The following is a 55,870-nucleotide window of genomic DNA, read 5'->3' on the forward strand; positions in this document are numbered from 1 at the left end:
GCTCCTTCATGCAGTTCCGCAGCAAGAGCCCCGACACCTTCTACGAAGAGATCATGGAACTGGCGCGCCGTCACCGGGTGCTGGACATGTACGTCGTCGACAACATCCTCGACATGGGCTACCTCAACACCGTTCTGCCCCGCATCATCGACAGCGGCTACGACCTGCGGCTGCACATCGAGATCAAGGCGAATATGCGCCGGACGCAGCTGCGCACCCTTGCCGACGCCGGAATGATCTACGTCCAGCCGGGCATCGAGAGTCTGAACAGCCGGGTGCTCGACCTGATGGACAAGGGCGTCAGCGGCTGCCAGAACGTCCGCATGCTGCGGGACGGCGCCGAGACCGGCCTCTCCGTCTCCTGGAACTACCTCCACGGCTTCCCCGGCGAGACGGCCGCCGACTACGAGCCCGTCATCGCCCAGATTCCGGCGCTGGAGCACCTCAACCCGCCGGTCGACCTCTCAGCCCGGATCGCGATCGAACGCTTCAGCCCGTACTTCAACCGGCCCGAGCTCGGCTTCACCGGTCTGCGCCCCGAGGAGCACTACCGCTTCACCTACGACCTGCCGGAGTCCGAACTGCTCGATCTGGCCTATGTCTTCGAGGCGCCCGAACGCGGTATCACCGAGCCCACCGTCACCTCCCTCAACGAGGCCCTCGGCGCCTGGAAGAAGCGCCACGCGGACGCCAGGCTCACCCATACCGACCTCGGCGACCGCATCGTGCTCGTCAGCCGCAGGCACGCCTTCGACTGGGGTGTCCTGGAACTCACCCACCCCAGGGACATCGCGACCTTCCGGCTGCTCGACCAGCCGCACACCCCCGCCGCGCTCACCCGCAAGCTCGCCGTGCGCCTGCCGGAGCACACCGTCGACGAGGCCGCCGTCCACGCGCTGCTCCAGCAGTGGGTGACGCTCGGGCTGGTCTTCACCGACAACGGCCATTACGTCCACCTGGCCCCGGCGGCGGTCAACGAGGACCTGCTCCGCCTCGACTTCATGCGGCACGCCCACGCCGAGGCGGCCCCGCAGGAACAGCCGGAGGCGGCGGCCCGAGCGGTCCCCGCCCATGCCTGAACCGCCTCAACTCCCTGAACTGCCTGAACGAGACACCGTGAGCCCCGGAGGCCGAAACCCATGACCCGCACCCCCGCACCGGCAGCGGCCCTCGCCGCCGGCCCCGTCCCCGCCCGGCGCACGCCGGCCCTCAGCGCATGGCGGGACTACGACGAGGACGCCTGCGCACGGCCCGGCATGAGCCTGGGCGAGCTCGATCTGACCGGACCGCCGGACGAGCAGGCCACCCGGCTGTGGGAACTCGGGGCCCGCCGGGTGCGGTTGGCCGACCCGATCGACCTGACCGCCGTGGACAACTCGCAGGCCGCCGCACACGCCGTACGGCAGCTGAGCCTCGTCCGCGATCTGACGGCCCGCGCCGTGCTGGTGCAGTGGCAGCTGCGGCTGCCTGCGGAGCCCGGCGACGGCTGGCGCGACCTCTGCCACCTCCAGCCGCCCCTGGCCCTCACCGGCCCCGCCGACCCGGCGGCCGCGCTCACCCGGTGGCGCCACGAGCACTACCTCTGCAAATGCCTGTGGCGCCAGGGCCCCGGCTTTGTGCAGATTCGTGACCGCCGGTGGGGGGACCTGCGCCGCTTCACCGCGGACGAGCCCGCCTACCGCGAGGCGATCGGCCGGCTGGCGTACGGCGCCCCGCCGTCGGCCGTGCCCGAGGCCATCGTCGCCGACTTCCTACAGGAGCGGCTGGTCTGCCGCGTCGGCCCGCTCCTTTGGTGGCTGCCGTACCGGGTCAACCGCTGGCTCCAGGAGGCGATGGCCATCTGAGCCCCGGTGTGGCGGCCGTGGTGCACTGTACGGCCGGGGGCGGGGCGGCCCGGGCGTTGCAAAGGGGCGCCGGCGCCGTCCCCCGTACGGCGCCGGCGCCCCCGCTGACCGCGGCCCCGTGGCGTTGACGCCCCAGGACCACAGCGCCGGACGCCCGGGCTTCGAAGGTCAGAAGCGCGGGTTCTTCCTACCCGCCCCGCACACGTCCCGCTCCGGGGTCTTCCCGTTGCCGCGGAACAGCACGATGTCGATTCCCGCGACCTTGATACCGTCCCGGTCCCAAATGGTGGGCGTGGTCCACTTGTTGGTGCCCCCGCGGGCGTGCAGCCAAGGGGTGTGGGCCTCCTTGCCCTTCTTGTCGTACCAGTAGACCCGGATGCCCGGGTGCATTCCGTCGGCCTTGGTGTCCTTGGCCCGGATGGTGATCGAGCGCAGTTCGCTCCTGCCGGCCCACGTCCATGCAGCGCTGCCCTTGGCGCCGGTCCCGGAGCAGGACACCTGAACCGGAGCGGCCGCGGCCGTCGCCGGAGCGGCCGTGAGCGGCACCATGACGGTGGCTGCCGCACAAACCGCCACCCCGAACGTCATCCCCCGTGTACGCATGAAATTCCCTTCACTGCTCACCTCTTCGTCCGACCCGGAGGCCGGAACCCCGTATGTGTTCCTCGGCAAGAGATATCGCAGGCCACGGGAGGGGGAGAAGGTGATTCGACCAGCCTCGAATGTCATGCGTGCACGTCCTCATGGAAAATAAGTGCCGCACATGTGCGGGGCGGGGGCCGCCACGGGACGAGGTCCGCGCCGACCGGGAGGGCCGAGAGTGATCGACATAGCCGTGGGCGCAGACTCCTTGGCGGCCACGCGATTCGTGGTGTCACCGTTGATGCAGGCCGGTGCGGTGCTGCACCCCCTCCGCCCGCACGCCCCGAGCAGCATCCGGCTGCCCGGACAGCAGGTGGACGCCGCACTGCACGAAGACGATCTGCGTCTGCTGTCGGCGCTGCGCCGGGAAATCCGTGGGTACGCACCGGACTTCATGACGCCGGGGTCCGTCGCGGACGGTGCACCGGATCTCGATGCGGAGCTGCACCGGGTCGCCACGACGCCTTCGTCCGTCGTCGCCCGGCAGATGCGCCGGATGCTCCGGTCCTCGGCCCCGCCCGACCCTGGCGGTGCGGAAGCGCTGCCCGGCGTCAGGGACTTCCTGCAACGCGGCGAGCAGGCCTTCGCGCAGCAGGCCGCCGACGAACTGGCCGCGTTCTGGCAGCGGAGCCTTGCACCGCTGTGGCCCTCCGCCGCCGCCCACGCGGAAGCCGACCTCGAGCACCGGGCCCGCGTGATGACCCGCAACGGCCTGCGTACGGTGCTGAACTCCCTGCACCAGGACATCGCCTACCACCGCAGCGCCCTGCACCTGCGGAGCGAGCAGCAGATCGCGGTGCCCGAGGCCACGGACCTCACGCTCTTTCCCTCGGCGCTGGCCCACGGCTGGCTCATCAGCGTGGACCCCTGGGGTGAACGCGGTATCTACCTGATCTACCCGACGCGCCGGCCGGCCGCACCGGACCGGCCGGCCAGGGAACCCGACCCGCTGCTGGGGAACGTCATCGGCCACTCCCGGACCGCCCTGCTGGCGGGCCTCGACGTGCCCCGCACCACCACGCAACTCGCCGACCGCCACCATCTGAGCGCCTCGACCGTCTCCTACCACCTCAGCCACCTGCTCCGGGCGGGGCTGGTCACGCGGGTACGGGAAGGATGCCGGGTGTACTACCGGCGCACCGCGAAGGCCGACCGGCTCTGGGGCCGGCCGGAAGGAAGGGGCGGGCCAGGAGTTCCGTACCCCACCGGGGCGGCCGCCGGCGCCCGCCCTGCGCCACACCCGACGACCGGCCAGGAAGGCGTCGTCTCGGCGTGAGGCCGGCCGGTGGCCGGGACGGATAGCGGGGGTCTCGGTCCCGGGTACCGGTCCTGCTCCGCCGCCCGGCGGAGCGTCGCCCTTCTGCGGAACGATGCCGGGGGTCCCCGGCGCACGCGATCGTGAAGGTCAGTCCACTTCCCGTCAGTTCAGGTCCGCAGGGCCTGACCTGGCCCCGCAGGAGGAACCATGCCTCGTATGCACACGCCCCGCCTTCGCCGCTCCGTCGTCGCGGCCGCCACGGCTCTGGCGGCATGTACCGCGACCGTGCTGACCGTCGGTGCCGTGGAGCCGACGCCCGCGGCGGCGGCCGGCACCAGGGCCCTGGCCGGTCAACAGCACGGTATCGACGAGCCGTCACTCACCGGTTCGGCAAAGCTCGCGCGCCGCCCCGGTGACAACGTCCATTTCACCTTTGACGCCCACGGTTTTGCGGACAAGGCGCGCGGCACCTTCCGGGTCAGCCACTACCTCGGAACGAACTGGGGTGGCTACTTCACCGGCCGTATCGACTGCCTCGTCACGGGCGGGCCCGCGGCCGTGGCCACCGGCATCGTCACCGAGTCGCACTTCAAGAGCGCGCCCGGTCTGCCGAAGATCGGTGATCTGCGGGGAAAGCGGTTCGGCTTCACCGTGCTGGACAGCGGCGCCAAGGGTGACCGGCTGGGCTACAGCTGGGCCATGGACGGCCTGCCCAAGAAGAGCGTCGGCAAGTGCCTGGGCTCTGCCCCGTTCGAGACCCTGGAGAAGGGCAACTTCACGGTCCACCACTGGATGCCGCCGCGCGAGCCCGCCAAGCACTGACCTCGCCCGGATTCCCACGTCAGAAGGGGCCGCCGTGGATTCCGGTGCCGCCCGTGGCAGCGGACGGGCGGTAGTGGTTGATCAGGCCCGCGAGGTGGGCGGCGGTCAGGACGTCTGCCTGGCCGCCCGCCAGTCCGGTGCGAGTACCGACCAGATCTCCATGTCGTGCCGCTCGCCGCGGTACAGGTAGCTCTGCCGCAGCACGCCTTCCTTCGTCATGCCCAGGCGTCGGGCAACGGCGATGCTGGGCCCGTTCTCCGCCGAGACCCACCATTCGACGCGGTGGATGCCGCGCTCCTCGACGGCCCAGTCGATGATCGTGCGCGCGGCCCGGGTCACCAGGCCCTTGCCCGCCGCCGACGGTTCCAGCCAGCAGCCCGCCTCGGCGGTGCCCTGGGCGACGTCCATCGTCCGGAAGATGACCGCGCCGACCAGCTTGCCGTCGGTGCGGATCCCGTAGATCCGCCCGGTGTCGGCCGCGGTCTTCTCCGCGTACGCCTGGAGGTACGCGCGGCTCGACTCCAGGTCCGTGACGACATCGGGCAGCGCGTTGTGCTGCCCGATGAACTCCCGTCCGCGGTCCATGTGGGCCAGGAACTCCTCGGCCTGCCACGGTTCGAGCGGGCGCAGCTCCGCGCCGTCGTCGCCCAGGGATATCGCGTACATCGTCACCTTCCGAGGCCGGAACCAGCGCGCCGTGCGAAGGGATCTTCGCATGGGCGGGGGCACCGCGCCGCCTCGTTGTGTCAGAGCTCCTGGGACAGGTTCGTGGCCTTGCGGTGGTCGACGACCGAGTCGGGGCCAGGAGTCATGATCGTCTCGTGGCCGTTCTCCGCGCGGACGCGGTACGGCGGGCTGCCGTTCGGTCCCAGTACCTCGACGATCTCCACCACTCGGTCGTGCTTGCCGACCACCCTGCCGTGGACCACGAGACGGTCCCCTTTGCTGGCGTGCACTGTCGCGACTCCTCTCAGCAGCACAACGGGACCGGGTATCCGGCCCCACGAAGCCGACTTAAGCACACAGCCCCGTCGATATCACGCAGAATCACTAGATTTGACCCGCTCGACCGGGCGGTGGGACGTGAGGGCGCGGATCAGCCCGGTGAAGCGAGGTCCTGGGTCCACCAGGGGCCGCCCGGGCCCTGGACGACGCCGATGCCCACCGCGGTGAACCGGCAGTTGAGCAGGTTGTCGCGGTGCATGGTGTCGCCCATCCAGTCGCGCACCACCGCGGCAGCGGTGCGCGGGCCGCGGTGGATGTTCTCTCCCCAGCTGCTCCACCGGTATCCGGCGGCGGTGATCCGTTCGTCGGGGCCGGTGCCGTCGGGGGCGTCGTGCTCGTAGTAGTGGCGTGCCGCCATATCGGCGGAGTGCCGTTGAGCCGCGGTGTGCAGCCGCCGGTCGATCCGGAGGGGGCCACAACCGGCCTCTGCCCGGCGGGCGTTGACGATCCTGGTGGCCTGCTCTTCGAGGTCGGGTGGGGTGGCCGAGGGGGTGGGGGACGGCGTGGCGGAGCGGGTGGGGGACGGGGTGGCGGTGCGCGAGGGGGTCGGTGTGGGGGTGGGTTTGGGGCGGGGTGGGTGAGAGGGGGCGGGGGTGGTGTGCGTCGGCCGTGGTGCGGCCTTTCGTTGGTCGGGGGGTGTGCCGGGGGTCCACCACAGGGCGGCGACGACGGCCGCCGCGAGGGCGGCGGTGGCGGCGCCGGTGACCTTGGTGGTCCTGGATATTCGGGGCGGGCGGGCCGGGCCCGGCGCACCACCGGCCGTGGCGTGAGGGGCCGTGGAGTGGTCGGTGGGGCCGCCTGGGGCGTGGTGGGCGGGCGTCGGGGAAGGGGTTGCGGTCGCGGCGGCGGCCGGGGCGGTCGCGACGGCGGGCGGGGTGAGGTGCGCCGGCAGCGGGAGCAGGGCGAGGCCCGCCAGGAGCCCTTCGGCGGGCAGGAGGTCGCTCCAGTGCCGGGAGCATGTCGTGCACTGACGGGCATGGCGGGCTATGCGTTTGCGCCACAGGGCGCAGGGCTGGTGATCCCAGGTGGCCGTCAGCTCGGCCAGCTCGGGGCAGGGGGGCTGGGCCGCCAGGGCGCGGACGACGACACGTCCGGCTTCGAGTTGCTGTTTCATCCGCTGGACGCGTACTGCCGCGTGGCGGGCGTCGATTCCGCTCGCGGTGGCCAGCTCCGCCCGAGTGATCTCCCCGGCGGCCTCCAGCCACCACAGGGACAGCAGCGCCCGGTCCCCGTCGTCCAGCCAGCGGGTGGCCGCGGCCACCTCCCGGCGCTGGCCGGACAGCCCCAGCTTCAGGATGGTCAGGTCCACGAAGTCGGCGGAGCGGTCGGGCCGTTCCGGCGCCTGCTCCAGGCCGACGGGCGCCTTGTGGGTGTGGCTCCAGCGCCGGCGCACCTGGTTCATGGCGATGGCCACCAGCCAGGAGCGGAAGGACGACGGCTCGCGCAGGTCCGTCAGCGACTCCACCACGCGCAGCATGGTCTCCTGGACCACGTCGTCGACATCCGCATGGCCGTCCAGCGCCCGTCCCACGACGTTGTAGACCAGCGGCAGGTACGCCGCGACCAGCTGCTCCCTCGCGTGCGCGTCGCCGGCCCTGGCCGCTTCGACGGCCGCCGTCCCGTTTTCCTGCATCGTGCCCATTCGTTCCTGCTCATCCGTGTGTACGCATGGTCCCCGCACCCGGGTGACCCGCCGGGCCCACCGCGATAACAGAAAAATCTACGCGGGATGCGGGGAGCCGGCGCGCACCCGCCCCTGGACGGTGCACGCGGACGGCTCCGGAAAAAACATCGCGCACTTTTCGTTATCGGGGTCCGGCTGCCAGGTCTCCCCTGTTGCCGCACCGTACGGACCACGACGGACGGCACCGACCCCACACGACACGGCCCGCGGCCCCCGCGGCTCACGGCCGTAGACGGAACGGAACCATGAACAACTCCAACGACGACTTTCAGATGGCACCCGACGACCAGGGCCCTGGCGACGGCAGCCGGGCGAACGCGTCCAGCCGGCACCGGCGTTCGGCGGTGCCGCGCCCGCAGGCCCGGCACGGGCGCAGCGGCGGCGCGGCGCACCGCGCCGAGGGCGCCCGTCCCGGGCGTAAGGCCGCGCTGGTGGGAGTGACCGCCGCGATCGCCGTGGGCTGTTCCTGCCTGGTGCTGATACGGCCCGGCTCCGACGACGACAAGGCGCTCGCGGCGGAGGCGTCGGCGCCCACCCCGTCCACGGCGGCCACCGCCGCTCCCCCGGCACCGTCCGCCTCTCCCTCGCCCCGACGCCCCAAGCCGTCCCCCTCCGGCAGCACTCAGCACCGCAAGCGGCACCCGTCGCCGCGGCAGGAGGCCACCCGCCCCGCGGGCGGCTCCGATGTGGCCGAGCGCAGCGCGCCCCGGACCCGTCGCACCGGCTCCCCGGCCGACGCCGGCGGTCCGGCCGGCACACAGCCCGCGAAGGGCACCGCCGCGGCGTTCGCCCGCAAGATCGTCGAGCTGGTCAACGCCCAGCGGGCCCAGCACGGTTGCGGGCCGCTGAAGGTCGACTCCCGGATCCAGGCCGCTGCCCAGGCCCACTCGGACGACATGGCGGCCCGTAACTACTACGAGCACGACACCCCGGAGGGTGTCGACCCCGGAACCCGGATGACCAAGGCCGGTTTCTCCTGGCAGAGCTGGGCCGAGAACATCTTCAAGAGCCCCAAGGACCCGGCCACGGCGATGAAGGGCTGGATGGAGAGCCCCGGCCACCGTGACAACCTCCTCAACTGCTCCTACAAATCCACCGGTGTGGGCGTCAATCTCAGCGCCAACGGGCCTTGGTGGACGCAGGACTTCGCCACCCATTCCTGACCCGTAGGCCTCGGGGAGCTCCCGGCTCCGGTCCCTGGCACGGGTGTGGCCCCGGCGCACCTACGCGCCGGGGCCACGGAAGGGGCGCCGCAATCGGCTGTCGGAGGAGGCGGGCGGGCCTCAGCGGGATGCGTTGAGGACCATGGCCGATCCGCCGCCGCGGCGCCGGGGTTCGGCCACCGCCGTGAGCTTGCCGTGCGGCAGGAACTCCAGCGCGGCGACCGCGCCGATCTCGGGCGAGGGGGTGAAGGTCTTCGGGGCCAGGACGAAGCGATGGCCCATCGCGGTCAGCTTCTTTCGTTCGGCGGAGTCGAGGAAGGCCGGTTCGGCCTCGGTCGCGGTCTGGTTCCGCTGTGAGATGCGTGGCGCGGCGACCGCCGCCGGCAGCGACATGCCCAGGTCCAGGCGGTTGACCAGGGTCTGGAGCACCGTGGTGATGATGGTGGCGCCGCCCGGCGAGCCGACTGCGAGCATCGGCTTGCCGTCCCGCAGGACGATCGTCGGCGACATGCTGCTGCGCGGGCGCTTGCGGGGGCCCGGCAGGTTCGGGTCCGGGGTGCCCTTGGTGAGGGGGGCGAAGTCGAAGTCGGTCAGCTCGTTGTTGAGCAGGAAGCCGCGGCCGGGGACGGTGATGGCCGAGCCGCCGGTCTGCTCGATCGTCAGGGTGTAGGAGACGACATTGCCCCAGCGGTCCGCGGTCACCAGATGGGTGGTCGAGGGGCCCTCGTGCGGCTCCTTGTTCCCGGTCCTGCGGTCGCAGTCCGCGTCCGGGTGGCGGGGGTCCCCGGGTGCCAGCGGGCTGTTCAGCGCCTTGTCGGAACGGATCAGGCAGGCCCGGCTCTTGGCGAACTCCTTGGAGAGCAGGGGCTTGGTGGGCACGTCCGAGAACGCCGGGTCGCCCACCCAGCGGTTGCGGTCGGCGAAGGAGATCCGGCTGGCCTCCAGATAGTGGTGGAGGGCCTGGGCCTTGTCGGCCTTCGAGAGGGGGAAGTTCTCCAGGATGTTCAGCGCCTCGCCCACGGTGGTGCCGCCCGCCGAGGACGGTCCCATGGAGTAGACGTCCAGTCCGTGGTACGTGGTCCGGGTCGGGTCCCTGCGGACGGTCGAGTACGCGGCGAGGTCGCCCCGCTGCATGAGGCCGGGGCGCGCCTTGTGGCCCGCGCCGGGAGCCATCGGCGGCTTCTGGACGGTGCGGACCACATCGCGCCCGATGCTGCCGCGGTAGAGCGCGTCGACGCCCTCACGGGCGAGCTGGCGGTAGGTCCGGGCGAGGTCGGGGTTGCGGAAGCGTGAACCGACCACCGGGAGCTTCCCTTTGGGCAGGAAGAGGTCGGTGGTGGAGGTGAAGTCGCGGAAGCGCTTCTCGTTCATGGCCGTCTGGGCCCGGAATTCGCCGTTGACCACGAAGCCCTTGTCGGCGATCTTGGTGGCCGGGCGCAGGGCCTTCGCCAGGGGGACGGTGCCCCAGTCCTTGAGGGCCTTCTGCCAGGTCGCCGGGGTGCCCGGGACGCCGACCGAGAGGCCCGAGTTGATCGCCTCCTCGGAGGGGATCGGCTTGCCGGTGCGGTCGAGGAACGCGTCCTCGTGCATGGTGGCCGGTGCGGTCTCCCGGCCGTCGAGGGTGCGCACCTTCTTGGCCTTGGCGTCGTAGTAGACCAGGTAGCCACCGCCCCCGATTCCCGCGGAGTAGGGCTCGACCACGCCGAGCGCGGCGGCGGTTGCCACCGCCGCGTCCACCGCGTTGCCGCCCTTGCGCAGCACTTCGAGCCCGGCCCGGGAGGCGTACGGGTTGACGCTGGAGACCGCGCCCCCGCTGCCGGTGGCGACGGCCTTCTTCGCGGGCGGCCGCAACGCGGGGGCGCCCGCGGGCGCGGCACCGGCGGCGTCGCAGGAGGTGGTGAGCAGGGAAAGACTGAGCGCAGCCGCGGACGCGGCGGCGACAGCGGCACGACGGACAGCCATACGGCCTCCAGGACTTCACCGTGGGTTGCAGGGGGATTCCGGGAACCCTGGCACCGTTCGGGTGGCGGATCAACGGTGCGCTGCAAGGTTTGCGCGGGATCTGAGGTTTCCGGCCGGTAACCGGGTGACGGGTGGGGCCGCCGGGCCGCACCCGTACACCGGTCCGTGGTTGCGGAGTTGCTGCCGGCGGCGTTCTGGGACAGTCTCCGTATGTGATCGAGTTGAGGGAACTGACCGCGGACGACTGGGACAGCTGGCGCGAGTTGAGGCTGGCCGCGCTGGCCGAGGCCCCGTACGCCTTCGGGTCGACGCTCGCGGACTGGCAAGGTGAGGGCGACAAGGAGGAGCGCTGGCGGGCCCGGTTGAGCATCCCCGGCTCGTACAACCTCCTCGCCCTCGTTGACGAGCAGCCCGCCGGAATGGTCAGCGGCGTCCCCGGCCCGCAGGCCGGCGTCGTCGAGCTGATCTCCTTGTGGGTCGGCAAGCAGGCACGGGGCCGGGGCGTGGGCGACCGGCTGGTCGAGGCGGTGGTGCAGTGGGCCGGGCGGGGACGGGCGGAGGCCGTGCGGCTCGCGGTCTCGCCCGGCAATGCGCATGCGCTCGCGCTGTACCGGCGCCACGGTTTCGAGGACACCGGAGAGCTTGGTGACCTGATGCCCGACGGGCGCAGGGAACACGTCATGGTGAAGCGGCTCCCGCCCGGCCGGGCCGCCGGCTCCTGACGGCCGGGGGCCGGGAGTGCTGCGCCGGCAGCCGCAGTGTGCGCTGCGGCTACCGGGCGGCCGGTGCGACATCGGGCCGGGTGCGGCGGATCAGTCGAGTTTGCAGGCTTCGGATGCGGGCTGTTCCTTGGCGAGGAATATCGTCTGGGCCATCATCTTGTAGCCGGTGATGCGCTCGCGGAACGTCTCGATGGACTCCTCGGGGTGGACCGAGTCGATGACGGCGTGCGGTCCGTGCGCGTTGAACTGGTGACTGACGCCGCGGGGGATCTGCATGTCCGCCCAGGAGTTCTCCGGGACGACCAGGTTGTAGCGGGTGCGGTGCACGCCGTCGGGGGCGTCGGGGGCGGTGTCCTCGAACGTCTCGGGCCGGAACGGCGTGACGCCGTCGACGTGGGTCACGTCGATGGGCGAGAGGCTGGAGACCCGGATGCGGGTGTCCGGGCCGGTCATCATGCGGACGAAGCGCAGTCCGGTGTGCAGGTGCATGCGGGAGCAGATGTCCCGGTCGATGACGTCGTAGAAGTCCATGAGGTAGCGGTCGGCGAAGAACCCGTCGAAGGGGGCGTCGAGCATATAGACATCGCCCTCCTCGAACGTCTGGGCGCGCTGGATCCCGTCGGCGTTCTGGGTGGTCGCGGCCGGGGTGCGGTGGGCGGCGCGCACCACACCGCTGAGCGCGTTGGTGACGGCGACGGCGGTCTCGGCGGGGAACTGGACGACGGGGGTGACATGACACCGGCCCGGGTCGGCGAAGTCCACCACGTCATGGACCTCGTTCTCGTCGTCGGGGGTGAACTTCATGAACTCGGTCATGTGAACTCTCCTTGTGCGATCGGTGCAACGAGCGGGCGGCGCCGGTCCCCTTCCGGCTCGGGCCGTGCGAGGGGGTGGGCGAAGACGGGCACGGGACCTGGGTTCCCTTACCGGGCCGGGGACTTCACGGCGCGGTAGACGGTGCGGCACGGTGTCTCCGTCGTGGAGCAGGAACCCGACTCGCACTTGGCGTAGGAGGCCTCGATGTCGTGCTCGGCGGGGGTGAGTCCGGCGTACTTGAGGGCCGCCGTGATCTCGTCCGGACCGTAATGGCGGCTGCGCAGGGTCTGGTTCACCCGGTGCAGGCGTCCGTCCTGTTCGAGGACGCCGGAGACGCGGAGCATGCCGGTGCCGGATTCCATGTCCCATACGCCTCTCTTGGCGATCATGGCATGGGTGTCGTCGATGAGTGTGAGGTTGTCCCAGTGGCGGAAGTGCGAGGTCTCGAAGACGTCGAAGACGAACTGGCCGCCGTCCGCCAGCGCATCGCCGACCCGGGTGAAGCAGCGCTCCAGGTCCTCGGGGGTGTCGAGGTGGTTGAGGGCGCCGTCCAGGCAGACGACGGCGTCCACCGGCTGGGGCAGGGAGAAGTCTCGGGCGTCCTGCTCCGACAGCCGCAGCCGGCCCGCATCGATGAGGCCGCCCAGCTTGTGGCGTGCCACACCGAGCATGCCCGGGGAGCGGTCCACCCCGGTGACCACCCACCCCTCGTCGCACAGCACATCCGCGGTGACGCCGGTGCCGCAGCACAGGTCCAGTACGGACCGGGTGTCCGGAGCCGATTCCCGCAGGAAGGTGGCGAGCCGTGGCGAGTAGTGGCGGACCCAGCCGGTGAAGTGGCTCTCGAAGAAGACGGAGAACTCAGGGGTGTAATACGTCATCGGACTGACACCTTTCGGTGGGGAGAGGCGGGGCGGGCAACGGGCCGGTCCATTGCGGCGGGTTCGGGGCGGGGTGCTCCCCGGGCGTCCTCACGGGGCCACCCGGGTGAACTCGAAGGCGGGTACGGCGCGTTCCATCCGTATGGCGAGGCGGTCCGGGCCGACGGGGGTGAGCGCGACCGGGCCGGGAACCGCCGGGCACGTCGTGAACAGCGCACCGTTCCCGGCGCGGCGCACCAGGCCCTCGACGGGCCCGTAGCGGAACACCGCGCCCGGGCCGTCCGCGCACGGTTCGATGTGCACGTCGCCGAACCCGGGGTGGTGGTACGTGCCGGCCGGCGCCGGCAGGGTGTGCAGGTCCGCCACCGGCGCCGGGTCCGGTGCGGCCATCCGCTCGGGCTCGCCCGCGGGCAGCCGGCGCGCCATGCCGGTCTCGCCGCCGCATACGGCGTCGATCAGGGAGAAGGCCACGGCGCAGCGGAAGCAGCAGTGGGTGCGGCCCGGGGAGTGGCGGACGCCCGTGTTGCAGAAGACGTTGACGGCCAGGCGGCGGCCGGGCAGCACCACCGTCATCCCGCGCAGCGCGCCGACGCTGCTGCTGTGGACGAGAGTCTGCTCGCCGCGGTAGCGGCCGGCCAGCCAGCCGTAGCCGTAGCCCTCCGCCGCCACGCACGCCGGATGGTTGGCGGAGGTGGTGGGCGCGGGCGTGCGCGGGGTGCGCAGATGCTCCAGGACGTGGTCGTCGAGGAGCCGTTCGCGTAGGCCGTGCCCGGACAGATGGAAGCGGAGCAGCGGGACCATGTCCTCGGCGCTCGCCCAGATGCCGGAGATCGCGGCGGAGAGGCCGGGGAGCCGGGGGGTGCCGGTGTCGGTGAAGCCCTGTGTCCCGTCCGGCTCGTAGGCGCGCGCAGCCTCCCCGGCCGGGTCGGTCCGGGGACCGCGGACTCCGAGGTCGGACAGGAAGTCCCCGGTGAGGCGGTGCCAGGGCCGGCCGGTGGTCTCCTCGGCGAGGTGGCAGGCGAGCACATACGCCAGGTCGCTGTAGGAGAACCGGTCGCCCCCGGGTGCGCGGGCGGTGACGAGGTGCGGCAGCCGGCCCCGGGCCGCCGCGCCGGGAGAGGTGTCGGCGCAGCCGGCGAGCAGCATGTCGTACGTGGGCAACCCTGAGGAGTGGGTGAGCAGTTGGGTCAGGGTGTACCCCTCGGGGGGCGCGCCGTGCGGCAGCACCTCGGTGAGCCGGCCGGTGTCCCAGCCGGTCAGTCCCTGCTGGACGAGCCGGCCGAGCAGGGCCGCGATAAGGCTCTTGGCGAGCGATCCGAGGGGGAAGAGGGTGCGGGGGGTCAGCGGGGCGCCGGTGGACAGCTCGCGGGCGCCGTCGACCAGCACCGCTGCCTCGTCACCGTGCACGACGGTGACGCCGACCCCGGGTACCCGCCAGGCGGCCCGCACGGCGGCGAGGTCCTCGGCCAGCCGGCCGGTACCGGGGAGGGGGGCGGCCCGGCCGTGGCGGGCGAGCGTCTTCTGGCTTCCTGAGGGCGCGGTCATCGCGGTCCGGGGCCCTGGCCGCCGTTGAGGTCCGCCGCCCGGTGCCCCTCCCGGGCGACGTCCTCGCAGTGCGCGACGAGGGCGGCGAGGGTGCCGTCCAGGTACAGCGCCTCGACCGACGGTTCCACCTCGAGGCGGGCTCCGATGCGGTCGAGCATGACGATGGCCTGCATCGAGTTGCCGCCGCTCTCGAAGAAGTCCTGGTCGGGTTCCGGCGGTTGCGGCAGCCCCAGCGTCGCGGTCCACTCCTCGGTGACGACGGCCCGGACCGTGCCGGTCGCCCTCGTCCTCGTTCGCGCCGTGTGGTGATCGGTCATAACAGCCTCCCGTGCTGGTGTGCGGCGGTGCCCTGCCAGGGGTCACCGTCGGCCGCGGCGGTCCGGCCGCGGCGGTCTTCGCCGTGCTCGTCGGGTGCAGTGGGGTTGCGCATCAGCCCGGACCACCGCCGGAGAAGGGGGCGCGGCCCAGCCGGTCGGCGAGCCGGGCGCCGAGGAGACCGGCGAAGACATGTCCGGCCAGTGGTGACCACTCCTCGCGCGCGGTCGCGGCGAGCGGCACGGTGCGCCACGCGGCGCGGGTCAGGGCGGTGTCGTCGGGGGCGGTCACCGCGATGACGCGCCGCCCGCGTTCGGTGGCCGCCGCGGCGAGTTCCGCGGCCCGCGGGTGGCCCAGGCCCGGTGGCGCCAGCACGACCAGGGGGGCGTCGGCGGGGTCCGCGAACCGCTCGATGTGCCAGTACTCCTCCAGGTCCTGGGCGTACGCGGGCAGCCCGGCGGCCTCCACCACCTTGGCGGCCGCGTACATCGCCGTACCACCGGCCGGACCGGTGCCCGCGAGGACGAGCGGGGCCCAGGGCCGCCCGGCCTCCGTCAGCCGCTCGGCCAGCTCACGGCAGGGTGCATCGGCGGCTTCGGCGCCGGCCCGGACGGCATCCGCCGTGGCGGCGATCTCGGCCACCAGGTCCTCCTCCCCCGGTACCGGGCCGCTGCCGGGCAGCGCGCCCCGGGCGCCGCCCAGCCGGACGGCGAGCAGCAGCAGGGCGAGCAGGCTGGCCTGGTAGGTGCGGATGCCCGGGCTGCGCTCGCCGAGGCCGAGCGCGGCCACCACGGCCCGCCCGGCCGCGTCGGCGAGGGCGCTGCCTTCCCGGCCGGTGACGGCCAGGGCCGGGAAGCCGTGGTCGCGGGCGCGCCGCACGGTGGTCAGCAGCCGGGGGCTGCTGCCCGAGGCGGAGACCGCGATGACGAGGGTGGTGGCGTTCTGCCGGGCGGGGGCGAGCATGCCGTAGTCGAGGAACCGCTGGGTGCTCTGCGCCTCGCAGGGGATGCCGGCGAGGCGTTCGAAGGCCAGCTCGGCGGCGCGGCCGGCGTGATGGGAGTCGCCGCTGCCGACGAGGACGACCCGCCGCAGGGTCTCGCAGTGCAGGGCCGCCAGCGCCTCCCCCGCCCGGGCGGCCACCGGTCCGGTCAGGCACTCGATGTCGGCGGCGAGCGCGGCGGTCTGCCGCAGCATGGTGCCGGTGGAGTACATAGGCGTCTTCCAGACTGTCAGTGGTGGGTGCGCAGCACCGGGGCGACGTGTGCGGCGAAGAGGTCGAGGGTGCGGTGGTCGACGGGCGGCCGCAGGCCGAGGAGGAAGTCGCGTACCCCCAGCCGCAGATAGGGCGTCAGCCGCTCCACGCACTCTTCGGGGGTGCCGAAGACGGCGTACTCCGGCAGGTCGTCGGGGACGGTGGCGGCGATCTGCTTTCTGCGTTCGGCCACTTCGCGCCGGTCCTCGCCCAGTACCGCGCGGAAGGTCAGCGAGCCGCGGATCGTGGCCGGGTCGCGGCCGAGGTCGCGGGCGTGACCGTCCAGCACCTGCCGCTTGTGTGCGTAGGTCTCCGGTGCGGTCAGCAGGGTGTTCCAGGTGTCGGCGTGCGCCGCCGCGATGCGGAGCAGGTGCCGCTCTCCGGACCCGCCGACGGTCAGGGGCAGCCGGCTCTGCACCGGCCGTGGGCGCAGATGGGCTTCGCGGAGCCGGTAGTGGGTGCCCTCGAAGTCGGCCACCGGCCGTTCCCACAGCCGCCTGATGACCTGGCAGGTCTCGTCCAGCCGGCGCAGCCGCTCGGCGGGCGGGGGGAAGGGCATGCCGTACTGTGCGTGGGCGAGGTCGAAACCCCCCGCGCCCAGGCCGAGTTCGACCCGGCCGCCGGAGATGTGGTCGATGGTCGAGGCGATGTTGGCGAGCAGCGTGGGGTGGCGCCAGGAGACGGCGGAGACCAGGATCGCGCAGCGCACGCGGCTGGTGCGTGCCGCGAGGGCGGCCAGCAGGGTGGGCCCTTCGAAGCAGGGGCCGTCGGGGCCGAAGAGGTGCGGGCGCAGGTGGTCGAAGACGGAGACCCAGTCGTAGCCGGCCTCCTCGGCACGTTGCCACAGGTCGAGGACGTCGTCGAAGGTCTGGTACTGCTGGCCTGAGTGGACACCGCAGCGGACGGTGTCATCGGGTAAGTGCATCTCTCCACGCCTTTCCGTGCCGGGGTGCCTTGGGCGACGCGCAACGGGCCGGTGGGCTCACCGGTCGAGCGGCCGTTGCAGGTAGACGCGGCGCATCCAGCCCTGTGTCTCCACGGCACCGTGCTGGACGAAGCCCAGGCCGGTGAGCAGGGCCACGCTTCTGCGCAGGTCGGGGTTGGCCTCGGCCCGCAGGGCGTCGGCGCCGGCGGCGCGGGCGGTTTCGCACGCCTTGCGCACCGCGCGCAGTCCCAGTGTGGTGTCGCGCCGGGACCGCTCGGGATGTACGGCGAGCCGCTGGAGGTACATCGGGGCGCCGGCCGGCGGAAAGACGTCCAGGCTGCGGCTGAAGGGGGGCCTGGGGGTCAGGGTGAACATCGCGATCGCCGTGGTCCCTTGGCGCAGTACGTGGACGGCGCGCTCGGCGACCAGGGCGCGGCTGTGGTCGAGTTGGCGTTCGGGGACCGGCAGGCCGTACTCCTGGGCGGTGTGGGCGTCCGAGGCGCGCAGCAGCGCGTGGACCTCCTCGGCGCTGTCGGCCGGCGCCCAGACGAGGGCCGGTGCGGGGTGCGAGGTCATGGGGAAGCCGTTCGTGTGGGGGCCGGGTCGGTGCGGGGGCGGGCGGTCAGCGGACGGAGAACGCGTACCGGGTGGTGGCGGTGTAGGTCTGCCCGGGGTCGAGCCGGGCGGAGGGGAAGTCCGGACGGTTGGGGGCGTCGGGCCAGGCGCCCGGCTGGAGGCACAGTCCGGCGCGCGGCGGGTGCAGGCCGTCGCCGGTGTAGACGCCCATACCGCGCTGGTCGGTGGAGAGGCGCAGATGCCGTCCGGAGTCCGGGTCATGGAGTTCGGCCGCCCAGGCGCGCGGGTCGTCGAGGACGTAGAAGTTGTCCAGGCGCCGGGCTCCGACGGGTGCGGCGCCGGTGAGGTCGAGCGGGGTGCCGGCGACCGGGGCCGGCGGGCCGGGCAGCGGGACCTGTTCCTGGTCGAACCGCAGGACGCGGGCGGCGTTGACGGCGAAGTGGTGTCCGTCGACGGGCCGGTGCGCGCCGGTTCCGGCCAGGTTCCAGAAGGCGTGGTTGGTCAGCCCGACGAGGGTGGGGGCCGTGGTGACGGCCCGGAAGCCGATGGTCAGGACGGAGTCCCGGTCGAGCCGGTAGACGGTCTCGGCGTGCAGGTCCCCGGGGTAGCCCTGGTCCCCGGCGGGGCTGTCCAGGGCGAGGGTGAGGGTGGTGTGGTCGTCGGTGCGTTCCGTGGTGGCCGTCCACACCAGCCGGTCGAAGCCGTGGGTGCCGCCGTGGAGGTGGTGTGGTCCCTCGTTGCGGTCCAGTGTGTGGCGGACGCCGTCGAGGGTGAACGAGCCGTGGGCGACGTTCCGGCAGAACCGGCCGACGGTCGCTCCGACGTATGCGTTGGTGGCCCGGTCCTCGTAGTCGGCGAGGGCGGGTAATCGGTGTACGACATTGTCCGGACGGCCGTCGCGGCCGGGTATGCGGACCTCTACGAGAGTTGCCCCGTAGGTCCAGACCACGACTTCCATTCCTTCGCCGTTTCCGAGTGTATAGGCGTCCACCGGAACGGGCGGCTGCCGCACGTTTCCGGCCGTCATTCCCACGAACTCGCAGCGTATGTACAAGAGTCCCCCACAGGCGACAAAGAAGAGCTATGCGATGAGCCGCTGGAAGGATCCTGCGCTCTTTCGCGCATCGACGCGGGAATCGCGACGCATTGTGCGTCACCCGCAGCAACTGGCCATCAGGTTCGCGAACGCACCCATGGTCGATCGAGGCGTGAGGCCGACGCTACCCGATCCCCGGAAGGACCGGAAGACTTTCCTCTGCACATTCCGATCTTGCTCTGAACACCCGTGTCCGACAGCCACCTTTCAGCCGCCGGGCATGCTCGTTTGCGCCATCCCGGCGGCTATTCCGGACCGGCACCGTTTCGCCGGCCGACCGATCACAGGTTGTCAACTCATCGTCAACTCGTCGTCATACCCGCCCGTCCGCACCGCCCCCGGCGCGGTCAATGGCGGCACCGCTCCCTTATCGTCGACGGGCGGTACGGGAGTGGGCCGCAAGGGAAGACGGATGCACCGGCCGTCAGGTTGCCTCCACCCCGGCATCCGGCCCTCACCAGCCCAAATCTGTCTCTTACCGGTCCAGTTGACCGTTACAGGTATTGACAAACGCGCCGGGTCCTATGGAGGGTGGCCCCGCTATCCCACGTAAGTCAGTTAGGGGACGCACACATTGAGCAGCGGCTGTTTTGCCGAACGAAAGACTGATCGGCACTTACCCCTCCGTCATGAATTATTGGAGACGGATGTCGCATTAACCCTCCAGCCCCACGCCCGGCTTCCTCCCGATGCCGGGACAGATGTTGTCGCAGCTTTGGTCCGTGACCGGCTCACAGCCGACGGATATGCTCTTCTCCAGCTCGAAGACCCCTTGTCGACCGCCGATTTCGTTGCGGTAGGAAAGACACTCGGCGAGCCCATGCCGGAGACCGACGCGGCGGTTCTGCCGTATACCGAGCAGGGCATCATGCTCAATTTGACGGCCGATGCGGGGCGTACCTCAGACGCCTCCCGGCAGCCTTTCGCCACGAACTTCCTCACCCTGCACACCGAAGGCAGTACCCGGCCCGCGGAGCGGCAACCACGCCTCATCGCGCTGATGTGCTGCGAACCGGGACACAGTACGGCCGCCCGCACCGTGGTCGTGCCGATGGCCGCGGTCCGCCGGCGCCTGTCGTCACACCACGCCGAACTGCTGACCCGCGTCCGCTACCGTGCCTCCGAGGACGGGCCGCCGCTGCTGCGGGACGTCGAGGGGGCGCCGGTCTTCTCCTTCCGCGACTTCCACACCGCACCGCTGGAGTGGGAGCTGGACGGCGACGGGACCGAGGCCGGCGAGGTCGGCCCGGCGCTGCGGAACCTGCTCGCCGCGATGTACGCCTCCACCGGGGCCCGGGCGGTCGAGTGGCAGCGCGGAATGCTGCTCGTCCTCGACAACCACCGCTTCTTCCACGGCAGAACCGCGGGTGACGGCCGTGTCCCGGAGACCCCGCGGCATCTCAAGCGCCTGCGTCTCCTCGGGGGCTGACGCCTTCCCGCGCTCCGGTACGCCACCCCTCTTCGACACCCATGCGACTGACCCTGGAGCCCTCAGTGGAACTCTTCCCCCACCCGTTACCCCAGCGATGTTTCAGCATCCCGGACGAGGCGGTCGAGAGTGCGGCCGCGGCGCGTCTGCTCGACAGCAGCGGTCCGCGCTTCCTGCCCGATGTCGACGAGCGGATGCTCGACGTCTACAACCGGGCGGTCGATCCGCAGGACCCCTTCGAGCTCTGCCACCTGTGGCTGGGCCGGGTGGACGCGGAGTCGGGGGCACACGCCACCCGCCCCTGGCTGGCCGAGCAGTGGCGGGCCGCCAGGGTGCGGCGGAGCATGACCCCGGAGGAGGTGCTGACCGCACGCTCGACGGTGCGCTTCGTCAAGGAGCTGTTCAACTTCTTCTTCCGCGACGACCTCTACGGCGACCTGCGCTCCGATGACCACCTGATGCTCTCCGGCGGCGCCGTGGACGAGGAGGAGTGGGGGCTCCCGGAGGTCCTCAAGGAGTGCATCCGCTACGCGCTGGAGCGCGACTGGTACGGCTACTCCGACTCCTGCGGACGGGTGCAGGCGCGGGAGGCGGTGGCCGCGTACGAGAGCGCCCGGATCCCCGGCGCCGCGTACGAGGCGGGCAATATCGCCCTCACCATGGGCGGCACCGTGGCGGTCAGCACGATGGCCGACTTCATCGTCGCCCGCTCCGGGCCGCGCTCCGCTCCCGCGCTGTGCGCGACGCCCAACTACCCGCCCCTGGTGGAGTCGATCGCCTGCCGCACCGCCACGCGTCTGGTGCCGCTGCCGGCCCAGGACGGCCGGATGTCGGTGGAGCCGCTGCTGGCCGCGCTGTCACCGGACACCCCGCTGGTGCTGCTGCAAACCGCCGCGAACCCGACCGGCGCCGGGGTGGCCGAGGAGGACCTGGTCCGGCTGCTGAACGCGCTGTCGCCGTCCACGCTGATCCTGCTCGACGAGTGCCACGAATGGCTCGGGCCGGTGAACCGGCTGTCGCCCGCGCGTGCGGCGCGCAACGTCATACGGATCTCCAGTCTGTCCAAGCACTGGTCGGCGCCGGGCATCAAGGCCGGCTGGATCACCGCCGACAGCGATCTGATCGCCGAGTACTACGAGTACGCCTCCACCCACTTCGGCGGCCCGCCCTCCTTCTTCTACACGCTCATCGAGGTGCTGGCCCGGATGGAGCGCTGGCGGGTCACCGGCCTGCGGTCCGTCGGCACCGAGCAGGTGCGCGAGTTCGAAGCCTCCTACGGTCTGACGGCGGAGCGCCTCCAGGCCGCCTACGACAACTACGCGGCCGAGCGGGAGGCCCGCGAGGCGGGACTGCTCCTGCTGCGCGACGCCACCCACGCCCGGCTGTCGGAGTTCGCGACCGTCCTCAAACCGCGCTACTCCATCAACACCGCGGTGACACTGCCCGGTTGGGACGACTCCTACCGCTGCTTCCGCGACCTGCTGCGCGAGGCGGGCGTGTCCACCTACCCCGGCATCCTCAACTTCTGCTTCTCCGGCGGGGCGGTGCGGATGACCTCGGCACGCTCCTGGAAGGACATCGACGCCGCCGTCGGCCGGCTGAGCGCCTACGCGGGCAGGAGCGCGGTGCACCATGGCTGACTTCCCCCGCCGGGACGGCCGCAAGACGGTCATCGGCATGATCCACCTGCGGCCCCTGCCCGGAACCCCGTTCCACCGGGACGGCACGCTGGAGGAGACGCTGGAGAGCGCCGTACGGTCGGCCGTCGCGCTCGAACAGGGCGGCGCGGACGGCTGCCTGGTGCAGACGGTCGACCGGGTCTACAGCGTGGCGGACGAGTCCGATCCGGCCCGGACCGTCGCCATGGGCCTGATCGCCGATGCCGTTGTGCGTGCCACCGGTGACGGCTTCCGCGTGGGCGTGCAGATGATGCGCAACGCGGTGAGCGCGTCGCTGGCCGTGGCAAAGGTGGCCGGCGGCTCCTTCGTCCGGGTCGGCGCCCTGGTCGGGCAGACCCTCTCCCCGCACGGCATGGTGACGCCGGACCCGCTGCACGTCATGGAGTACCGCCGGAAGATCTCGGGTGAGGGCATCGGCATCGTCGCCGACATCGATTCGATGCACTTCTCCTGGTTCGGCGGCGGGAAGACCACGGCGGAGGTCGCGAAGGCGGCCCGGGGCGCGGGGGCCGATGCCGTCTCGCTGTGCCACTCCGACGACGACACCACCCTGCGGATGATCGAAGCGGTGCGCGCGGCGACGCCGGACCTGCCGGTCATCCTCGCCGGGCACACCCACCACGAGAACGCCGCGCGGCTGCTGGCCGCCGCCGACGGGGCGTTCGTCGGCAGCTGTCTGGAGCGTGAGGGCTGGGGCAGCGAGATCGATCCCGCACGGGTGGCGGCGTACATGGACGTCGTCCGCCGTATCCCGCAGTGACTCCGCCACTGCTCCCGCCTCGTCCGTCACCTCCGCCCCGCGCCCACCGCGCCCCCGTATCCCCCCACGCGTCCCTCCCGGTACGGGCCGCGCCTCACGATCGGAGCCCCCCGCCATGACCGCTCAGCCCCTCCCCCGGGCGCCCCTGCTGCTGGAGCGCTTCCTCGCCACCGTGTCGGCCAGGCCCGGCGCGGTGGCGGTGGAGGACGGCGCGGCCCGGACGTCGTTCGCGGAGCTGGCGGAGCGCAGTGCTGCGGTGGCGGCGCACCTGACGGCCCGTGGGGTCCGCGCGGAGACCGTCGTCGGGCTGTGCCTGCCGCGCTCGGCGGACTTCATCGCCGCCGCGCTCGGCGTCATGCGGGCGGGCGGTGCGTTTCTGCCGCTGGACCCCGCCTACCCCGCCGACCGGTTGCGCTACCTGGTGGAGGACAGCGGCACGACCGTGGTCCTGACGGCCGGCGTTGGCGCGGCGCTCCCCCCGGACGGCGTCTTCCCGGCGCCTGTCGCGGTCCTGCCGCTCACGGCGGCCGTCGCGGCCCCCGACGCCGGTACCCGGCTGCCGCCCGTGCCGTCAGGGCGGCTCGCCTACGTCATCTACACCTCCGGTTCGACCGGCCGCCCGAAGGGGGTACAGGTCGAACACGGGGCGCTGGCAAGCTTTCTGGCCGGTCTGGAGGCGGCCGGCGTCGTCCGGCCGGGGGCGGCCCGGGTCGGCTGGAGCGCCAGCCCCTCCTTCGACGCCTCGCTCCAGCAGTGGGCCCGGGTCTGCCGGGGTGACACCGTGGTGATCGTCGACGATATGGCGCGCCGCGTCCCGCAGCGGCTCGTACAGGCCGTGACGGGGGCCCGCCTCACCGATCTCGACATCACGCCCAGCCTGGCCGAGCTGACGGCCGACCGGCTGGCCGCCGCCCTGCCGGCCGGCTCCGGGCTGCGCCTGTGGGTGGGCGGCGAGCCGATCTCCCCCGCCCTGTGGCGGTGCCTGGCCGGGCACTCCGCGGCGGGCCTGCTGGACGCGGTGAATGTGTACGGCACCACGGAGACGACGGTGGACACTCTGTGGGCCCCGGTGCAAGGCGGTGTGCAGCCGCACCTCGGGGCGCCCCTGCCCGGCCAGACCGTCCGTCTGCTGGATGACCGGCTGCGTCCGGTACCGGACGGTGAGCCGGGCGAGCTGTACATCGCGGGCCCCACCCTCGCCCGCGGCTACCTGGGCCGCCCGGAGCTGACGGCCGGGCGTTTCCTCCCCGATCCCTGGGCCGCGGACGGTTCGCGGATGTACCGGACCGGGGACCGCGCCCGCCGGACCCCGGACGGCCGGCTGGAGTTTCTGGGCCGTACCGACCACCAGGTCAAGGTGCGCGGATACCGCGTGGAGCTGGGTGAGGTCGAGGCCGTGCTGGCCGAGTGCCCCGGTGTGCTGGAGTGCGTGGTGGTGCCCCGTACCCAGGGCGGGGTGGGCGTACTGGCGGCGTTCGTGCGGACCGCGCCGGACACCTCCGTGGAGGACGTACGGGCGCATGCGGCGCTGCGGCTGCCGGAGTGGATGCGGCCCGCCGCCTGCACCGTGGTGGCGGCCATGCCCCTGACGCCGTCCGGGAAGACCGACCGGGCGGCGCTCGCCGACGGGCTCGTCGACGGGACGGCGGCCCGTGCGCGCTGACCGGCCTGAGCACTCCCCCGGCCGCTCACTCGGTCCACCGGGCGCCGGACGTCTCCTCCGAGGGGACGAGCGGCCCGCCGTACCACCGCTCGATCAGCCGGCGGGCGAGGTAGCGCCGGTCCGGCAGCGCCACCCGTCCGGCGCGGACGGCCGCTGCCAGCGCGTCCCGGGTGAACCAGCGGACCGCCGCCATTTCGCTCCCGTCGGCCCGTACGTCGGACGAGACGGCCCGGGCTTCGTAGCCCAGCATGAGGCTGCCGGGGAACGGGTGCGACTCGGTCTCCACACAGCGCACTTCGCCGATCGCCGCCCCCGCCTCCTCCTCGGCCTCCCGCCGCACCGCGGCCTCCGCCGTCTCCCCGGGCTCCACATACCCCGCGGGCACCGAATACTGGTGGGCGGGCCAGCGGGTGCGGCTGCCCAGCAGACAGCGGTCCCGGGCATCGGTGATCAGCATGAGCACGGCGGGGTCGGTACGTGGGTGGTGCTCGACGCCGCACGGCACACAGCGCCGGACGTGCCCGCCGCACTCCGGCGTGGTGCAGCCACCGCAGCGGGGACAACGGCCGTGGGTGCGGTGCCAGTTCTCCAGGGCGGTGGCGTGCACCAGCATGCCGTGGTCCCGGGGGCCGAGCGGATATGGCTCGCCGCCCAGGGCCGCGGGGCGTGCGTCGTCGGCGGGCGGGCCGGGCAACTCCTCGGTGGCGTAGGCGAAGTAGGCCGCGCCCCCGGCGTCGGTGCCGAGGAAGTAGCGGGCGCCGTCCGGTGGGCAGTCGCGCGGGCGGACCAGCGCCAGCCGCCCTCCGCCGGGCCCCTCGGTCACATAGGTGGTGCCACCGGCCAGCGGCATGACGCGGGTGTCGTCGCGCTGCCAGGCCGCGTAGAGCCACGCCTCGTCCTCCCGTCGCCCGGCACTGCGGTCCAGCGGCTCCGCGGAACGGTCCAAGGGCGGGGGCAGGTGGTTCACAGTGGCCTCACCGGGGTCAAAGGGAGTCTCAGGGTGCGCAGTTGACGTGCCGTCACGTCTCCCGCTTCCGGGAACCTAGGCCACCGCCACAAGGACGAACAAGGGCGTTTCCGCGCCAATCATGATGAAGGTGACAACAGTCACACATCGCCCTCAAGAATGGCTACGTAGGAAAGGATGATCGTGGTGAACGAGCCCCAGGAGCAGACGTCCGGGTCCCGCGCGCCGGCGAGCGAACTGCTTGCGGCGGTGACCGAGGTCGTGCTGCGCAATGCCCCCGACCGCGCGTCCCTGGCGTCCGCCGGACCGGACGCCTCGCTCCCGGCGCACGGCTTCGACTCACTGTGCGTGGTGCGCCTGTTGGTGGACCTGGAAGAGACGCTGGGCGTCGCCTTCCCCTCCGACGCGGTGACCGCCGAGACCTTCCGCAGCATCCGCGCCATCGCCGACGCCCTCGGCGGGACCGGGCCCGGAGCGCCGCCCGGGTCCCCCGGCCGCTGAACGGCTCCGCCGCCACGCAGCCCCACCCCCACCCCTACCACGACCGAGGAACCATGCACGCCACCCCCGACGACCACCGGCTCGCCCACCGCTGTGCGGGAAGGGAGTTCACCGACCGGCTGCCCCTCCACCCGACGATGCCGCAGCTGCTGGCGCACCGGGCCGAGCACGACGGGTCGGCCCCGTACCTGACCTTCCACGGCGCGGACGGCACCGGGACCACCCTCACCTACCGGGACATGCTCCGGTACAGCCGCCGTCTGGCGGCGTGGGCCGGCCGCGAACTGGACGCACGCCCGGGGGACGTCTTCGCCCTCGCCCCCACCAACGAACTGCGGTCGGTGACCGCCGTGTTCGCCCTGTTGCTCGCCGGCTGCTCCGTACTGTCGCTGAACCCGGCCGATCCGGCGGGCCGGATCACGCAGCAGGCGGAAGCGTTGGGCGCCAAGGCGGTGCTGCGCGCCCCGGACACCGCGGCCGACGGGACGGTGCCCTGGTCGCTGCTCCCCGACCCGCGGGAGCTGCCCGCGGCCGACGACACCTGGACGGGGCCCGACCTCGACCCCGGGGCGGACGCCCTGTACTTCGGTACGTCGGGGTCGACGGCCGCCTCCAAACTGGTCGCGCAGTCGCACTACAACGGCGCGGTCAACGCCGAGGCGCTGCGCCGGCACCACGGTCTCGGCCCCGGCGACCGGTTCCTGGGCTGCCTGCCCGTCCACCACGTCAACGGCCTGCACTTCAGCGTCTTCGGCACCCTCGCCGCCGGGGCGCACGGCATCCTGCTCACCGGATTCGACCCCTTCGGGTACCCGCGTCTGCTGACCGCGTACCGCCCACGGGTGGCGAGTGTGGTCCCCAGCATCCTGGAGACGCTGCTGGAGACCTGGCGCAGCCCGCAATTCCCGCCGGAGTTCGACTACTTCGTGTCGGCGGCCGCCCCGCTGTCCGGGTCCACGGCCCGCGCGGTGCACGACCGCTGGGGCGTCCGGAGCCTCCAGGGGTACGGCCTGACCGAGACGACCAACTTCTCCACCACCATGCCGCGCGGCCTCTCGGACGCCGCCTACCGGGCCCTGATGCTGGACTGCGACATCCCCTCCGCCGGCACCGCCCTGTACGGCAATGAGGTGGCCGTGCTCCTTCCGGACGGCCGGCGGGCCGCACCGGGCGAGACCGGCGAGGTCTGTATGCGCGGGCACAACGTCATGTCCCGCTACCAGGGGAACGCGGAGGCGACGGCGGAGGCGTTCGCCGGCGGCTGGTTCCACTCCCAGGACCTGGGCTACGAGGTCGTCGAACCGGAGTCCGGCCTGCGCTTCGTCGTGCTCACCGGCCGGGCCAAGAACATCGCCAAGGTACGCGGCGAGACGGTGTCGCTGGAGGAGATGGAGCGGGCCCTGAAGGCCTTTCCGCCGGTCCGCGACGCCGCCTGCGCCACCGCCCCGGACCGCTTCCTGGGCGAGGTGGTGGTGGCGGCGGTGGCCGCGCCGGACGACACGACCGACGCCATGCTGCTCGACCACCTCGGGCGCTCCTTCGATCCTGCGGTGCTGCCCGCCCGCTTCGTACGGATGCCGGAGATCCCGCGGACCGCCACCGGCAAGGTCATCCGGCCGAGACTGCGGGAGCTGCTTGCCGCGACCTCCGAACGGCCGGCGCCCGCCGTCGATCCGCAGTCCTGACCGGCGGTTCGGCCATGACGACGAAGACACCCCTCTCGACCACCGCGGCGGCGGCCACCCGCGCCGTCCGGGACACCTTCGCGGGACTGCCGTCCGCGTTCTGGTGGCTCTGGGTCAGTACCTTGATCAACCGTCTCGGCGCGTTCGTCTCCACCTTCCTCGCGCTGTACCTCACCGTCCAGAAGGGGTACTCGGCCTCCTATGCGGGCCTGGTCGCCGCGCTCTACGGACTGGGCGGCGCGGCGGGCAACCTGGTGGCCGGCGTGCTCACGGACCGGCTGGGCCGCAGACCGACGCTGCTGGTCTCCCAGATCGCCACCGCGGGCACCGTGGCGCTCCTCGGGTTCGCCTCCCGTCCGGAGACGATCGCGGTGCTCGCCGCGCTGGCCGGAATGACCACCAGCGCCTCACGGCCCGCGGTGCAGGCGATGATGACCGACATCGTGCCCGAGCGGCACCGGATCCGGGCCTTCGCGCTCAACTACTGGGCCATCAACCTGGGGTTCGCCCTGTCGGCGTCCGCGGCGGGCCTGATCGCCCGCTACTCCTATCTGTGGCTCTTCCTGGGCGAAGCGCTGCTGACCGCGCTCTGCGCGACTCTCGCCTACTTCCGGCTCCCGGAGTCCCGCCCGGCCGCCCCGCCCAGGTCCCACGGGGCGCCGCAGGGCACCACCTCCCTCCTGACCGTGCTGCGCGATGTCCGCTTCATGACGGTCGTCGGCCTGAACCTGCTGCTGGTGACGCTGTACCAACAGGGCCTGGTGGCACTGCCGTTGGCCATGGGGCGCGCCGGTTTCGACAGCACCGACTTCGGTGTGGTGATCGCGGCCAACGGTGTACTCATCGTGGCGCTGCAGATCCCCGTCACCCGCCTCATCGAGCACCGCTCCCCCGGCCCGCTGCTGGTGGTCTCGGCCCTCCTGACGGGCGTCGGCTTCGGCCTCAGCGCCCTCGCCGACTCGGTCCCCTTCTACGTGCTGACCGTCTGCATCTGGACCCTGGGTGAGATCATCAACTCCCCCACCCAGATGACCCTGGTGGCACGGCTCTCCCCCGTCCAGGGCCGGGGCCGCTACCAGGGCGTCTACACCCTCTCCTGGTCGGTCGCCGCCTTCGCGGCCCCCCTGGTCGGCGGTCTGGTCATCGACCGCTACGGCGCGGATGCCGTATGGCTGGGCAGCCTCGCCGTCGGCATCCTGGCCGCCTTCGGTTACGCCCAGGTCATGCGGCGTCCGTGGGGGGAGAGCGCGCCGGCCGCCCCCCGCACGATGTCGGACACCGCCTCCTGACCTCTCAGGGCTTGGTGAGCCGTACCGTGTCGCCCGACCTGCCGTCGGCGAGGATGTCGATCCGGGCCCCGGTGTCGGGGTCGGTGAAGGACTGGCCGGGGGCGTAGGTGGCCATGTCCTGGGGGGTGCAGCCGGCGGGCGGGGCGGCGGGCGACGGGTTGTTCATGATCCTTACCGGGCCATCGCCGGTCTTGGTGGCGGAGTCGACCTTGTAGACCAGGACGCCCGTCGAGCAGGCACCGCGGTCGTTGCCCTCCGCCCGGCGGGACTCGGCCACATACGCCGTGGTCCCGCCGGTGCGGAGCACCGCGATCTTGGTGCCGCCCGGTCGCTCCACCGGCGTCAGCCGTACCGTCCGGTGGCCGGACGAGGCGAGGCAGGCGACCTGGTCGGTCCGGGTCCAGCCGAGCTTCCAGGAGTGCCAGCCCAGATACTGCGGGGCGTGACCGGCGATATTGCCCATGACGTCCCAGCCGCGGGCGTAGCGGTGGGTCTCGCCGGTGAAGGCGTACAGGTCGGGGAGGCCGAAGGTGTGGCCGGTCTCATGGTCGGCGACCTTGGGGCCCCAGCGCCACATGTCCTGGCCGAAGGTGACGGCCCATTTGATGCGGGTGCCGTCGGCCGTGACGCCGGCCGTGGCCGGGTCGAAGAGGTAGGTCGGGGAGAAGGAGATCGCGGTCGCCGCCTTGGTGGGGACGATGTAGACCATGTCGTACCGGGAGAAGTCCGTGCCAGGGTCGGCGGCCGTGATCGCGTCGCGTACATAGCGCTCGTGCGCCTCGAAGGTGATGCCCCGGTCGAAGCCGTAGGACGTGGACGCCGCCGGCATGCGGATCCAGTGGTGCTGCGGGGTGATCTCCAGCCGGGAGCGGCCGTACGAGGCCGTGCGCATCCAGGCGGCGGCGGGGGCGAGTTGGGCCGCGTAGCCGTCGGTGGCGTCGGTGGCCCGGGCGTCGGGGAAGTCCACGAACAGGGTCAGGACGCGATGGGTACCGGTGGACCGCTGGAACTGGGCCCGGTCGGTGTCATGGCCCTCGTCGGTCCAGCCGGTCTTCCCGGGCAGTGCGCAATGGGCGGCGGACGACGAGGGGTTGGGGGTGGGGGCGGGCGCTCCCGCGGTCGCCGTGGCGGGGGCGAGGAGGAAGGCGGCCAGCGCCAGACAGGGGGCGAGGGCGAGGGCCGCGGCGAGGGGGCGCGGCCGGGGCGGCAAGGTGGGCATGGCTCTCCTTCGGCACGATGAGGGAGGGGTGGGAGAGGGAGGGGAAAGGGGGGTGGGGGAAGGGGCTGTGGGGGTGGGGGTTACGCGCGGCCGGCGGCCAGGTCCATGAGCCGGGACAGGACCTTTTCGCCCGAGGCGGAGATCCCGTCGTGTTCCCACTCGTTGGTGACCCAGGCCCGTACCGCGCCGACCTCGCGCGCGGTACGCAGGGAGAGCCCGGCGTCCACGTACATGTCGTCGTGGTAGACGATCGCGGCGACCGGGATCCGGTTGGCGGCGAGGCGGCGGGGGTCGTACAGCGGGCGCCAGTCGGTCCGTCCGGCCAGCAGGTCGGCGGCCTCCGCGAAGGGGCGCAGACCGGCGATGTCCCGGAACATCCAGGGGTACATCATTTCACCGGTGAGCAGGAGGATGTCGGCCTCCTCGGCGAACTCGGGGAAGCCGGCCATGGCGCGGGACGCCGCCCAGCCTGTGGGTCCGCCGCCCTGGCCGTACAGGGTCTCCTGCATGACCGCGAACAGCGGGTTGTCGGTGAAGCCGGTCAGGCCCATGACCTGGTGGAGGAAGGTGTCGGTCAACTCCCCCTGTGCGTCGAGGGCTTCGTCCAGCAGCCAGTGCACCCGCTCGAAGCCGTCGCCCATGCCGAGGGCGAGGCCGAGGGTGCGGAGCCGGCGGACGGTGAGCCGGTCCCCGTCGGGCAGCCGGACATCGGTGGACACGAGCAGGTCGGCGATCCGCCTCAGGCGCGCGGCGTCGTCCGGGTAGCGGTCGTAGAACTCCAGGACGCGGTCCCGCACCCGGGGGTAGGTGCGGGCGTAGACATCGTCGGCGGTGGCGGTGAGGCCCGGCAGGCCGCCGGCGACGTAGCACGCCCGCAGGCCCTCCGGCGCCTGGGAGAGGTAGGTGAGCGTGAGGAAGCCGCCGTAGCTCTGCCCCAGGGTCTCCCAGGGCTCGTCGCCGCACAGCTCGCGGCGGATCAGCTCGGCGTCCGCGACGATCGAGTCCGCCCGGAAGTGGGCGAGGTACGCCGCGAGCTGTGCGGCGGTGCCGAAGCGTGCGGCCCGGCGGGCGGTGACGGGTGTGGAGCGTCCGGTGCCGCGCTGGTCGAGCAGCAGCACGCGGTGGGTCTTCAGCGCGTGCGCCAGCCAGCCCGGTGAACCGGCCGTCGGGCGGGGTGACTTGCCGCCGGGGCCGCCCTGGAGGTACAGCAGCCACGGCAGGTCCTCACCCGCACGGGCGGGGTCGGCGACCTCGCGGGCGAACACCTCGATGCCGGGCCCGTCCGGGGCGGAGTGGTCCAGCGGCACGGTGAAGACATGGTCAGTGGTCGCGTAGGCGGGGTGCATGACTCCCTTTCGCAGCCGGCGTGAGGCTGTGGCTGTGTGACATGTGATGTTGCACAGCTCACTGTGGAGCGGCCGGCTACGGAAGGGGAGCCCTCAGTTCTCCATAACGCCGCGTTATGGAGGCCATGGACGGAGGGAGTTCCATGGCCGCGGCCACGCCCCCCCGACAGGGCTCGGTCCCCCTCCCGCTCAGTGGCTGGCGCCCAGACTCCGCTTGGGCCGCTGCCGGCCGGGCTTCCCGGCGTCCTCGCCCTTCGCCCACAGGGAGCGGACATGGCTCAGATGCCGGGCCATGCACTTCTCCGCGCCCTTGGCGTCACCGGCCAGCATCAGGTCGAGGAGCTCCAGGTGCTCCTCGGCCGACGGGATCAGCTCTCCCCGCTCGTCCAGCGCGGTCAGCCCGTACAGGCGGGAGCGCTTGCGCAGCTCGCCTACGGTCTCGACCAGGCGCTCGTTGCCGGAGAGCGCGAGCAGCGAGAGGTGGAAGCGGCGGTCCGCCTCCAGGTAGCCGATGAGGTCGTGCTCGCGCGCGGCGCGCACGATCTCCTCGGCCACCGGGCGGAGCACTTCCAGGTCCTCATGGGACGCGGTGCGGGTGATCCGGCCGATCATGGGGACCTCGATCAGGGTGCGGATCTCGGTGTACTGGTCGAGATCGCGCTCATTGACCTCGGTGACCCGGAAGCCCTTGTTGCGGACCGGCTCGACCAGGCCCTCGCGGGCCAGATCGAGCATCGCCTCGCGCACCGGGGTCGCGGAGATACCGAAGTCCTCCGCGAGCACCGGCGCCGAGTAGACCGCGCCGGGCCGGAGCTCACCGGAGATCAGCGCGGCCCGCAGGGCGTGCGCGACCTGGTCGCGCAGCCTTTCCCTGGTGGTGATCAGGTTGCGCTGTTTCAGGTGCCCCATGGTGTTCCTTCCGTGCCCGGCGGATCACCAGAGTACAATGTCACGTTGTTTTTGCAGGTGACAGGGTGTAGGTACGGCTCGACGTGTAGAACTCCAGGGCGGCTCGGCCCTGTTCCCGCGGCCCGTACCCGGAGGCCTTGGCGCCGCCGAACGGGAGATGGAAGTCCACGCCGGCGGACGGGGCGTTGATCCGGATCATGCCGGTGTCGAGCCGGTCGAGTCCGTTGAGTGCGGTGTCGAGGTCGGCGGTGTGGACCGAGGTGACCAGCCCGTACGGCACGGAGTTGGTGATCCGTACCGCCTCGGCCAGGTCGTCGGCGGGCAGCAGTGCCGCGACGGGTCCGAAGACCTCCTCGTGCAGCAGCCGGTGGTCCGCCGGCACCTTGTCGACGAGCGTCGGGGCCGCGTACCAGCCGGGGCCCTCGGGGAGGGTGCCGCCGGCGACGACGGAGAGGCCGTCCGCGGCCCGGCCCACCTGCTCACGGGCCCGCTCGGAGATGAGCGGGCCGCACACCGTGGCCGGGTCGGCCGGGTCGCCCACCGGGAGGGTGCGCAGCGCTTCGGCCAGGGCCTCGCGCAGCGGGTCGAGGGCGGCACCGACCGCGATCACCCGGCTGGTGGCGGTGCACTTCTGGCCCGCGTATCCGGCGATCGCCGCCGCGAGGTGCCCGGCGGCCCGTTCGATGTCGGCGTCCGGGAGGACGATCGCGGCGTTGAGTCCGCCCATCTCGGCCTGTACGGGGATGCCCGCGGCGGTGGTGGCGCGGACGACCTCCCGGCCGACGGCGGTGGATCCGGTGAAGGAGACCACGTCGGCGGCGGAGATCAGGGCGTTGCCCTCGACGGCCCCGCCGGGGACCACGGTGAACACCCCGCCGGGCAGGGCCGGCGCGATGAGCTCGGCGAGGCGCTGGGCGCACGCGGTGGCTTCCGGTGCGGGCTTGAGGACGACCGTGTTGCCGGCCGCCAGCGCCGGGGCCGCCTTCCAACTCGGAATGGCGAGCGGGAAGTTCCAGGGGGTGACCAGGCCCGCGACCCCGTAGGGGCGGCGGCGGCTCAGCAGCAGTCCGGGGCCGCCGGCCGTTTCGTGGACGGCGCCGGCGGGCTCGTAGGGGGCCTGGGCGTAGTACCGCCAGATCGCGACGGTCCGCGCCACCTCGGCCCGCGCCTCGGCGAGCGGTTTGCCCACCTCACGTACGACGAGGGCGGCCAGCTCGTCGGCCGCGGCCTCGACGGCGGCGGCGACGGCGGAGAGGCCCGCCGAGCGGGCGGCCGCGCCGGCGGTGAGCCAGCCCGGCTGTGCGGCACGGGCCCGCTCGACGGAATCGGCCACGGCGAAGGCGCCGGGGGCCGGGGTCCGCAGCAGTACGTCGGTCGGGTCGGCCGGATTGTGCGACACGACGGGGGACAGCGTGGTCATAGGAGGAAGCCTCCGGGGAAGGGGTCGTCCGGGTCGAGGAAGTACTGGGCGGTGCCGGTGAGCCAGGCACGGCCGGTGATGGTGGGGATGACGGCCGGCAGCCCGCCGACCTCCGTCTCCGCGACGAGGCGGCCGGTGAACCGGGTGCCGATGAAGGACTCGTTGACGAAGTCCCGGTGCAGCGGGAGGGCTCCGCGGGCGTGCAGCTGGGCCATCCGGGCAGAGGTGCCGGTCCCGCACGGCGAGCGGTCGAACCAGCCCGGGTGGATGGCCATGGCGTGCCGGGACCGGTGCGCGTCCGAGCCGGGTGCGGCGAGGTAGACGTGCTTGACGCCGCCGATCTCCGGCTGTTCGGGGTGCACGGGCCGGTCCGGCGAGGCGTTGATGGCGTCCATGACGGCGAGGCCGGCGGCGAGCAGATCGTCCTTGCGGGCACGGTCGAACGGCAGCCCCAGCGCGTCGAGTTCGACGAAGGCGTAGAAGTTCCCGCCGAAGGCGAGGTCGTACGTCACCGTCCCGAACCCCGGCACCTCGACCTTGCGGTCCAGGCCGACACAGAACGCCGGCACATTGGTGAAGGTGACGGCCTTCGCCGCACCGTCCTCGACGTGCACGTCCACGGAGACCAGACCGGCCGGGGTGTCGAGGCGGACCGTGGTGACGGGCTCGCTGACCGGCACCATCCCGGTCTCGACCAGGACGGTGGCGACGCCGATGGTGCCGTGCCCGCACATCGGCAGCAGCCCGGAGACCTCGATGTAGAGGACCCCGTAGTCGGCGTCGGGCCGGGTGGGCGGCTGGAGGATCGCGCCGCTCATCGAGGCGTGGCCGCGCGGCTCGTACATCAGGAGCGTACGGAGGTGGTCCAGGTGCTCGATGAAGTGGAGCCTGCGCTCGGCCATGGTGGCGCCGGGGATGACGCCGACGCCTCCGGTGATGACACGGGTGGGCATGCCCTCGGTGTGCGAGTCGACGGCATGGAAGACATGACGAGTACGCACGGACGTCCTTTCAGCGGTCAGTGGTGGCCGTCGGCAACGGCCTTCTCGGTGGCGGCGCGGACGTGGGTCTCGATCTCCCCGGTGAGCGGGAAGCGCGGCGGGCGGGTGGGGCCGCCGTGGCGGCCGACGATGTCCATGGAGAGCTTGATGCACTGGACGAACTCGGTCTTGGAGTCCCAGCGCAGCAGCGGGTGCAGCGACCTGTAGAGCGGGAGTGCCGTCTCCAGGTCCCCGGCGACGGCGGCGTGGTAGAGCTCCGCGCAGGTGGTGGGGAGGGCGTTGGGGTAGCCCGCGATCCAGCCGACGGCGCCGGCCACCGCGAGTTCCAGCAGGACGTCGTCCGCGCCGATCAGCAGGTCGAGTTCCGGGGCGAGTTCGGCGAGCTCGTAGGCCCGGCGCACGTCTCCGCTGAACTCCTTGACCGCGACCACGCTGCCGTCGCCGTGGATCTGGGCGAGGAGGGCCGGGGTGAGGTCGACCTTGGTGTCGATGGGGTTGTTGTACGCGACGACCGGGATCCCCGCCTCGGCGACCTCGGCGTAGTGGGCGCGCACCGCGCGTGCGTCGGCGCGGAAGGCGTTCGGCGGCAGCAGCAGGACGGAGCCGCAGCCCGCCTGGGCGGCCTGTTCGGCCCAGCGGCGGGCCTCGGCGCTGCCGTAGGCGGCGACGCCGGGCATCACCCGCGCGCCGTCGCCCGCCGCCTCGACGGCGGTGTGCACCACGCGGGCGCGCTCCTCGTCGGTGAGGGTCTGGTACTCGCCGAGGGAGCCGTTCGGCACCACACCGTCGCAGCCGTTGTCGATCAGCCAGCGGACGTGCTCGGCGTAGGCGTCGTAGTCGACGGAGAGGTCCTCGCGCAGCGGGAGCGCGGTGGCGACCATGATGCCGCGCCAGGGACGGTCGGTGTTCCAGGAGGTGGAAGCCATGCTGGTCAGCCCTTCTATAGTGTGTGACATTGTACTGATGTTCGGCAGCGCCCACAAAGGGTGCGCCGCCCGGTCAGAGGTCGGTCGTGCCGGTCGCAGGCGGTTCACCGCTGCCCTCGGCGTCGACCGGGGGTGCCGCGGGCTCGTCGAGCGAGCCGAGCACCCCGAGCGGGACGGGTACGGCCAGCGGCCGGCGTTCCACGGAGGGCGCCGTGGCCCCGCCGTCCCCGCCCGCCGCGAGGCAGGCCACGGCCGCCCCGCACATCCGGCCCTGGCACCAGCCCATACCGGCCCTGGTGAGGAGTTTGACGGTACGGGCGTCGCGGGCGCCGAGGTCGGCGACCGCCAGCCGGATCCGGCCCGCGCTCACCTCCTCGCATCGGCAGACGTCCGTGCCGTCGTCGAGCCAGTCGGTCCAGCCGGGCCCGGGGGCGTGTGCGGCGGCCATCGCATCGGCGAAGGCCCGCATCCGGTCACGGCGACGCCGGAGGTCCCGGGTGCGTACGTCTCCGGCTGCCACGGGCTTCCCGCGCAGCCGTGCGGCCACCGCGATACCGGCCAACTCGCCTTCCACACAGGCGAGTCGGGAGCCGCCGACCCCGCCGGGCTCGCCGGCCGCCCAGAGGCCCGGCACCGAGCTCTCCTGGAGGTCGTCCAGGGCGAGGGCGAGCGTCCCGTCGGGCATCCGGCGCGTGGCGCAGCCGAGCCCCGTGGCCAGCTCGATCTGCGGGACCAGTCCATGGCCCACGGCCAGCGCGTCGCAGGCGATCCGGCGGCCCGCCCCCTGTACGGGCCGCCAGTCCTTGTCCAGGCGGGAGACGGTCACGGCCTCCACCCGGTCGGTGCCGTGCACCTCGGTGACCGCACTGCGGGTACGCAGCGGCACCCGGTGGCGCAGCAGCGCCGTGCCGTGGACCACGGCCTCGGCCAGCTTGTGCGGGTTGGCGGCGAGGGAGCGCGGGTGGCGTGCGTAGCGGAGGTAGCCGGATGCCTCGACGACCGCGGGGACCCGTGCCCCGGCCGCGGCGAGCGAGGAGGCGACGGCGAGCAGCAGCGGTCCGCTGCCGGCCACGACGACCCGCTTGCCGGGCAGCACCAGCCCGGACTTGAGCATCGCCTGCGCACCCCCGGCCCCCACGACACCGGGCAGGGTCCAGCCCGGAAAGGGCAGTTGCCGCTCGTACGCACCCGTCGCGAGCAGGATCGCCCGGGCCCGTACGCAGACCGGGCGCTCCCCGTTGCCGTCGGCGCCGGTGACGGCGTGCACGGCCCACAGATCCCCGCTCTCCCGGGCCACGGTCCAGACGTGGTGCCCGGCGAGGTGGGCGATATCGCTCTGCCCCAGGCGCCGGCGCAGCTCGGCGAAGGCGGACCAGTCGTGGTGCAGGGCCTCCGGCCGCGCGGCGCCGAGGGCCGGGTCGGGGTGCCGGTAGAACTGGCCGCCGGGCTGCCCCGAAGCGTCCAGCAGGGCGACCGACACACCGTGTTCCGCCGCGGCGACGGCGCCCGCGAGACCGGCGCAGCCCGCGCCGATCACCGCGAGGTCGTACGGCTCAGACGGCGAGCCCGGCATGACCGTGTCCTTCCTGGGTGGTGATCGCATCGCCCGGCCGGGCGGGGACCAGACAGGCCCTCCGGTTGGGCTCCGCGTTGACGGTGGCGAGGCAGTCGTAGCACTGTCCGATGCCGCAGAAGGCGCCGCGCGGGCGGCCGCCACGGCGGGTGGTGCGCCAGGCGAGGATGCCCGCCGCCCACAGTGCGGCGGCCAGGGTCTGACCGGGCAGGGCGGTGACCGTACGGCCGTCGACGGTGATCTCGAACGGTGCGCCGGGCTCTGCCCCGACCAGTTCGGCGGGGGTACGGGCCACTGGGGGCCTCCTCTCGGTGGGCGGGACGGGGTCAGGCGGGGGACGTGAAGCGGGCCGGGGCGAACGGGCCGATGCCGAGCGGTGGCTGACCGCCCGTCAGCAGCCGGGCGATGATCAGCCCGGTGGCCGGGGCGAGCCCGATCCCGGCGCCTTCGTGGCCGCAGGCGTGCAGCAGGCCGGGGGCGCGCGGGTCGGGGCCGATCGCGGGCAGGTGGTCGGGCAGATACGGGCGGAAGCCCGCGTACGTCCGGATCGCCCGCACTCCGGCCAGCACCGGGAAGAGCGCCGTGGCCTGGGCCGCGAGGCGGCGCAGCACCTCCGTCGACAGGGTGCGGTCGAAGCCGACCCGTTCACGGCTGGCGCCGATCAGCACCGGACCCGCCGGTGTGCCTTCGACGACGGCCGAGGTCTGGAGCGCCGCCGAACCGCTCGCGACGTCGGCGACGTAGTCCGCCGCGTACACCTTGCGCCGCACCACGCGCGGCAGCGGTTCGGTGACGAGGACGAAGCCGCGGCGGGGCAGGACGGGCAGGTCCACACCCGCGAGCCGGGCCAGTTCGCCGCCCCAGGTGCCGGCGGCGTTCACCACGTACGGTGCGTGGACGGTACCGGTCGCGGTCCGCACGCCCCGCACCTCGCCGTTGGCGCCCGTGACGACGGCGGTGACCTCCTCGCCGAGCCGGAGCCGTACCCGGTCGCCGGCGGCGCGCAGCAGGTACGCGGCGGCGAGGGCGGGCTGGACCTGGGCGTCCTGGGGGTAGTGGAATCCGCCCGCCAGGCCGGGGGCGAGGTGCGGCTCCAGCTCGTTCAGGCGGTCCGGCGGGACCTCCTCGGCGGTGACGCCGGCCTTCTCCTGCCGCGCCGCGAAGTCCCGCAGTGCCGCCATCCCCGTGGCGCCGGAGGCGACGACGAGGCCGCCCTTGGCTTCGTACTCGGCCTGGGGCGGGAGCAGTTCGGCCAGCTCGCGCCACAACTGCGTGGAGAGCAGGGCCAGTTCGAGTTCCGGGCCGGGTTCCTTGTCGGAGACCAGCAGGTTTCCCTCGCCGGCTCCGGTGGTCCCGCCCGCGACGGGGCCACGGTCGATCACGGTGACGGACAGGCCGGCGCGGGCGGCGTGATAGGCGCAGGCCGCACCGACCACTCCCGCTCCGACGACGATCACATCCGAGGCGTTTCTCGCAGACACAGCAGTAATATTTCACATTGCACTGCCGCTGCCAAGGACTTCGGCCGATCGATCTTCGTCACCATCGGTGCGCCACCCTGCCGATCAAGTGCCCCTCGGACACAGGTGGGTAACGCCGAGGACCGACATCTTGCCAGTACAATTTCACATTACTATGTTACGGGTCACATTTCAGCCAGCGGCTGTCCGACTGCTGTTCACGGAGTGATCCCTGATGAACAAACGCACCTCCACCGCCCTCGCCACCACCGTGGTGGCCGCCCTCGCCCTGGGATCGGCCGGCTGTTCCGGCGGGCACCAGCGAGGCGGTGACAGAAACCCCGCCGCCGCGAACGCGGGCACCATCGTGGGCGGCACCCCGCACAAGGGCGGCACCCTCACGGTCCTGTCCAACCAGGACTTCACCCATCTCGACCCGGCCCGTAACTGGGTGATGAGCGATATGGAGTTCGGGACCAGGCTGCTCTACCGCACGCTGGTCACCTACCAGGCGGCCCCCGGCACGGCGGGCGGCAAGCTCGTCCCCGACCTCGCCACCGACCTCGGCACCTCCTCCAACGGCGCCAAGACCTGGACCTTCCACCTCAGGCCGGGGGTGAAGTACGAGGACGGCTCGCCCATCACCGCACAGGACATCAAGTACAACGTGGAGCGGTCCTTCTCGCCCGATCTGCCCGGCGGCGCCGACTACGCCGCCCGCTACCTCGCGGGCGCCCAGGGCTACCAGGGCCCCGCGCAGGGCAAGCACCTCGACTCCATCAAGACGCCCGACGACCACACGATCGTCTTCGAACTCCGCAAGCCCTTCGCCGAGTTCCCCAACGCCACCGTGATGCCGACCTTCGCTCCCGTGCCGAAGGCCCGGGACAAGGGCCCGCAGTACGACAACCGGCCGTTCTCCTCGGGCCCGTACAAGATCGAGTCGTACGCCCGCGGCAAGAAGCTCGTCCTGGTCCGCAACAGTCACTGGGACCCGAAGTCCGACGCGATCCGCAAGGCCTACCCGGACAAGCTCGTCGTGGTGATGGGGCTGAAGGCCAACGAGATCGACGCCCGGCTGATCGCGAGCCAGGGCGCCGACGCCTCCGCGGTCTCCTGGGGTGCGCTGCGGCCGGAGAGCGCGGCCAAGGTGCTGCCCGACGCCGAGGTGAAGAAGCGGCTGCTCGCCGAGTCGACGAACTGCACCGACATGGTCCAGATGCACACCGGGCGGGCGCCGTTCAACGACGCGAAGGTCCGGCACGCCGTGCAGTACGCCCTCGACAAGGAGTCCGTCCTCACCGCCTCCGGCGGCCCCGCCTTCAACGACCTGTCCACGGCCTACATGCCCGCCACCCTGTTCGGGGGCAAGCAGCCCGACACCGCCAAGGTCCCCGCCGCGGGCGACGCGGCGAAGGCCAAGCAGCTGCTGAAGGAGGCCGGTAAGCCGGACGGCTTCTCCACCAAGATCACCGTGTCGTCCGGGGACAAGGGCCGGGCCGAGGCCATCCAGCAGTCCCTGGGCCGGGCCGGGATCAAGGTCACCATCGAGACCGTCGACCCGTCCGCGTTCTACGCCACCATCGGCGACACCAAGAACCGCACCGACATGGTGTACACGGGCTGGTGCCCCGACTACCCCTCCGGCTCCACCTTCCTGCCCTTCGTCTTCGACGGCCGCTTCATCAAGGAGAAGGGCAACTCCGGCAACCACTCGCTCTTCCGCGACAAGGCGACCATGCGGCGGATGGACGAGATCGCCGCGATGACCGACGCCAAGCAGGCGGCGAAGGCCTGGCAGCAGCTGGACGGCGACATCCTCAAGAAGGCCCCGACCGTTCCGGTGCTGGTCCGGCGGTGGCCGCTGGTCCTGGGCCGCAACATCGCGGGCGCCTACGGCCAGACCTCCTTCGGCGGACAGCTCGACTACGCCTCGGTCGGCCTCAAGAACCCTTCCCAGAGCGAGAAGTGAGGGTCGCGCCCCACGATGACCACCACCGACACCCCCGTGGCCACGACCACCGCCGTCCCCGTCGGCAGCGGCCCGTGGCAGATCGCCCGCAGGGAACTGCGCCGCCGCACCTCCGTGAAGGTATCCCTCGCCGTCATTGCGGTCTTCCTCCTCATGGCCGTGGGCGCGCCGCTGCTGAGTGCCCTCGGCGGCTGGTCCCCCGATGAGTTCGACAAGTCCGCCGTCGACCCGTACCTCGGCGGGCAGCCGTTCGGGCCGCTCGGCGGCGTCTCCGCGGACCACTGGCTGGGCGTGGAACCCGTCACCGGCCGCGATCTGTTCGCGCGCGTGGTGCACGGCGCCCAGGTCTCGCTGCTCATCGCCTTCACCGCCACCGCGATCGTCGTGCTCGCCGGTACGGCCGCGGGGATCGCGGCCGGCTACTTCGGCGGCCGCACAGACGCCGTGCTCTCCCGGCTGATGGACCTCACCATGTCCTTCCCCTCCCTCATCTTCATGATCGCGATGATGTCGGTGGCCAAGGACGTCAACCGGATCGTGCTGATGACCGCGGTCATCGGGCTGTTCGGCTGGCCCGGCATCGCCCGCGTGGTCCGCGGCCAGACCCTCTCGCTCCGGCACCGCGAGTACGTCGACGCCTCCCGCGTCGGCGGCTCCGGAGCCTGGCGGATCCTCACCCGCGACATCCTCCCCGGTGTGGCCGGCCCCGTCATCGCGTACACCACCCTGATCATTCCCGGGATGATCGCGACCGAGGCCGCGCTCAGCTATCTGGGCGTAGGCGTCCGGCCGCCCACCCCCTCCTGGGGCCAGATGATCGCGGAGAGCGTCGCCTTCTACGACACGGACCCCATGTACTTCGTCATCCCCAGCATCTGCCTGTTCCTGACGGTGCTCGCCTTCACCCTGCTCGGCGACGCACTGCGCGACATCCTCGACCCGAGGAGCAGCCGCATATGACCCTCTACATCGGCCGCCGGCTGCTCGGTGTCCTCGGCGTACTGCTCGCCATCGCCGCCGTCACCTTCACCATCTTCTACGTCCTGCCCTCCGACCCGGCGGCCGCGGCCTGCGGCAAGTCGTGCAGCGTCGAACGGCTGGCGGCGATCCGCACCCACATGGGCCTCGACCAGCCGCTCTGGCGGCAGTTCGCGGACTTCGTCACCGGTATCTTCACCGGCCGCACCATGGGCAGCGGCCAGTACGCCCTGCACTGCGGCTTCCCCTGCTTCGGCTACTCGTACGAGAACAGCGAGGCCGTCTGGGACCTGCTGATGGACCGGTTGCCGGTCTCCGCCTCGCTCGCGCTGGGCTCGGCCGTGCTCTGGCTGCTGCTCGGCCTGTCCGCCGGGGTCACCGCGGCCCTGCGCAAGGACAGCCTCACCGACCGCGCCCTGATGGTCGGTGCCGTCGCCGCCGCCTCACTGCCGGTCTACTTCACCTCGATGATGCTGATCTACGGCCTCATCCGGGTCTCCGGCCTCCTGCCCTATCCGCAGTACGTCTCCTTCGGCGAAAACCCCCTCCAGTGGGCCTCGAACCTGCTGCTGCCGTGGCTGGCGCTGGCCATCCTCTATGCGGCCATGTACGCCCGCCAGAGCCGCAGTTCGATGATCGAGACGATGGCGGAGCCGTACATCCGCACCGCCCGGGCCAAGGGCCTGCCGCGCCGCACCGTCGTCGTCAAGCACGGGCTGCGGGCCGGAATGACCCCGATCCTCACCCTCTTCGGCATGGACCTGGGCGGACTGCTCGCGGGCGCGGTCATCACCGAGTCCATCTTCGGCCTCCCGGGCATCGGCCGGCTCTTCTACGGCGCGCTGTCCACCGGCGACCAGCCGGTCATCATGGGCGTCACCCTCCTCGCCGCCACCTTCATCGTCGTCGCCAACCTGCTCGTCGACCTGCTCTACGCCGTCGTCGACCCGCGAGTGAGGTACTGATGTCCGATCCTCAACCTCTGCTGTCCGTCAGCGACTTGACGGTGACCTTCCCGACGAAGCACGGCCCGGTGCGGGCCGTCGACTCGCTCGGTTTCTCCGTGGAGCGGGGGCGGACCCTCGGCATCGTCGGCGAGTCCGGCTCCGGCAAGTCCGTCACCTCCCTGGCCGTCATGGGCCTGCACACCGGAGCCGAGGTGACCGGCTCGATCGTCCTCGACGGCCAGGAGCTGGTCGGGCTGCCGGAGCGGGAGCTGGGCCGGCTGCGCGGCCGCCGGATGGCGATGATCTTCCAGGACCCGCTCTCCAGCCTGCACCCGTACTACACGGTCGGCGAGCAGATCGCCGAACACCACCGCGTCCACTTCGGATCGCGCCGTGCGGTGGCCCGCCGACGGGCCGTCGACATGCTCGGCGAGGTCGGCATCCCCGAACCCACACGCCGGGCGGGCGAGTATCCGCACCAGTTCTCCGGCGGCATGCGGCAGCGGGTGATGATCGCCATGGCGCTCGCCTGCGAGCCCGACCTGCTGATCGCCGACGAGCCGACCACCGCCCTCGACGTCACCGTCCAGGCGCAGATCCTGGAGCTCCTCGCACGCCTCCAGCAGGAACGCGGGCTCGCCGTCGTCATGATCACGCACGATCTCGGGGTGGTCGCCCGGGTCGCCCACGAGGTGCTGGTGATGTACGGCGGCCGGGCGGCCGAACAGGCCCCGGTGGACGCCCTGTTCGCGGCCCCGGCCCACCCCTACACCCGCGGCCTGCTCGACTCCCTCCCCCGCCTCGACGACCTGGACGACGAACCGCTGCGGGCCATCCCGGGCAGCCCGCCGTCCCTGCTCACCCCCGCTCCGGGCTGTGCGTTCGCACCGCGCTGCCCGAGGGCGGCAGCGGCGTCCGGCGCCGAACAGACGCGCTGCGCCACCGACCGGCCGGAGTTCGGCGGCCCGGCCGGCCACCGCGTCGCCTGCCACTTCCCCCTGACTCCCACCACCCCCGCGTACGGAGGCGCCGCCTCATGACCACGACCACCTCCCCCCTGCTGTCGGTACGCGACGTGGCCATGACCTTCCCGGGCAGGCGGGGCCGTTCGGCTCCCGTACGGGCCGTGGACGGCATCAGCTTCGACGTCGCGGCGGGCGAGACCCTGGGCCTGGTCGGTGAGTCCGGCTGCGGCAAGTCCACCACCGGCCGCATGATCGTGCGGCTGCTGGAGCCGACCGCCGGATCGATCACCTACGACGGCCAGGACATCAGCCACCTCGGCCAGCGCGCGCTCAAACCGCTGCGCAGGGACCTCCAGATGGTCTTCCAGGATCCGCACTCGTCCCTCAACCCCCGCCAGACCGTGGCCCGGATCATCGCCGATCCGCTGCTGGTGCAAGGGCATACGGCGGCCGAGGCGCGCAAGCGGGCCGCGGAGCTGATGGAGCTGGTCGGGCTGATCCCCGAGCACCTGGACCGCTATCCGCACGAGTTCTCCGGCGGGCAGGCCCAGCGCATCGGCATCGCCCGGTCCCTGGCCACCAGCCCCCGCCTGGTCGTCGCCGACGAACCCGTCTCGGCCCTCGACGTCTCCGTACAGGCACAGATCGTCAATCTCATGGAGCGGCTTCAGCAGGAGCTCGGGCTGGCGTACCTCTTCATCGCCCACGATCTGTCGGTGGTGAAGCGGGTGTGCGACCGGGTGGCCGTGATGTATCTGGGGCGGATCGTCGAAATCGGCCGCAAGGAGGAGGTGTACAAGGCACCCGCCCACCCCTACACCCGCGCCCTGCTCTCCGCCGTACCGCTGCCCGATCCGGCCGCCGAGCGGACCCGCGAGCGGATCACCCTGCTCGGCGACCCGCCCAGCCCGGCGGCGCCCCCGCCGGGCTGCACCTTCCACCCGCGGTGCCCCAAGGCCCAGGACCTCTGCCGTACCGAGGCACCGCGGCTGCGCGTCGCCGGAGCCGGCCAGGCGCGGCCGCTGCTGCACCTCGGCGGGCCCGGCGAGGCGCAGCAGGTCGCCTGCCACTTCCCGGAGGGCACGGCCGCTCTCCCCGGCCCGTAACATCCGCGCCATGGATCTGGAGGTACGTCATCTGCGGGTGATCTGCGCGATCGCGGAGGCCGGGAGTCTCACCCGGGCCGCCGCGTCGCTGCGCATGACCCAGCCCGGGCTCAGCGCGCAGCTGCGGCGCATCGAGATCATGCTGGGCGGGGCGCTCTTCGACCGCAAGCGCGCCGGCGCCGTCCCCACCGCGCTCGGCGAGCTGGTGCTCGCCCGGGCCCGCGCCCTGCTGCCGGGCATCGACGGCCTGCTGGCCGACACCGCCCGCGCCGCCCGCCGCGGGTCCGCACCCGACCGCTTCCGGGTCGCCTCGGTGGGCGCTCCCCTGCTGGCCGATCTCATCGTGGCGATACGGAAGTCGGTACCCGGTGCGGAGGTGACGGCCCGGTGCCAGTACTCCCCCTCGCCGTTGCTCGACGACCTCGCCGCAGGACGCCTGGAGGCGGCGGTCCTCGGCGACAACCCCGGCCGGGAACTCCCCCCACACCCCGGCGTCGTGCTGCGGCCCCTGGTCACCGAGCCCGTCTTCGCCCTGCTCCCGTCCGCCCACCGGCTGGCGGCGGGGGACGAGGTGAGCCTGAACCAGCTCATCGAGGAGGAGTGGGCCGTGCCGCGCCCCGACAGCGACCGCACCCGGGAGTACTGGTCGTCCGTCTTCGCCGTGACCGGCCGCCAGCCCCGTACCCCCTACGAGGCGGAGGGCCGCCAGCTGATCGAGCTCGTACGGGCGGGGCTGGCCGTCAGCCTCTGCCAGGCCACCTTCATCGAGGTCCCCGGGGTCGTCGTCCGCCCCCTGACCGGCAGCCCGCTCTGGTACCGCCATGTGCTGGCCTGGCACCGCGACGGCCCGCTCACCGCACACGCCGACGACGTCGTCCGCAGGGTCGGCGAGGGCTACCTGGCCACCTGCGCGGCCGCCCCGGCCTACGCCCGCTGGCGCGAACGCCATCCGCACTCGGCCCGCCTGACGGACTGAGCGGGCGCCGTCACCCAGCGGCGGTCCGGCTTGCTGACGCCGTTGAGCACCGCGGCAATTCCGTACCGGCGCAACCCCGCCCGGCACGGCGGACGGCTCATACTGAGACCGGGTCAGGAACGACGGGGAGGAATGTGCCATGACACTGCCGAACGAGGAGGCCCGGCCGCCGCGTCGGGTCGATGACGTCTCGTCCGCACACTGGATCGAGGAGGGCGTCGGCGGATTCGACAGCGGTGTGCACGCCCTGCTGCCGGCCGGGTTCGAGGCCTATGTACGGCTGCTGCATCCCAGCGAGTCCCCGGACGGCCGGCTCGAGCGGTGGGCGGAGGTGGCGGAACGGTCCGGCCGGGCCTTGCATCCGCTGGCGCACTTCGAGGAGGTGGCCGGTCCGGGCGATGAGCCGCCGTGGCAGGGCTCGCTGCCCGAGCCTGTGCTGGCGGCGCTGTGCACGGTACTGGCGGCGCAGACCAGCACGCCGCGGCAATGCTTCTTCGGGCTCTGGGAAGGGTGGGGCTGGCTGCGCGACGAGGGGCCGCGGGTACGGCTGAGCGGCCGTGCCTACGCGTTGTACGAGGGGCCGATCGAGGCGGCGACCGCCATGGGAGACCGGAGCGCCGGGGTCTTCTTCCCGCAGTCGCCGAATCTGTGGTGGCCGCAGGACCGGGCGTGGTGCGTCGCCACGGACGTGGACCTCGACTCCACCTATGTCGGCGGGTCCGCCCGCCTCGCCGAGCGGCTGGCGGACGAACCACGCTTCGAGGTCTTTCCGGTGGCGCTCAACGACCGGATCCACCGGTCCGGCCGCTGAGCGCGACGCACACCGCCGGGCGGGTGCCCGGAGGCGTCCGGAGGAGCCTTTCCGGCTCGGTCAGCTCCTCTTGCAGGCGTTGATGCGGACCGTCGCGCTGGTGTCGCGCACCTGCTTGGTGCGCGGCGTGTACTGGGGCGGGAAGGTGACCACGCCGACGGCGTAGCCCGTGTAGTTCTGCCTCTTCACACAGCGCCGCGCCGCGTTCTGACTCACCCTGTTCTTCCCGGCGTTGACCTTGGTGCCGCTCTGCTTGTACAGGCTGCCGTTCTTGTACAGGCCCACACGGATGGCCAGTTGCGCCACCCGCTTGGAGCACTTGATGTCGGCGGTGACGTTCACCATGTGCCGGTTCTGGGCGTGGGCGTGGTGGGAGTAGTGCGGAAGGTGCGTGGTGATCTTGCAGGTGATCACGTCACCGCTCCGGGTGTCCACCGTGCGGAGCGTGGAGGTGGAGGTGGCGCTTGCGGTGGAGCTCTCGCTCGGTGCCGCCGCACCGGCGGCTCCCGCCCCCATGGTCAGCGCCAGCGTTCCGGTCAGTGCTCCCGCGAGCAGCGTCCGCTGTACGGTCTTCATGTGTTCCCCCTGTTGTTGACGCCCCTTGACGGTGCGCACTGGTGATGCGCCGTCACCTCTTGGTCAGGTACGTCAGTACGTCGGCACGTCAGATGGGCCAGTAGCTCGGTATGAGGTGCGGCGTTGAGCCACATGATGGCGCATCAGGGGCTGGCGCGCAGACGAATTTGCACAAGCATTCCACGGGGTACGGTCCGGGCCGTGTTGCGGAACGTCGGGACGAACTCTCCTTTGTCCGCTTTATGTCTTGCCGAGTGGACACCTACCCCGCACTGTCGATTCCGACAGCTCGTTGATCACCCGCATCACGTGCACCACACGCATCATCTCCATCGCCACCCAGGGAAGACGCCGCCATGAGCACCGAACGCGACAATGCTGAGCACCACGAACGACAGGCCGTCCTGCGCACCGAACTCGAACGGTTCATCCAGACCCGGGAGTTCAGCTGCCTGGGTGCCCGCGCCGCGCTGAAACGCGACAGCATCACGCACCGGCACTACCGAAGAATGGGCGAGGCGGCATCGGCCGAGGAGCACCAGCGCGACCTTGTGGAGTACGTCGAGGAAGTACGGCCGCTGCTGTCCGACCAGAGCTTCCGCACCTTCGTCGCGACCTTCGACGAGCCGGGGCCGGTGGACGAACTCGCCTACGAACGGCTCATATGGCAGCACCTTCAGCTCATGCACGACATCGACAGCCGGACGTTCGGCCTGGACACCGGGGCCACGTCCGACCCCGGCCTGCCCAACTTCGGCTTCCACGCGGGCGGGCACGCCTTCTTCGTCGTGGGGATGCACCCCGGCGCGTCCCGGGCCAGCCGGCGCTTCTCCGCGCCGGCGATCGCCTTCAACTCCCTGACGCAGTTCATGCTCCTCGGGGAGAAGTTCTACTCGATGCAGGACGCGATCCGCAGGCGGGAGACCAAGAACAACGGGTCGGTCAATCCGAGTTTCACGGTCTACGAGTACGAACAGCCCGCGCGGCACTTCTCCGGGCGGTTCACGGAGGAAGACTGGGAGTGCCCGTACACCTCGCGGCACGCGCCGGCCACCGAGGACTTCACCAAGGGGCTGATGCACCGCTGAGGCAGCGATGCGGCGCCGGGGTGTGTGCGGGCGGTGCGGTGCGCCTCCGCCGGCTTGCGCTAGAGCACGTCCGAGGCCGAGTCCGCCAGTCGGCGGTGTGCCGCGCGGGCGGCCGGCAGGGCGGAGGCCGCCGCGGCGACGGTCACGGCGAGGGCGATGACCAGTGCCAGAATTCCGGCGGCCGGGCGCTGGGCGATGCCCGTGCCCCAGCCGCTCGTTTCGCCCTGGAGATCGATCAGCCACTGGGAGGCGAGGAGGCCGAGCGCGGTGCCGGCGAGCGCGGCGGCCAGGGTGATGAAGGCGGTGGCCGAGACGATGACGGCGGTGATCTGGCGGGGGGTGAGGCCGACGGCCCGGAGGGCGAGCAGGTCGCGGCTGCGGTCGCGTACGGCGGCCCCGACCGTTGTCGCCAGTTCCGCGAGTCCGATCAGGGTGAGGACGGCGATCAGGCCGGCGGCGACGCCGCGGATCGCCGTGAGCTGGTCGGCGGGGTTGGGGATCTGGCGTACTTCGAGGCGGCCGGCGGAGGCCTTGGTGAGGGTGTCGCGTACGGCGGCGGGGTCGGTTCCGTGGTGCAGGACCAGGTTGTAGAAGTCGGGGCGGGGCACGGGGGTGCCGGTGCCGTCGTCGCGCAGGGTGTCGAGGGTGGTGGAGATGACCCGGCCGGCGTCGGCGGTTTCGATGCTGCGGCCGACGATGTGCAGGACGTGCGGGCGGCCTGCGACGGTCATCCGGACCCAGTCGCCGACCTGTGCGTCGAGGAGTTCCAGCAGTCCGGCTCCGGCGACGGCCTCGTCCGGGCCGTGGACGAGACGGCCCTCCGCGAGGGCGATGGGGTAGGGGTGGGCGTCGGTGCCGAGGCCGCGCAGGGTGATCGTGCCGGTCTGGCCGGGGACGAGTGCCTGCACCTCGGTACCGGGGTAGGCCGTCAACTGGCGCTGTGAGGCGAGGAGTTGACGTACCTCTTGGTCGCCCAGCGAGTCCGAACGCGCCGTGAGGGCGGCGGCCAGCCCGACGCTTTCCGGGCGGGAGGTGAAGCGGTCCAGGGTGGTCCAGGTCCCCAGGGCGATGGTGATGAGCAGCAGGGGGACGGCGAGGCGGGCCACGGCCGCCCAGGAGCGCAGCGGGCGGTGGAAGGCACCGCGCCAGCCGAGGACCAGGGCGGGAGGGACCTTGAGGCCGAGGGCGCGGCGGGTCAGACGGGAGGCGCCGCCGCCGGTGGGCGCGGCGGCACGGGCGACCGGCACCGGTGGCACCCGGCCGGCGCGCCATGCGGTCAGGCAGGTCGCCGTGCCGATGAAGGCCACCACCCCGCCGCATACGGCGAAGGGCAGCCAGGTGTGCTCGGGGAGCTGCCCCCACAGGGCCGTCGCCTCCCCGATCCGGCCGGGGATCAGGGGGCCGAGCACCTGGGTGACCAGCGCTCCGAGGGTGACGCCCAGCAGCGCGAAGCCGAGGTGCAGGGCGAGGAACATCCGGACCACTTGGCCCGGTGTGAAGCCGATGGCCTTGAGGATGGAGATGTCGCGGAGGTGGCCGCGGATCCTGGTGCTGATGGCGCCGCCCACGGCGAGGGCGGCGGCGAGCAGGGCGCCGAGTCCGAAGAGGCCGAGCAGCCGGGCGAGCAGGCTGTTGTCGCCGGCGGCCTCGGCCTTGGCCTGGCGCCAGGTGGAGACGTCGGTGATCTGGTCGGCGCCGAGCTGGGTGACCGCCCGCTGGACGACGTAGTCGGTGTCCTCGGGGTGGGTGAGCTGGAGGCCGATGGTGCGGCCGCGCTGGTCGGCGCCCGCGTCGGAGGCGGCGAGGGTCTGCGGCAGCACCCAGGCCACGCCCGGGTTCTCGCCGGCCCGGAAGGGCGCTTCTGCGGTGTCGGCGACGCCCACCACACGCAGGGGTGCCGGGAAGCCGCCCAAGACGAGCGAATCGCCCGGTTTGGCCCATATTGCCCGAGCTACCGAGCTCTCCAGCACGATGCCCCGGGTGGAGCCCGCATCGGCGCTCCGGTCGAGCCAGCGGCCGGCGACCGTCTGCGGAGTGGCGGTGGCGGGGCGCTCCGGTGTGCCGCGCAGTTCGAGCGTCGCCCTGGCGCCGCCGGGCTGGAGGCTCGCGGTGGTGCGCACCGTGGGGAACGGCCCGGAGGTGGTGCGTACCTCGTCCAGTGCGGCGAGCGAGCCGGCGCGGGCACCGGCCTGGGCGTGGATCCAGACGTGGGCACCGGAGGACTGGGTGAAGATCCGCTGCCAGGGGTCGGTGGCGTAGGAGAAGAGGGCGCTGGCCAGCAGCAGGGAGATGGTGATTCCGGCGGTGGCCAGCACGATGAGCACGGCCGCGGGGCGGTGTGCTCTCAGATGCGCCTGGGTCCAGCGTGCTGCCGCTCGCACGGGTCAGTCCTGGAGCTTCAGTACGTCGGACACGCCGGCCGCGGGGCGGTCGGGTCCACTGCCGAGGTGTGCGTCGTCGAGGACCTGGCCGTCGAAGAAGCTGATCACCCGGTCCGCGGCGCTGGCGATCCTGGCGTCATGGGTGACCAGGAGGATGGTCTGGCCGCGCCGGTGGAAGCGGGCGAGCAGCCGCAGCACCTCCCGGGTGCCCTTGCTGTCCAGGCTGCCGGCGGGTTCGTCGGCGAGCAGCAGGCTGGGCGCGTTGACCAGGGCGCGGGCCAGCGCGACCCGCTGCTGTTCGCCGCCGGAGAGCTCGCCCGGCGTGCAGTTCGCCTTGGCCGCCAGGCCCAACTCGTCGAGCAGCTCGGTGCGGGCGGTACGAGCCTGCCGGGGGGAGCGGCCGGCCAGCAGCGCGGGGAGTTCGACGTTGTCGGCGACGGAGAGGTTGGAGACCAGGTTGAAGAACTGGAAAACGATGCCGATGTGGTGCCGGCGCAGCTCCGCCCAGCGGGCCTCGCTGTAGGCGTCGACCTGCCGGCCGTCGAGCCACAGGGCGCCGCTGTCGGGGCGGTCGAGGCCGCCAAGAAGGTGCAAAAGGGTGGATTTGCCCGCACCGGAGGGCCCGGTGACCGCGACGAATTCGCCGCGTTCGACGGTCAGGTCGACGCCCCGTACGGCGTGAACGGGCGCGGCGCCTTCCGGCCGGTAGCTCTTGACCAGGCCGGCTGCCCTCAAAATCGGACCGGACGGCTCGTCCCGGTTCATTCCAACTCCTCTTGACAACGCTCCAGCCAGTCCAGATCCGCCTGGAGATGCAGCATCGCGCCCTCGATCAGCAACTGCGCCACCGGGTTCCCCCGGTCCTCCACCGCCGCGAGTTTCGACAGGTCACGCATGGTGTTGAGGTAGTGGCGGCGCTGCTTGTTGATCAAGGCGATCTGGTCCGCGCGCCCGGTGCGGGAGGCGAGGGCGAGCTTCATGAAGAATTCGTCCCGTACCCGCGGTTCGGCGGTGGTCTCCTCGAACCATGCATCCACCGACTCCCGGCCCGCTGCGGTGATCCGGTATATGCGCTTGTTGGGACGGTCCGACTGCTCGACGTCCTCGCCCTCGATCAGGCCCGCCTTCTCCAGCCTGTTCAGGGTGACGTAGATCTGGCCGACGTTCGGCTGAGGGTATGCCGCGCCGAGGAGGTTCTCAAGGGCCTGTTTGAGTTCATAGCCATGTGCGGGTCCGCTGACCAACAATGCCAGGAGTGGCAGCCGCACGCTCTCCCTCTCCCTCCCCGCCCTACATGCCGGTTATGTGATCTCAGCCGGGTGTGAGCCGGTCGGTCGTCGTATCTTCCTGCGACATCTAGTATCCCGCATGGCTAACAGGTATACATGGGGCGGGCTGTCGGTCCAGTGTCCCGTCGACGCCTGGTTCAAGGAGGAGCCCATGCGGTGGAAGCGTGCCGCGGGAAGGGCTCTGCTGGTCTTTTCGCTACTGATCGCGGGCAGCGTGGGTGCGCAGGCCGGCGAGCCGCTCGGCGACCCGGACGGCCGCGGCCCGGTCACACTGGTGACGGGCGGCGACCTCACGGGCTATCTGCGCGGTGTCCTCGCCGGCTGGAACGCCCAGCACCCCGGCGAGAAGGTGACGCTGGTCGAGCTGCCGGACGCGGCCGATGAGGTCCGGGCCCAGATGGTCACCGAGCTGCGTTCGCACAGCGCCCGCTTCGACGTGCTGAACATCGATGTGGCCTGGACGTCGGAGTTCGCCGGCGCGGGCTGGATCAAGCCGGTGGAGAGCGGGAAGTTCCCGCTGGACCGTTTCCTGCCTCCCGTGGTCGACACCGCCACCTTCCGGGGGCGGCTCTACGCGGTCCCGTATGTGACCAATGCGGGGCTGCTCTACTACCGCAAGGACGTGCTCGACCGGGAGGGTGCCAGGCCGCCGCGCACCTGGGCCGAGTTGGCGCACCTGGCGAAGACGGTCGCGCCCAAGTACGGGCTGGACGGCTATGCGGGCCAGTTCCTGCCGTACGAGGGGCTGACCGCCAATGTCGTCGAGGCGGTGCAGTCGGCGGGCGGTTCGGTGCTCGCCGGTGAGGGCACACGGGTGACCGTGGACTCCCCCGCGGCCCGCCGGGGGCTGTCGTTCCTGCTCGACGGGGTGCGCGAGGGGTGGATCCCCGAACGCGCGCTGACGTACAAGGAGGAGGAGTCCCGCAGGTCCTTCCAGGACGGCCAGCTGCTGTTCCTGCGGAACTGGCCGTATGCGTACGCGCTGGCCGGCAGCCGGTCCTCGAAGGTGGCGGGGAAGTTCGGGGCGGTACCGCTGCCGGGCCCCGACGGGCCGGGCTCCAGCGCGCTGGGCGGCTCCAATCTGGCCGTCAACGCACACTCGCGCCATCCGGAGACGGCCGCCGACCTGATCTCCTATCTGACGTCCGAGCCGGTCCAGCGCCGGGTGCTCACCGAGGGCGCGCTGCCGCCGGTGTGGGCCGATCTGTATGCAGATCCGCAACTGGTCCGCCGGTTCCCGTATCTGCCGACGCTCAAGCGCGCCGTGCTGACGGCCCGGCCGCGGCTGAAGAGCCCGCGGTACGACCAGGTGAGCCTGGCGGTGCAGGCAGTCATGCATGACGCGCTGGTCCACCGGCTGAGCACGGATGCCACCGTCGCGCGTCTGGAGCGCGAGCTGCGGGCCATCGTCAGCCGCGGCTGACGCGTTCGCACCCTCCTCTTCCACCCCTTCTTAGTTACGTGTTAAGTACAGCCTCACGCTGGCTCAGTTCATATTTCCCCCCAAATCCGGGCATCCTGCGGCGATATTGAACCAGACCGTTGACACCTAAAAGACATGCCTACTTAACATGCATGCATAACCAGCGACTCCCCGCAGGCCGCACGGCATGCCCATGCAAGAACGGGATCACGGCAGATGCTCATCGCCACCGCAGACAACGGCTCCCCGGCCGAATCCGCGCCCTCGCTCTCCCTCCCCGACCCGGCCGCCCCCGCGCCGGGCACCGGGACCACGTCCCACGACACGGCTCAGCGCTGGTGGCGCGACGCGGTGATCTACCAGGTCTACGTCCGCAGCTTCCTCGACAGCACCGGTGACGGCATCGGCGATCTGGCCGGCGTCCGCACGGGGCTGCCGTACCTCAAGAAGCTGGGGGTGGACGGCATCTGGCTCAGCCCCTTCTACCCCTCCCCGCAGCACGACCACGGCTACGACGTCGCCGACTACCGCGATGTCGACCCGGTCTACGGCGACCTCACCGAATTCGACCAGCTGGTGGCCGACGCCCACCGGCTGGGCCTGAAGGTGCTGCTGGACATCGTCCCCAACCACTGCTCCAGCGAGCACCCGTGGTTCCGCGCCGCTCTGGAGGACGGCCCGGGCAGCGACACCCGGGCGCTCTTCCACTTCGCCGACGGGCGCGGGGCGGACGGTGAGCTGCCGCCCAACAACTGGCGGGCGATGTTCGGCGGCCCCGCCTGGTCCCGCGTCACGGAGGCGGACGGGACCGAGGGCCAGTGGTACCTGCACATGTTCACGCCCGAGCAGCCCGATCTGAACTGGCGCAACCCCGCCGTGCCCGCCGACTTCGACAAGGTGCTGCGCTTCTGGCTGGACCGCGGCGTCGACGGCTTCCGGATCGACGTGGCCGCGGGGCTCTTCAAGCACCCCGAGCTCCCCGACTCCCCCGACCCGTCGGCGGACGAGCGGACCCGCGACTCGGTCAACCCGCTGGCCTGGAACCAGCCCGAGGTGCACCAGGTGTGGCGCGACTGGCGCGCACTGTGCGAGGAGTACACCTCCCGCGACGGCCGCGACCGGCTGCTGGTCGGCGAGGTCTCCGTCCGCACCCCGAGCGAGCAGGCCGCCTACGTCCGGCCCGACGAGCTGCACCAGGCGTTCTTCTTCCACCTGCTGACCGCGCGCTGGGACGTCGACACCTTCCGCACGGTGATCTCCGAGGCGCTGACCGACATCGCGGGCACCGGCTCCACGGTCACCTGGGTGCTCAACAACCACGACCAGGTCCGGACCGTCACCCGGTACGCGACCGAACCCAGCGGCCTGCCCAGTGGCCTCGGGCCGGCGCGGGCGCGCGCCGCCGCACTGCTGATGCTGGCGCTGCCCGGCGCGGCGTACATCTACCAGGGCGAGGAGCTGGGCCTGCCGGAGGTCGTCGACCTGCCCGACGAGGTCCTCACCGACCCGATCTTCCACCGTACGGGCAGCCGGCAGCACATCCGCGACGGCTGCCGGGTGCCGCTCCCCTGGTCCGGGCACGCCTCCCCGTTCGGCTTCACCACGGGTACCGAAGCGGCGCAGCCCTGGCTGCCGCAGCCGGAGTGGTTCGCCGAACACGCCACCGACCGGGCGCTGGCCGACACCCGGTCGTTCTGGCACCTGTACCGCGAGGGGCTTCAGCTGCGCCGCAGTCTCCCCCAGCTCGGCGAGGGCTCCCTGCGCTGGCTCCCCTCCCCGCCCCAGGTCCTGGCGTTCGAACGAGGCGACGGCCTGGTCTGCGCCATCAACTTCGGAACCGAGCCGGTGGCCGCCCCCGCCCCCGGCGTCCCGCTGCTGGCGAGCGGCGACTGCCCCACGGGGACCCTCCCCGGGTCCACCGCCGCCTGGTGGATGCACGCGCCGGAGCCCGCGGCCGTGCCCAACCCCCGATAGCCCCACACCGCACACCCCTCCCCCCGACGCCCCGCTAGTCCTCCCGAAGGGAAACCCACCATGAGACGACCCTCAGTACGACACACCCGAGCCGCCCTCTCCGGCGCGGCCGTGCTCGGCCTGGCGCTGTCCGCCACCGCATGCGGCGGCGGAGTCTCCGCCGGTGGCGGCAAGCAGGAACTCAGCGGTCAGACCGTGACCGTGGCCGGCGTCTGGACCGGCGTGGAACAGCAGAACTTCAAGAAGGTGCTGGACGCGTTCTCCGAGAAGACCGGCGCCAAGGTGGTCTTCTCCTCCACCGGCGACAACGTCTCGACCGTCGTCGGCAGCCAGATCGAGGGCGGCAACGCACCCGACGTGGTGATGGTCCCGCAGGTCGGCGTGCTCCAGCAGTTCGCCAAGAAGGGCTGGCTGGCACCGCTTTCGGCGGAGATCGACGCCGAGGCCAAGCGCAACTTCGCGCAGGTGTGGAAGGACTACGGCACGGTCGACAACAAGTACTACGGCCTGTACTTCAAGGCCTCGCACAAGTCGACGGTCTGGTACAGCCCGGAGGCCTTCTCGCAGGCCGGGGTCAAGCCCGCCAAGACCTACGAGGACATGCTGAAGTCGGGCCGTACCCTCTCCGACTCGGGTGTGCCGGCCTTCTCGGTCGCCGGTGAGGCCGGCTGGCCGCTCACCGACTGGTTCGAGAACATCTACCTCTCCCAGGCCGGAGGGGAGAAGTACGACAAGCTCGCCGCCCACAAGATCCCGTGGACGGACTCCTCCGTGGTCAAGGCGCTGACCACCCTCGGCAAGCTCTTCGGCGACAAGAACCTGGTGGCCGGCGGCGGTTCGGGCGCCCTGCGCACCGACTTCCCCGAGTCCGTCCAGCAGGTCTTCGGCCCCGAGCAGAAGGCCGCCATGGTCTACGAGGGCGACTTCGTCAGCTCCCTGGTCACCGACGAGCTGCACAAGAAGGTCGGCGAGGACGCCAAGTTCTTCCCCTTCCCGGCGGTCGACGGTGGCAAGGCGCCGGTGGTCAGCGGCGGTGACGCCGCCGTGGT

General features: G+C 72.1%; 51 protein-coding genes (2 of these 51 only partly in view). 24 read left to right on the forward strand and 27 right to left on the reverse strand.

The features are described from left to right. Both ACZ55A_RS22620 and ACZ55A_RS22625 read left to right on the forward strand, forming a co-directional pair. Positions 1-1,079 carry the 3' portion of a RiPP maturation radical SAM C-methyltransferase gene (locus ACZ55A_RS22620; protein WP_468842796.1) on the forward strand. 856 nt of this gene lie to the left of the window's left edge, so the window shows 1,079 of its 1,935 coding nt (coding positions 857-1,935); the start codon falls outside the window, past its left edge; the stop codon is at positions 1,077-1,079. A gap of 177 nt (positions 1,080-1,256) precedes the next feature. Then, the gene (locus ACZ55A_RS22625) at positions 1,257-1,844 is read left to right on the forward strand and encodes a DUF5825 family protein (RefSeq protein WP_468843219.1); all 588 of its coding nucleotides are present in this window, start codon (positions 1,257-1,259) and stop codon (positions 1,842-1,844) included. Positions 1,845-2,012: 168 nt separating this feature from the next. Here ACZ55A_RS22625 and ACZ55A_RS22630 read toward each other — a convergent pair whose 3' ends face one another. Then, positions 2,013-2,447 carry a hypothetical protein gene (locus ACZ55A_RS22630; protein WP_468842798.1) on the reverse strand — a complete coding sequence of 145 codons (435 nt, stop codon included), beginning with the start codon at positions 2,445-2,447 and terminating at the stop codon, positions 2,013-2,015. A gap of 217 nt (positions 2,448-2,664) precedes the next feature. On the opposite strand from ACZ55A_RS22630, the gene ACZ55A_RS22635 reads away from it, so the two are divergent. Continuing rightward, entirely contained in the window at positions 2,665-3,762 is a 1,098-nt protein-coding gene (locus ACZ55A_RS22635) for a helix-turn-helix domain-containing protein (protein ID WP_468842801.1), read from the forward strand. A 189-nt stretch (positions 3,763-3,951) separates the two neighbouring features. Next, complete coding sequence (locus tag ACZ55A_RS22640; RefSeq protein ID WP_468842803.1) at positions 3,952-4,566, forward strand: hypothetical protein; 615 nt, start codon at positions 3,952-3,954, stop codon at positions 4,564-4,566. A gap of 105 nt (positions 4,567-4,671) precedes the next feature. On the opposite strand, the gene ACZ55A_RS22645 is transcribed toward ACZ55A_RS22640, so the two are convergent. From ACZ55A_RS22645 to ACZ55A_RS22655, 3 genes are all read right to left on the reverse strand, one after another. Then, positions 4,672-5,232 carry a GNAT family N-acetyltransferase gene (locus ACZ55A_RS22645; protein ID WP_468842806.1) on the reverse strand — a complete coding sequence of 187 codons (561 nt, stop codon included), beginning with the start codon at positions 5,230-5,232 and terminating at the stop codon, positions 4,672-4,674. A gap of 80 nt (positions 5,233-5,312) precedes the next feature. Further along, positions 5,313-5,522 (reverse strand): DUF1918 domain-containing protein, encoded by a 210-nt coding sequence (locus tag ACZ55A_RS22650; RefSeq protein WP_468842808.1) that lies wholly within the window; start codon positions 5,520-5,522, stop codon positions 5,313-5,315. 140 nt (positions 5,523-5,662) lie between these two features. Beyond that, a complete protein-coding gene (locus ACZ55A_RS22655) occupies positions 5,663-7,213 on the reverse strand; it encodes a sigma-70 family RNA polymerase sigma factor (protein ID WP_468842811.1) in 1,551 nt (516 codons plus the stop codon). Between the two features lie 287 nt (positions 7,214-7,500). Between ACZ55A_RS22655 and ACZ55A_RS22660 the strand changes: the two genes are divergently transcribed. After that, positions 7,501-8,418 carry a CAP domain-containing protein gene (locus tag ACZ55A_RS22660; RefSeq protein ID WP_468842814.1) on the forward strand — a complete coding sequence of 306 codons (918 nt, stop codon included), beginning with the start codon at positions 7,501-7,503 and terminating at the stop codon, positions 8,416-8,418. A 120-nt stretch (positions 8,419-8,538) separates the two neighbouring features. On the opposite strand, the gene ggt is transcribed toward ACZ55A_RS22660, so the two are convergent. Further along, positions 8,539-10,380, reverse strand: coding sequence for a gamma-glutamyltransferase (ggt, locus tag ACZ55A_RS22665; RefSeq protein WP_468842816.1), 1,842 nt, complete (start codon positions 10,378-10,380; stop codon positions 8,539-8,541). A 212-nt stretch (positions 10,381-10,592) separates the two neighbouring features. Here ggt and ACZ55A_RS22670 point away from each other — a divergent pair, with 212 nt between their 5' ends. After that, positions 10,593-11,102: a GNAT family N-acetyltransferase gene (locus ACZ55A_RS22670; RefSeq protein WP_468842819.1), complete on the forward strand. Its 510-nt coding sequence runs from the start codon at positions 10,593-10,595 to the stop codon at positions 11,100-11,102. A gap of 90 nt (positions 11,103-11,192) precedes the next feature. Here the strand turns inward: ACZ55A_RS22670 and ACZ55A_RS22675 are convergent, their stop codons facing one another. The 8 genes from ACZ55A_RS22675 to ACZ55A_RS22710 form a co-directional block, all read right to left on the reverse strand. Further along, entirely contained in the window at positions 11,193-11,918 is a 726-nt protein-coding gene (locus tag ACZ55A_RS22675; protein WP_468842822.1) for a hypothetical protein, read from the reverse strand. Positions 11,919-12,025: 107 nt separating this feature from the next. Next, positions 12,026-12,799, reverse strand: coding sequence for a class I SAM-dependent DNA methyltransferase (locus tag ACZ55A_RS22680; protein WP_468842825.1), 774 nt, complete (start codon positions 12,797-12,799; stop codon positions 12,026-12,028). A gap of 90 nt (positions 12,800-12,889) precedes the next feature. Further along, positions 12,890-14,344, reverse strand: a complete 1,455-nt coding sequence (locus ACZ55A_RS22685) for a serine hydrolase domain-containing protein (protein ID WP_468842828.1) — start codon at positions 14,342-14,344, stop codon at positions 12,890-12,892. Continuing rightward, complete coding sequence (locus ACZ55A_RS22690; RefSeq protein WP_468842831.1) at positions 14,341-14,661, reverse strand: acyl carrier protein; 321 nt, start codon at positions 14,659-14,661, stop codon at positions 14,341-14,343. Before ACZ55A_RS22690 ends, ACZ55A_RS22685 begins: the two co-directional genes overlap by 4 nt. A 112-nt stretch (positions 14,662-14,773) precedes the next feature. Then, entirely contained in the window at positions 14,774-15,871 is a 1,098-nt protein-coding gene (locus ACZ55A_RS22695; RefSeq protein ID WP_468842834.1) for an SIS domain-containing protein, read from the reverse strand. A gap of 17 nt (positions 15,872-15,888) precedes the next feature. Then, entirely contained in the window at positions 15,889-16,836 is a 948-nt protein-coding gene (locus ACZ55A_RS22700) for an LLM class flavin-dependent oxidoreductase (protein ID WP_468842837.1), read from the reverse strand. A gap of 57 nt (positions 16,837-16,893) precedes the next feature. Then, entirely contained in the window at positions 16,894-17,412 is a 519-nt protein-coding gene (locus ACZ55A_RS22705; RefSeq protein WP_468842840.1) for a GNAT family N-acetyltransferase, read from the reverse strand. Positions 17,413-17,458: 46 nt separating this feature from the next. After that, on the reverse strand, positions 17,459-18,439 hold the full coding sequence (locus tag ACZ55A_RS22710; protein WP_468843222.1) for an aldose epimerase family protein: 981 nt from the start codon (positions 18,437-18,439) through the stop codon (positions 17,459-17,461). 784 nt (positions 18,440-19,223) lie between these two features. Here ACZ55A_RS22710 and ACZ55A_RS22715 point away from each other — a divergent pair. The 4 genes from ACZ55A_RS22715 (at position 19,224) to ACZ55A_RS22730 (ending at position 24,039) form a co-directional block, all read left to right on the forward strand. After that, entirely contained in the window at positions 19,224-19,937 is a 714-nt protein-coding gene (locus tag ACZ55A_RS22715) for a TauD/TfdA family dioxygenase (RefSeq protein ID WP_468842842.1), read from the forward strand. A gap of 65 nt (positions 19,938-20,002) precedes the next feature. After that, on the forward strand, positions 20,003-21,577 hold the full coding sequence (locus tag ACZ55A_RS22720) for a pyridoxal phosphate-dependent aminotransferase (protein WP_468842844.1): 1,575 nt from the start codon (positions 20,003-20,005) through the stop codon (positions 21,575-21,577). After that, entirely contained in the window at positions 21,570-22,376 is an 807-nt protein-coding gene (locus ACZ55A_RS22725) for a BtpA/SgcQ family protein (protein WP_468842846.1), read from the forward strand. Before ACZ55A_RS22720 ends, ACZ55A_RS22725 begins: the two co-directional genes overlap by 8 nt. 115 nt (positions 22,377-22,491) lie before the next feature. Further along, entirely contained in the window at positions 22,492-24,039 is a 1,548-nt protein-coding gene (locus ACZ55A_RS22730) for an amino acid adenylation domain-containing protein (protein WP_468842848.1), read from the forward strand. Positions 24,040-24,064: 25 nt separating this feature from the next. Here the strand turns inward: ACZ55A_RS22730 and nudC are convergent, their stop codons facing one another. Beyond that, entirely contained in the window at positions 24,065-25,006 is a 942-nt protein-coding gene (nudC, locus tag ACZ55A_RS22735) for an NAD(+) diphosphatase (RefSeq protein ID WP_468842850.1), read from the reverse strand. Between the two features lie 186 nt (positions 25,007-25,192). Here nudC and ACZ55A_RS22740 point away from each other — a divergent pair, with 186 nt between their 5' ends. The 3 genes from ACZ55A_RS22740 to ACZ55A_RS22750 are packed head-to-tail and all read left to right on the forward strand — an operon-like array spanning position 25,193 to position 28,481. Next, complete coding sequence (locus ACZ55A_RS22740) at positions 25,193-25,507, forward strand: phosphopantetheine-binding protein (protein ID WP_468842853.1); 315 nt, start codon at positions 25,193-25,195, stop codon at positions 25,505-25,507. A 53-nt stretch (positions 25,508-25,560) separates the two neighbouring features. Beyond that, the gene (locus ACZ55A_RS22745; protein ID WP_468842855.1) at positions 25,561-27,192 is read left to right on the forward strand and encodes a class I adenylate-forming enzyme family protein; all 1,632 of its coding nucleotides are present in this window, start codon (positions 25,561-25,563) and stop codon (positions 27,190-27,192) included. 14 nt (positions 27,193-27,206) lie between these two features. After that, complete coding sequence (locus ACZ55A_RS22750) at positions 27,207-28,481, forward strand: MDR family MFS transporter (RefSeq protein ID WP_468842858.1); 1,275 nt, start codon at positions 27,207-27,209, stop codon at positions 28,479-28,481. 4 nt (positions 28,482-28,485) lie between these two features. Here ACZ55A_RS22750 and ACZ55A_RS22755 read toward each other — a convergent pair whose 3' ends face one another. The 9 genes from ACZ55A_RS22755 to ACZ55A_RS22795 form a co-directional block, all read right to left on the reverse strand. Next, a complete protein-coding gene (locus tag ACZ55A_RS22755) occupies positions 28,486-29,700 on the reverse strand; it encodes a M6 family metalloprotease domain-containing protein (protein WP_468842861.1) in 1,215 nt (404 codons plus the stop codon). A gap of 80 nt (positions 29,701-29,780) precedes the next feature. Continuing rightward, the gene (locus tag ACZ55A_RS22760; RefSeq protein WP_468842864.1) at positions 29,781-31,046 is read right to left on the reverse strand and encodes an alpha/beta fold hydrolase; all 1,266 of its coding nucleotides are present in this window, start codon (positions 31,044-31,046) and stop codon (positions 29,781-29,783) included. Between the two features lie 189 nt (positions 31,047-31,235). After that, positions 31,236-31,955 (reverse strand): GntR family transcriptional regulator, encoded by a 720-nt coding sequence (locus ACZ55A_RS22765; RefSeq protein ID WP_468842867.1) that lies wholly within the window; start codon positions 31,953-31,955, stop codon positions 31,236-31,238. Between the two features lie 40 nt (positions 31,956-31,995). Beyond that, the gene (locus tag ACZ55A_RS22770; protein WP_468842870.1) at positions 31,996-33,375 is read right to left on the reverse strand and encodes an aldehyde dehydrogenase family protein; all 1,380 of its coding nucleotides are present in this window, start codon (positions 33,373-33,375) and stop codon (positions 31,996-31,998) included. Beyond that, entirely contained in the window at positions 33,372-34,376 is a 1,005-nt protein-coding gene (locus tag ACZ55A_RS22775; RefSeq protein ID WP_468842872.1) for a proline racemase family protein, read from the reverse strand. The genes ACZ55A_RS22770 and ACZ55A_RS22775 overlap by 4 nt, the downstream gene beginning before the upstream one ends. A gap of 17 nt (positions 34,377-34,393) precedes the next feature. Further along, positions 34,394-35,302: a dihydrodipicolinate synthase family protein gene (locus ACZ55A_RS22780; RefSeq protein WP_468842875.1), complete on the reverse strand. Its 909-nt coding sequence runs from the start codon at positions 35,300-35,302 to the stop codon at positions 34,394-34,396. 73 nt (positions 35,303-35,375) lie between these two features. Next, positions 35,376-36,875 carry an FAD-dependent oxidoreductase gene (locus tag ACZ55A_RS22785; protein ID WP_468842878.1) on the reverse strand — a complete coding sequence of 500 codons (1,500 nt, stop codon included), beginning with the start codon at positions 36,873-36,875 and terminating at the stop codon, positions 35,376-35,378. Beyond that, the gene (locus tag ACZ55A_RS22790; RefSeq protein ID WP_468842880.1) at positions 36,856-37,170 is read right to left on the reverse strand and encodes a (2Fe-2S)-binding protein; all 315 of its coding nucleotides are present in this window, start codon (positions 37,168-37,170) and stop codon (positions 36,856-36,858) included. Before ACZ55A_RS22790 ends, ACZ55A_RS22785 begins: the two co-directional genes overlap by 20 nt. Before the next feature lie 31 nt (positions 37,171-37,201). Then, a complete protein-coding gene (locus ACZ55A_RS22795) occupies positions 37,202-38,356 on the reverse strand; it encodes an NAD(P)/FAD-dependent oxidoreductase (protein ID WP_468842883.1) in 1,155 nt (384 codons plus the stop codon). 214 nt (positions 38,357-38,570) lie between these two features. Here ACZ55A_RS22795 and ACZ55A_RS22800 point away from each other — a divergent pair, with 214 nt between their 5' ends. From ACZ55A_RS22800 to ACZ55A_RS22830, 7 genes are all read left to right on the forward strand, one after another. Further along, positions 38,571-40,307, forward strand: a complete 1,737-nt coding sequence (locus ACZ55A_RS22800) for an ABC transporter substrate-binding protein (RefSeq protein WP_468842886.1) — start codon at positions 38,571-38,573, stop codon at positions 40,305-40,307. A 15-nt stretch (positions 40,308-40,322) separates the two neighbouring features. Continuing rightward, positions 40,323-41,267 (forward strand): ABC transporter permease, encoded by a 945-nt coding sequence (locus ACZ55A_RS22805; protein WP_468842889.1) that lies wholly within the window; start codon positions 40,323-40,325, stop codon positions 41,265-41,267. Then, positions 41,264-42,250, forward strand: coding sequence for an ABC transporter permease (locus tag ACZ55A_RS22810; protein ID WP_468842892.1), 987 nt, complete (start codon positions 41,264-41,266; stop codon positions 42,248-42,250). The genes ACZ55A_RS22805 and ACZ55A_RS22810 overlap by 4 nt, the downstream gene beginning before the upstream one ends. After that, positions 42,250-43,272 carry an ABC transporter ATP-binding protein gene (locus ACZ55A_RS22815; protein WP_468842895.1) on the forward strand — a complete coding sequence of 341 codons (1,023 nt, stop codon included), beginning with the start codon at positions 42,250-42,252 and terminating at the stop codon, positions 43,270-43,272. The genes ACZ55A_RS22810 and ACZ55A_RS22815 overlap by 1 nt, the downstream gene beginning before the upstream one ends. Then, positions 43,269-44,303 (forward strand): ABC transporter ATP-binding protein, encoded by a 1,035-nt coding sequence (locus tag ACZ55A_RS22820; RefSeq protein WP_468842897.1) that lies wholly within the window; start codon positions 43,269-43,271, stop codon positions 44,301-44,303. The genes ACZ55A_RS22815 and ACZ55A_RS22820 overlap by 4 nt, the downstream gene beginning before the upstream one ends. Positions 44,304-44,313: 10 nt before the next feature. Continuing rightward, positions 44,314-45,279 (forward strand): LysR family transcriptional regulator, encoded by a 966-nt coding sequence (locus tag ACZ55A_RS22825; RefSeq protein WP_468842899.1) that lies wholly within the window; start codon positions 44,314-44,316, stop codon positions 45,277-45,279. Positions 45,280-45,418: 139 nt separating this feature from the next. Next, complete coding sequence (locus ACZ55A_RS22830; RefSeq protein ID WP_468842901.1) at positions 45,419-46,090, forward strand: hypothetical protein; 672 nt, start codon at positions 45,419-45,421, stop codon at positions 46,088-46,090. Positions 46,091-46,150: 60 nt separating this feature from the next. Here ACZ55A_RS22830 and ACZ55A_RS22835 read toward each other — a convergent pair whose 3' ends face one another. Then, on the reverse strand, positions 46,151-46,666 hold the full coding sequence (locus ACZ55A_RS22835; RefSeq protein ID WP_468842903.1) for a hypothetical protein: 516 nt from the start codon (positions 46,664-46,666) through the stop codon (positions 46,151-46,153). 356 nt (positions 46,667-47,022) lie between these two features. Between ACZ55A_RS22835 and gntA the strand changes: the two genes are divergently transcribed. Next, positions 47,023-47,754, forward strand: coding sequence for a guanitoxin biosynthesis heme-dependent pre-guanitoxin N-hydroxylase GntA (gene gntA, locus ACZ55A_RS22840; RefSeq protein ID WP_468842906.1), 732 nt, complete (start codon positions 47,023-47,025; stop codon positions 47,752-47,754). Positions 47,755-47,813: 59 nt separating this feature from the next. Here gntA and ACZ55A_RS22845 read toward each other — a convergent pair whose 3' ends face one another. The 3 genes from ACZ55A_RS22845 to ACZ55A_RS22855 are packed head-to-tail and all read right to left on the reverse strand — an operon-like array spanning position 47,814 to position 51,403. Next, positions 47,814-50,135 carry an FtsX-like permease family protein gene (locus ACZ55A_RS22845; RefSeq protein WP_468842908.1) on the reverse strand — a complete coding sequence of 774 codons (2,322 nt, stop codon included), beginning with the start codon at positions 50,133-50,135 and terminating at the stop codon, positions 47,814-47,816. Between the two features lie 3 nt (positions 50,136-50,138). Continuing rightward, entirely contained in the window at positions 50,139-50,900 is a 762-nt protein-coding gene (locus tag ACZ55A_RS22850) for an ABC transporter ATP-binding protein (RefSeq protein ID WP_468842910.1), read from the reverse strand. Continuing rightward, positions 50,897-51,403 carry a PadR family transcriptional regulator gene (locus ACZ55A_RS22855; RefSeq protein ID WP_468842913.1) on the reverse strand — a complete coding sequence of 169 codons (507 nt, stop codon included), beginning with the start codon at positions 51,401-51,403 and terminating at the stop codon, positions 50,897-50,899. The genes ACZ55A_RS22850 and ACZ55A_RS22855 overlap by 4 nt, the downstream gene beginning before the upstream one ends. A gap of 172 nt (positions 51,404-51,575) precedes the next feature. Between ACZ55A_RS22855 and ACZ55A_RS22860 the strand changes: the two genes are divergently transcribed. The 3 genes from ACZ55A_RS22860 to ACZ55A_RS22870 form a co-directional block, all read left to right on the forward strand. Then, on the forward strand, positions 51,576-52,847 hold the full coding sequence (locus tag ACZ55A_RS22860) for an ABC transporter substrate-binding protein (RefSeq protein ID WP_468842916.1): 1,272 nt from the start codon (positions 51,576-51,578) through the stop codon (positions 52,845-52,847). Positions 52,848-53,063: 216 nt separating this feature from the next. Next, positions 53,064-54,821 carry a glycoside hydrolase family 13 protein gene (locus tag ACZ55A_RS22865; RefSeq protein WP_468842919.1) on the forward strand — a complete coding sequence of 586 codons (1,758 nt, stop codon included), beginning with the start codon at positions 53,064-53,066 and terminating at the stop codon, positions 54,819-54,821. Positions 54,822-54,881: 60 nt separating this feature from the next. After that, positions 54,882-55,870 carry the 5' portion of an ABC transporter substrate-binding protein gene (locus ACZ55A_RS22870; RefSeq protein WP_468842922.1) on the forward strand. The gene runs 346 nt beyond the window's last position, so 989 of the gene's 1,335 nt are visible here — the first part of the coding sequence; it begins with the start codon at positions 54,882-54,884; its stop codon lies off the right edge, out of view.

The organism is Streptomyces sp. NPDC034111 (assembly GCF_055575375.1).

Excerpts from the sequence above, each read along its gene's own strand:
- ACZ55A_RS22770 (WP_468842870.1), bottom strand. The coding sequence starts at position 33,375 with ATGACCACGCTGTCCCCCGTCGTGTCGCACAATCCGGCCGACCCGACC.
- ACZ55A_RS22760 (WP_468842864.1), bottom strand. The coding sequence starts at position 31,046 with ATGCACCCCGCCTACGCGACCACTGACCATGTCTTCACCGTGCCGCTG.
- ACZ55A_RS22750 (WP_468842858.1), top strand. The coding sequence starts at position 27,207 with ATGACGACGAAGACACCCCTCTCGACCACCGCGGCGGCGGCCACCCGC.
- ACZ55A_RS22805 (WP_468842889.1), top strand. The coding sequence starts at position 40,323 with ATGACCACCACCGACACCCCCGTGGCCACGACCACCGCCGTCCCCGTC.
- ggt (WP_468842816.1), bottom strand. The coding sequence starts at position 10,380 with ATGGCTGTCCGTCGTGCCGCTGTCGCCGCCGCGTCCGCGGCTGCGCTC.
- ACZ55A_RS22780 (WP_468842875.1), bottom strand. The coding sequence starts at position 35,302 with ATGGCTTCCACCTCCTGGAACACCGACCGTCCCTGGCGCGGCATCATG.
- ACZ55A_RS22660 (WP_468842814.1), top strand. The coding sequence starts at position 7,501 with ATGAACAACTCCAACGACGACTTTCAGATGGCACCCGACGACCAGGGC.
- ACZ55A_RS22830 (WP_468842901.1), top strand. The coding sequence starts at position 45,419 with ATGACACTGCCGAACGAGGAGGCCCGGCCGCCGCGTCGGGTCGATGAC.
- ACZ55A_RS22705 (WP_468842840.1), bottom strand. The coding sequence starts at position 17,412 with ATGACCTCGCACCCCGCACCGGCCCTCGTCTGGGCGCCGGCCGACAGC.
- ACZ55A_RS22645 (WP_468842806.1), bottom strand. The coding sequence starts at position 5,232 with ATGTACGCGATATCCCTGGGCGACGACGGCGCGGAGCTGCGCCCGCTC.
- ACZ55A_RS22745 (WP_468842855.1), top strand. The coding sequence starts at position 25,561 with ATGCACGCCACCCCCGACGACCACCGGCTCGCCCACCGCTGTGCGGGA.
- ACZ55A_RS22810 (WP_468842892.1), top strand. The coding sequence starts at position 41,264 with ATGACCCTCTACATCGGCCGCCGGCTGCTCGGTGTCCTCGGCGTACTG.
- ACZ55A_RS22675 (WP_468842822.1), bottom strand. The coding sequence starts at position 11,918 with ATGACCGAGTTCATGAAGTTCACCCCCGACGACGAGAACGAGGTCCAT.
- ACZ55A_RS22815 (WP_468842895.1), top strand. The coding sequence starts at position 42,250 with ATGTCCGATCCTCAACCTCTGCTGTCCGTCAGCGACTTGACGGTGACC.
- ACZ55A_RS22685 (WP_468842828.1), bottom strand. The coding sequence starts at position 14,344 with ATGACCGCGCCCTCAGGAAGCCAGAAGACGCTCGCCCGCCACGGCCGG.
- ACZ55A_RS22730 (WP_468842848.1), top strand. The coding sequence starts at position 22,492 with ATGACCGCTCAGCCCCTCCCCCGGGCGCCCCTGCTGCTGGAGCGCTTC.
- ACZ55A_RS22860 (WP_468842916.1), top strand. The coding sequence starts at position 51,576 with ATGCGGTGGAAGCGTGCCGCGGGAAGGGCTCTGCTGGTCTTTTCGCTA.
- ACZ55A_RS22655 (WP_468842811.1), bottom strand. The coding sequence starts at position 7,213 with ATGGGCACGATGCAGGAAAACGGGACGGCGGCCGTCGAAGCGGCCAGG.
- ACZ55A_RS22835 (WP_468842903.1), bottom strand. The coding sequence starts at position 46,666 with ATGAAGACCGTACAGCGGACGCTGCTCGCGGGAGCACTGACCGGAACG.
- ACZ55A_RS22625 (WP_468843219.1), top strand. The coding sequence starts at position 1,257 with ATGAGCCTGGGCGAGCTCGATCTGACCGGACCGCCGGACGAGCAGGCC.
- ACZ55A_RS22640 (WP_468842803.1), top strand. The coding sequence starts at position 3,952 with ATGCCTCGTATGCACACGCCCCGCCTTCGCCGCTCCGTCGTCGCGGCC.
- ACZ55A_RS22710 (WP_468843222.1), bottom strand. The coding sequence starts at position 18,439 with ATGACGGCCGGAAACGTGCGGCAGCCGCCCGTTCCGGTGGACGCCTAT.
- ACZ55A_RS22765 (WP_468842867.1), bottom strand. The coding sequence starts at position 31,955 with ATGGGGCACCTGAAACAGCGCAACCTGATCACCACCAGGGAAAGGCTG.
- ACZ55A_RS22700 (WP_468842837.1), bottom strand. The coding sequence starts at position 16,836 with ATGCACTTACCCGATGACACCGTCCGCTGCGGTGTCCACTCAGGCCAG.
- ACZ55A_RS22695 (WP_468842834.1), bottom strand. The coding sequence starts at position 15,871 with ATGTACTCCACCGGCACCATGCTGCGGCAGACCGCCGCGCTCGCCGCC.
- ACZ55A_RS22785 (WP_468842878.1), bottom strand. The coding sequence starts at position 36,875 with ATGCCGGGCTCGCCGTCTGAGCCGTACGACCTCGCGGTGATCGGCGCG.
- ACZ55A_RS22630 (WP_468842798.1), bottom strand. The coding sequence starts at position 2,447 with ATGCGTACACGGGGGATGACGTTCGGGGTGGCGGTTTGTGCGGCAGCC.
- ACZ55A_RS22850 (WP_468842910.1), bottom strand. The coding sequence starts at position 50,900 with ATGAACCGGGACGAGCCGTCCGGTCCGATTTTGAGGGCAGCCGGCCTG.
- ACZ55A_RS22680 (WP_468842825.1), bottom strand. The coding sequence starts at position 12,799 with ATGACGTATTACACCCCTGAGTTCTCCGTCTTCTTCGAGAGCCACTTC.
- ACZ55A_RS22820 (WP_468842897.1), top strand. The coding sequence starts at position 43,269 with ATGACCACGACCACCTCCCCCCTGCTGTCGGTACGCGACGTGGCCATG.
- ACZ55A_RS22725 (WP_468842846.1), top strand. The coding sequence starts at position 21,570 with ATGGCTGACTTCCCCCGCCGGGACGGCCGCAAGACGGTCATCGGCATG.
- ACZ55A_RS22755 (WP_468842861.1), bottom strand. The coding sequence starts at position 29,700 with ATGCCCACCTTGCCGCCCCGGCCGCGCCCCCTCGCCGCGGCCCTCGCC.
- ACZ55A_RS22825 (WP_468842899.1), top strand. The coding sequence starts at position 44,314 with ATGGATCTGGAGGTACGTCATCTGCGGGTGATCTGCGCGATCGCGGAG.
- ACZ55A_RS22865 (WP_468842919.1), top strand. The coding sequence starts at position 53,064 with ATGCTCATCGCCACCGCAGACAACGGCTCCCCGGCCGAATCCGCGCCC.
- ACZ55A_RS22800 (WP_468842886.1), top strand. The coding sequence starts at position 38,571 with ATGAACAAACGCACCTCCACCGCCCTCGCCACCACCGTGGTGGCCGCC.
- ACZ55A_RS22690 (WP_468842831.1), bottom strand. The coding sequence starts at position 14,661 with ATGACCGATCACCACACGGCGCGAACGAGGACGAGGGCGACCGGCACG.
- gntA (WP_468842906.1), top strand. The coding sequence starts at position 47,023 with ATGAGCACCGAACGCGACAATGCTGAGCACCACGAACGACAGGCCGTC.